At 34.7% G+C, this 57671-nt stretch carries 48 protein-coding genes, 1 rRNA gene and 1 pseudogene (1 of these 50 running past the window's edge); 4 read left to right on the top strand and 46 right to left on the bottom strand.

Annotated elements, in window-relative coordinates; translation table 11 throughout:
* Positions 1–318, top strand: partial view of a 3-deoxy-7-phosphoheptulonate synthase gene (locus BM157_RS07855; RefSeq protein ID WP_090140593.1) — the 3' portion only. The gene continues 714 nt to the left of window position 1, outside the view; 318 of the gene's 1032 nt are visible here — the last part of the coding sequence; its start codon lies beyond the left edge, outside the window; it ends in the stop codon at positions 316–318.
* Here the strand turns inward: BM157_RS07855 and BM157_RS07850 are convergent.
* From BM157_RS07850 to BM157_RS07745, 22 genes are all read right to left on the bottom strand, one after another.
* Positions 289–861: a stage II sporulation protein M gene (locus tag BM157_RS07850; RefSeq protein WP_090140592.1), complete on the bottom strand. Its 573-nt coding sequence runs from the start codon at positions 859–861 to the stop codon at positions 289–291. The genes BM157_RS07855 and BM157_RS07850 overlap by 30 nt on opposite strands.
* 127 nt (positions 862–988) lie before the next feature.
* Entirely contained in the window at positions 989–1522 is a 534-nt protein-coding gene (locus BM157_RS07845; protein ID WP_090140591.1) for an NUDIX hydrolase, read from the bottom strand.
* A gap of 18 nt (positions 1523–1540) precedes the next feature.
* Entirely contained in the window at positions 1541–2338 is a 798-nt protein-coding gene (gene proC / locus BM157_RS07840) for a pyrroline-5-carboxylate reductase (protein WP_090140590.1), read from the bottom strand.
* 67 nt (positions 2339–2405) lie between these two features.
* The gene (locus BM157_RS07835) at positions 2406–3689 is read right to left on the bottom strand and encodes an aminotransferase class I/II-fold pyridoxal phosphate-dependent enzyme (RefSeq protein ID WP_055174895.1); all 1284 of its coding nucleotides are present in this window, start codon (positions 3687–3689) and stop codon (positions 2406–2408) included.
* 436 nt (positions 3690–4125) lie between these two features.
* Complete coding sequence (rny, locus tag BM157_RS07830; protein WP_438940714.1) at positions 4126–5637, bottom strand: ribonuclease Y; 1512 nt, start codon at positions 5635–5637, stop codon at positions 4126–4128.
* A gap of 170 nt (positions 5638–5807) precedes the next feature.
* On the bottom strand, positions 5808–6470 hold the full coding sequence (locus BM157_RS07825; RefSeq protein ID WP_055306638.1) for a regulatory protein RecX: 663 nt from the start codon (positions 6468–6470) through the stop codon (positions 5808–5810).
* On the bottom strand, positions 6463–7527 hold the full coding sequence (gene recA, locus BM157_RS07820) for a recombinase RecA (RefSeq protein ID WP_090140616.1): 1065 nt from the start codon (positions 7525–7527) through the stop codon (positions 6463–6465). Before recA ends, BM157_RS07825 begins: the two co-directional genes overlap by 8 nt.
* 568 nt (positions 7528–8095) lie before the next feature.
* Complete coding sequence (locus tag BM157_RS07815; protein WP_022503151.1) at positions 8096–8566, bottom strand: CinA family protein; 471 nt, start codon at positions 8564–8566, stop codon at positions 8096–8098.
* Between the two features lie 216 nt (positions 8567–8782).
* Positions 8783–9331, bottom strand: a complete 549-nt coding sequence (pgsA, locus tag BM157_RS07810; RefSeq protein ID WP_022503150.1) for a CDP-diacylglycerol--glycerol-3-phosphate 3-phosphatidyltransferase — start codon at positions 9329–9331, stop codon at positions 8783–8785.
* Positions 9332–9401: 70 nt separating this feature from the next.
* Positions 9402–10730, bottom strand: coding sequence for a 30S ribosomal protein S12 methylthiotransferase RimO (rimO, locus tag BM157_RS07805; RefSeq protein ID WP_022503149.1), 1329 nt, complete (start codon positions 10728–10730; stop codon positions 9402–9404).
* A gap of 198 nt (positions 10731–10928) precedes the next feature.
* Entirely contained in the window at positions 10929–11855 is a 927-nt protein-coding gene (locus BM157_RS07800; RefSeq protein ID WP_090140587.1) for an AEC family transporter, read from the bottom strand.
* A gap of 67 nt (positions 11856–11922) precedes the next feature.
* Positions 11923–14250, bottom strand: coding sequence for a transglutaminase-like domain-containing protein (locus tag BM157_RS07795; protein ID WP_022503147.1), 2328 nt, complete (start codon positions 14248–14250; stop codon positions 11923–11925).
* The gene (locus tag BM157_RS07790; protein WP_055306639.1) at positions 14231–15301 is read right to left on the bottom strand and encodes a DUF58 domain-containing protein; all 1071 of its coding nucleotides are present in this window, start codon (positions 15299–15301) and stop codon (positions 14231–14233) included. The genes BM157_RS07795 and BM157_RS07790 overlap by 20 nt, the downstream gene beginning before the upstream one ends.
* Entirely contained in the window at positions 15301–16251 is a 951-nt protein-coding gene (locus BM157_RS07785) for an AAA family ATPase (RefSeq protein ID WP_022503145.1), read from the bottom strand. The genes BM157_RS07790 and BM157_RS07785 overlap by 1 nt, the downstream gene beginning before the upstream one ends.
* Positions 16252–16335: 84 nt before the next feature.
* Complete coding sequence (gene glpK / locus BM157_RS07780) at positions 16336–17829, bottom strand: glycerol kinase GlpK (protein ID WP_022503144.1); 1494 nt, start codon at positions 17827–17829, stop codon at positions 16336–16338.
* 1 nt (position 17830) lies between these two features.
* On the bottom strand, positions 17831–18256 hold the full coding sequence (gene sufU, locus BM157_RS07775) for a Fe-S cluster assembly sulfur transfer protein SufU (RefSeq protein ID WP_022503143.1): 426 nt from the start codon (positions 18254–18256) through the stop codon (positions 17831–17833).
* Positions 18246–19472 (bottom strand): aminotransferase class V-fold PLP-dependent enzyme, encoded by a 1227-nt coding sequence (locus BM157_RS07770; RefSeq protein ID WP_090140614.1) that lies wholly within the window; start codon positions 19470–19472, stop codon positions 18246–18248. The genes sufU and BM157_RS07770 overlap by 11 nt, the downstream gene beginning before the upstream one ends.
* Before the next feature lie 11 nt (positions 19473–19483).
* A complete protein-coding gene (locus BM157_RS07765) occupies positions 19484–20551 on the bottom strand; it encodes a SufB/SufD family protein (RefSeq protein ID WP_090140586.1) in 1068 nt (355 codons plus the stop codon).
* Positions 20552–20586: 35 nt separating this feature from the next.
* Positions 20587–21993, bottom strand: a complete 1407-nt coding sequence (sufB, locus tag BM157_RS07760) for a Fe-S cluster assembly protein SufB (protein WP_022503140.1) — start codon at positions 21991–21993, stop codon at positions 20587–20589.
* A gap of 47 nt (positions 21994–22040) precedes the next feature.
* Positions 22041–22790, bottom strand: a complete 750-nt coding sequence (sufC, locus tag BM157_RS07755; protein ID WP_090140583.1) for a Fe-S cluster assembly ATPase SufC — start codon at positions 22788–22790, stop codon at positions 22041–22043.
* Positions 22791–22870: 80 nt separating this feature from the next.
* Positions 22871–23314: an RrF2 family transcriptional regulator gene (locus tag BM157_RS07750; RefSeq protein ID WP_090140579.1), complete on the bottom strand. Its 444-nt coding sequence runs from the start codon at positions 23312–23314 to the stop codon at positions 22871–22873.
* 62 nt (positions 23315–23376) lie between these two features.
* A complete protein-coding gene (locus BM157_RS07745) occupies positions 23377–24732 on the bottom strand; it encodes an MATE family efflux transporter (RefSeq protein WP_022503137.1) in 1356 nt (451 codons plus the stop codon).
* A gap of 260 nt (positions 24733–24992) precedes the next feature.
* On the opposite strand from BM157_RS07745, the gene BM157_RS07740 reads away from it, so the two are divergent.
* Positions 24993–26399, top strand: a complete 1407-nt coding sequence (locus tag BM157_RS07740; RefSeq protein ID WP_090140577.1) for an MATE family efflux transporter — start codon at positions 24993–24995, stop codon at positions 26397–26399.
* Here the strand turns inward: BM157_RS07740 and hcp are convergent.
* From hcp to BM157_RS07680, 12 genes and pseudogenes are all read right to left on the bottom strand, one after another.
* Positions 26396–27991: a hydroxylamine reductase gene (gene hcp, locus BM157_RS07735; RefSeq protein ID WP_318255866.1), complete on the bottom strand. Its 1596-nt coding sequence runs from the start codon at positions 27989–27991 to the stop codon at positions 26396–26398. The two genes, BM157_RS07740 and hcp, sit on opposite strands and share 4 nt — an antisense overlap.
* 151 nt (positions 27992–28142) lie before the next feature.
* A complete protein-coding gene (locus BM157_RS07730; RefSeq protein ID WP_090140575.1) occupies positions 28143–28769 on the bottom strand; it encodes an HNH endonuclease in 627 nt (208 codons plus the stop codon).
* 84 nt (positions 28770–28853) lie between these two features.
* Positions 28854–30173, bottom strand: coding sequence for a sensor histidine kinase (locus tag BM157_RS07725; protein WP_055174958.1), 1320 nt, complete (start codon positions 30171–30173; stop codon positions 28854–28856).
* Entirely contained in the window at positions 30170–30823 is a 654-nt protein-coding gene (locus BM157_RS07720; RefSeq protein WP_090140573.1) for a response regulator transcription factor, read from the bottom strand. The genes BM157_RS07725 and BM157_RS07720 overlap by 4 nt, the downstream gene beginning before the upstream one ends.
* Before the next feature lie 96 nt (positions 30824–30919).
* Complete coding sequence (locus BM157_RS07715; protein WP_090140571.1) at positions 30920–32296, bottom strand: ABC transporter permease; 1377 nt, start codon at positions 32294–32296, stop codon at positions 30920–30922.
* The gene (locus tag BM157_RS07710; protein WP_055174967.1) at positions 32296–32952 is read right to left on the bottom strand and encodes an ABC transporter ATP-binding protein; all 657 of its coding nucleotides are present in this window, start codon (positions 32950–32952) and stop codon (positions 32296–32298) included. The genes BM157_RS07715 and BM157_RS07710 overlap by 1 nt, the downstream gene beginning before the upstream one ends.
* Positions 32953–32961: 9 nt before the next feature.
* Positions 32962–34239 (bottom strand): ABC transporter permease, encoded by a 1278-nt coding sequence (locus tag BM157_RS07705; protein ID WP_090140569.1) that lies wholly within the window; start codon positions 34237–34239, stop codon positions 32962–32964.
* 329 nt (positions 34240–34568) lie between these two features.
* Positions 34569–34700: a ClbS/DfsB family four-helix bundle protein gene (locus tag BM157_RS07700; protein WP_439655373.1), complete on the bottom strand. Its 132-nt coding sequence runs from the start codon at positions 34698–34700 to the stop codon at positions 34569–34571.
* 44 nt (positions 34701–34744) lie between these two features.
* Positions 34745–35953, bottom strand: a complete 1209-nt coding sequence (rlmD, locus tag BM157_RS07695; RefSeq protein ID WP_090140565.1) for a 23S rRNA (uracil(1939)-C(5))-methyltransferase RlmD — start codon at positions 35951–35953, stop codon at positions 34745–34747.
* Between the two features lie 401 nt (positions 35954–36354).
* A pseudogene (locus tag BM157_RS13230) lies at positions 36355–36489 on the bottom strand (DNA-directed RNA polymerase subunit omega); the annotation flags it as partial.
* A 2-nt stretch (positions 36490–36491) separates the two neighbouring features.
* Positions 36492–37124: a guanylate kinase gene (gene gmk, locus BM157_RS07685; protein ID WP_022501419.1), complete on the bottom strand. Its 633-nt coding sequence runs from the start codon at positions 37122–37124 to the stop codon at positions 36492–36494.
* A gap of 93 nt (positions 37125–37217) precedes the next feature.
* Positions 37218–38096, bottom strand: coding sequence for a YicC/YloC family endoribonuclease (locus BM157_RS07680; RefSeq protein ID WP_055306661.1), 879 nt, complete (start codon positions 38094–38096; stop codon positions 37218–37220).
* Between the two features lie 228 nt (positions 38097–38324).
* Here BM157_RS07680 and BM157_RS07675 point away from each other — a divergent pair, with 228 nt between their 5' ends.
* Positions 38325–40061, top strand: coding sequence for an Rqc2 family fibronectin-binding protein (locus tag BM157_RS07675; protein WP_090140564.1), 1737 nt, complete (start codon positions 38325–38327; stop codon positions 40059–40061).
* Between the two features lie 76 nt (positions 40062–40137).
* Here BM157_RS07675 and BM157_RS07670 read toward each other — a convergent pair whose 3' ends face one another.
* The 5 genes from BM157_RS07670 to BM157_RS07650 form a co-directional block, all read right to left on the bottom strand.
* On the bottom strand, positions 40138–41310 hold the full coding sequence (locus tag BM157_RS07670) for a hypothetical protein (protein WP_022501422.1): 1173 nt from the start codon (positions 41308–41310) through the stop codon (positions 40138–40140).
* A gap of 68 nt (positions 41311–41378) precedes the next feature.
* A complete protein-coding gene (gene tyrS / locus BM157_RS07665; RefSeq protein WP_055306679.1) occupies positions 41379–42599 on the bottom strand; it encodes a tyrosine--tRNA ligase in 1221 nt (406 codons plus the stop codon).
* Between the two features lie 681 nt (positions 42600–43280).
* Positions 43281–43775, bottom strand: coding sequence for a VanZ family protein (locus BM157_RS07660; protein ID WP_022501170.1), 495 nt, complete (start codon positions 43773–43775; stop codon positions 43281–43283).
* 293 nt (positions 43776–44068) lie between these two features.
* Positions 44069–45499 carry a pyruvate kinase gene (gene pyk, locus BM157_RS07655; RefSeq protein ID WP_022501169.1) on the bottom strand — a complete coding sequence of 477 codons (1431 nt, stop codon included), beginning with the start codon at positions 45497–45499 and terminating at the stop codon, positions 44069–44071.
* Positions 45500–45644: 145 nt separating this feature from the next.
* Positions 45645–46661, bottom strand: coding sequence for a hypothetical protein (locus BM157_RS07650; protein WP_090140562.1), 1017 nt, complete (start codon positions 46659–46661; stop codon positions 45645–45647).
* Between the two features lie 269 nt (positions 46662–46930).
* Between BM157_RS07650 and BM157_RS07645 the strand changes: the two genes are divergently transcribed.
* Complete coding sequence (locus tag BM157_RS07645; protein WP_090140610.1) at positions 46931–51145, top strand: 2-hydroxyacyl-CoA dehydratase; 4215 nt, start codon at positions 46931–46933, stop codon at positions 51143–51145.
* Between the two features lie 422 nt (positions 51146–51567).
* Here BM157_RS07645 and BM157_RS07640 read toward each other — a convergent pair whose 3' ends face one another.
* From BM157_RS07640 to BM157_RS07610, 7 genes are all read right to left on the bottom strand, one after another.
* Positions 51568–52242 (bottom strand): uracil-DNA glycosylase, encoded by a 675-nt coding sequence (locus BM157_RS07640; protein ID WP_022501165.1) that lies wholly within the window; start codon positions 52240–52242, stop codon positions 51568–51570.
* Between the two features lie 18 nt (positions 52243–52260).
* Positions 52261–53025 (bottom strand): imidazole glycerol phosphate synthase subunit HisF, encoded by a 765-nt coding sequence (gene hisF, locus BM157_RS07635; RefSeq protein ID WP_022501164.1) that lies wholly within the window; start codon positions 53023–53025, stop codon positions 52261–52263.
* Between the two features lie 15 nt (positions 53026–53040).
* Complete coding sequence (gene hisH, locus BM157_RS07630; protein WP_055174986.1) at positions 53041–53646, bottom strand: imidazole glycerol phosphate synthase subunit HisH; 606 nt, start codon at positions 53644–53646, stop codon at positions 53041–53043.
* On the bottom strand, positions 53643–55508 hold the full coding sequence (locus BM157_RS07625; protein ID WP_090140560.1) for a midas domain-containing protein: 1866 nt from the start codon (positions 55506–55508) through the stop codon (positions 53643–53645). Before BM157_RS07625 ends, hisH begins: the two co-directional genes overlap by 4 nt.
* A 50-nt stretch (positions 55509–55558) precedes the next feature.
* Positions 55559–56071 carry a hypothetical protein gene (locus tag BM157_RS07620; RefSeq protein WP_022501161.1) on the bottom strand — a complete coding sequence of 171 codons (513 nt, stop codon included), beginning with the start codon at positions 56069–56071 and terminating at the stop codon, positions 55559–55561.
* 75 nt (positions 56072–56146) lie between these two features.
* Positions 56147–57046, bottom strand: a complete 900-nt coding sequence (locus BM157_RS07615) for a chemotaxis protein (protein ID WP_022501160.1) — start codon at positions 57044–57046, stop codon at positions 56147–56149.
* 391 nt (positions 57047–57437) lie between these two features.
* Positions 57438–57671: ribosomal RNA gene (locus BM157_RS07610) — 23S ribosomal RNA — on the bottom strand; the annotation flags it as partial.

Raw genomic sequence — 57671 nt, 5'->3', positions numbered from 1 at the left:
TATGAAGATTTAATAAGACTTGCCAATATGTATAAGACTAAGGATTTACTCAATCCAGCTTGTATCGTTGATGCTAACCACAGCAACTCTGGCAAAATGTATGCTGAACAGATAAGAATTACTAAAGAAGTAATTCACAGCCGCAATCATTCAAATGATGTTAAACAACTTGTTAAAGGTGTTATGATTGAAAGTTATATTGAACCTGGCTGCCAGAAAGTCGGCGAAGGTATATATGGCAAATCAATAACAGACCCTTGCCTTGGCTGGGAAGAATCTGAAAAGTTATTATACACAATAGCTGATATGCTCAAGTAACATTTTCAGACACCCCGGATTTACGTAGGCTTCGCACAACGTGCCTGCCAACAATAATATAAAACTGACTAATAATGCCATTGCTATTTTCCTTATATTAATATTCACATATGACCCTCTGCTGGTTTCCCATATGGATATTAGTATGAATATAGTAATGGCATATATTATATAATGTGGAAATGTCATCACTATGTATACAAACATTCCTTTTATCCCCATATTCATCACGCTTACGCTCACAACCATTCCAACGCTCATTCCAATAATTCCGAAAATTATATATACTGCCGGAACTGCAACAGGTGTAATAAGCAGTAATATGAGAAGTGTAAATTCTTTTATTCTCGTTTTGAAAATATATTGCCACAACGCCACATTATTTACCTTCATATCAATAATAGATAATCTGAAATCATTATTCAGTACTCCAACCTTATCCGTTATATTTATTATTGCATAATTAGCTATCAGTGTCCCAGCAATAACTCCCACCATAACCGCCAACATATATCTGTATCGTTTTAAAAAAATCCCAGCCATATAAACGCCTCCTTATTTATCAGGTCAGGCTATTTATATGCTAGGATTTCTTTTAATATGTTTTGATTATTGAATTTAATTATTGAATTTAATCATTTGATTGTTTTAATTACTTTATTTACTTCATTTATAAGGTCTGCTCATATGCAAGTATAGCAGATATTGTCTTGGAATCTTCTATTATTCCGTTCATAATCATATCTTTTAATTCCTGCAATGTATAATACTCAACATTAATATATTCTTCTTCGTCAAGCTGCTGTACTGACTTTGTAAGCTTATCAGCCACATATATATCAACCTTTTCATTGCAGAAAGCAACTGCCGTAATTATAGATATAAGCTTTCTTACATTATCAGGGTCAGCTTTATACCCTGTTTCTTCTTCCAACTCTCTTATTGCCGCAGTCTTAACAGGTTCACCCTTATTAATTCCTCCTGCTGGTATTTCAAGAGTTTCCTTATCTGGTGAATTACGAAACTGCCTTACCATAACAATTCTGCCATCATCACGAACAGCAACAACAGCCGCAGCTCCCTTATGCTCAATATGATCCCAATACACTGTCTTGCCGTCTGGTGTAACAATCGTATCTTTATAAAATTCAAGCATTGAACCTTTATACATCAACTCTCTGCCAACTCTTTTTATATGTTCCATATTGAATCCTCATTTTTATTATTTAATATTATGACACTTATCATAACATGCATCTGTGGCTTTTATGACAGCATTACGGAAATTGTGTTCTTCAAGTGCTGCTACACCAGCTATTGTTGTACCACCCGGTGAGCATACTTTATCCTTTAACACTCCCGGATGCTCGTTAGTTTCAAGAACCATCTTAGCTGAACCAAGAACTGTCTGTGCAACTAATTTATAAGCATCATCTCTCTTAATTCCATATTTGACAGCACTATCAGCAAGTGCCTCAATAAACATATATACATATGCTGGTGAACTTCCGCTTGCACATACAATAACATCCATAAGCTTCTCATCAACATAGACAACCTTTCCAAATGAATTAAAAAATCTGTCTATAACATCTCTCTGTTCAAATGAAAATTCATCTTTATTGTATGATACGCCAGTCATCCCTTCTCCGACAAGAGCGGGCGTATTAGGCATTGCTCTTACAACCTTAGTATTAATTCCAAGATTATCCTTAATAGAGTCTATTGTAATTCCAGGTGCTATAGATATAACAACGCTGTCTTCTCTTATGACATTAACTATATTCTTCATTACAGCACTATATACCTGTGGCTTAACTGCTAATACTATATACTGGGCATTGTTAGCACACTCTGCATTGCTCTCAGCATATTTGACACCTGTTTCATCACTTATTCTTTTACATTTATCAAGGTCTGGACAGGTAAATATAATATCTGATGGTTCAAATACATTAAGGACACCTTTAAGCATAGCATATCCCATATTACCCATTCCAATAAAGCCTATCTTTGCCATACTGCCTGCTCCTTTCAGGATTTAGTTTTAATTTTTATCAACATTATATTAATGTTTTTCTATTAAATTACTTCTGCTCAAGAAGCTTTTCTACACTTACTAATTTTGTACATAATACAAATAATTCTGCTGCTTCAGACATTTCCTCTGGTGTAGGGAAAGATGGTGCAATTCTTATATTGCTGTCCTTAGGATCTTTTCCATAAGGGAATGTAGCACCTGCGTTTGTAAGGATAACACCTGCTTCTTTACACTTTGCAACTATTGCCTTAGCGCAGCCTTCCATAGCATCAAATGATATGAAGTATCCTCCTCTTGGCTCTGACCAAGTACCAATTCCAAGACCTGTAAGTTCATCTTCAAGCACCTTTAAAGTAGCTTCAAACTTTGGACGCATAAATTCAGCGTGCTTCTTCATATGTTCCTTAAGACCTGCAACATTCTTGAAATATCTTACGTGTCTTAACTGGTTAATCTTATCGTGACCAATTGTCTGAATTGTCATCTGCTTCTTAATATCAGCTACATTATCCTTTGATGTTGCAAGTGCTGCCACACCTGAACCTGGGAATGTAACCTTAGATGTAGAGGCAAATTCAAATACCATGTCTGGATTTCCAGCTTTCTCACATTCAGAAATAATATCAAGGATTTCATCCTGCTTGTCATCATAAAGATGATGAATAACATATGCATTATCCCAGAATATTCTAAAGTCCTTAGCTGCTGGCTTTAATGCTGCCATTCTCTTTACTGTCTCATCTGAGTATGTGTAGCCTTGAGGATTTGAATACTTAGGTACACACCAGATACCCTTAATAGACTCATCTTCGCTTACAAGCTTCTCTATCATATCCATATCAGGTCCATCAACAGACATTGGAATATTAATCATTTCAATCCCAAATCTTTCTGTTATAGCAAAATGTCTGTCATAGCCTGGAACTGGACAGAGCCACTTTACTTTATCAAGCTTGCACCAAGGTGTATTTCCAAGAATACCGTGTGTATACGCTCTTGATACCTGATCATACATAATATTAAGACTTGCATTACCATATATAATAACGTGTTCAGGTGTTGTTCCCATCATATCTGCCATAAGCTTCTTAGCTTCAGGAATTCCATCAAGAACACCATAATTTCTACAATCTGTTCCGTCCTCTGACTTTAAGTCAGAGGAACTATTGATTACATCAAGCATATCCATTGTTACATTAAGCTGCGTTGCTGATGGCTTACCTCTTGACATATTAAGGTTAAGTCCCTTAGCCTTTGCTTCCTTGTATCTTTCATCAAGTTCAGCCTTTAACTGTAATAACTGTTCTTTGCTCATTTCGTTGTACTGCATATTAATCCTCCATTTCATAATTAAAAGGTCTTAAATAATATACTATGAAGATGATTTTTTAGCAATAGTTTTCACATTATATTTATGAATTTTGATTAAAAATATTAATTAATTAGACATTTTTAAGAATTTTATTAATAAAATTAAGTGTTAGCTTAATATTATTAAGTCAGCCTTTGAATTTTATACTAAGAATTACATTTCAATAAGCATTGTAATAATTATTGTATATAACTGCCATATGTTTAATTTTGGCATATTAACACTTAAAATCAAAAGGTAATTTAGTCTATTCACCAATTTGACATCAATAAAAGGCTACACAATAGTATAAGACGAAATATTATAGTAAATACTAATACAAAACATAAAAAAAGAAGCTGCCAAGAATTTTGAATTCTTGGTAGCTTCTCTGGTTCTTTAAATATGTTCGTAATTACTTAGCGTAATCAACAGCTCTTGATTCTCTTACAATACTTACTTTAATCTGACCTGGATATTCCATCTGATTTTCAATCTGTTTAGAAATATCCCTTGCAAGTAATACCATATCTGAATCACTAATCACTTCAGGAACAACCATTACTCGAACCTCTCTACCTGCCTGAATAGCAAAAGACTTCTCAACTCCCTTATATGAGTTGGTAATATCTTCTAATTGTTTTAATCTGTTTGTGTAAGTTTCTAACGTCTCTCTTCTAGCACCAGGTCTTGCGGCTGAGATTGTATCAGCAGCTTGTACAAGACAGGCTATTAAACTTTCTGGTTCAACGTCACCATGATGAGCTTCTACCGCATTAATAACAAGTGCTGATTCCTTGTATCTTCTACAGAGGTCAACACCCAACTGAATATGTGAGCCTTCCATTTCATGGTCGACAGCTTTACCTATATCATGTAATAAACCAGCTCTCTTTGCCATCTTTACATCAAGACCTAATTCGCTGGCTAACAATCCTGTAATCTGAGCTACTTCAATTGAATGTTTTAATACATTCTGACCATAACTGGTTCTGTATCTTAACTTACCAAGTAAGCGAACCAATTCAGGATGAATTCCATGGACACCAACCTCAAGGGTTGCAGCTTCACCTTCTTCTTTAATTAATGTTTCAACTTCTTTCTGGGCTTTTTCAACCATCTCCTCAATTCTTGCTGGATGAATCCTTCCATCAAGAATAAGCTTCTCAAGAGCGATTCTTGCAATCTCCCTTCTAATTGGATCAAAGCCTGATAAAACTACAGCCTCAGGTGTATCATCAATTATAAGTTCTACACCAGTAAGTGTTTCAAGAGTTCTTATATTACGACCCTCTCTACCAATAATGCGGCCTTTCATTTCATCATTAGGAAGCTGTACAACTGATATAGTTGTCTCGGCAACGTGGTCAGCGGCACATCTTTGAATTGCATTAACCACTAATTCCTTTGCCTTTTTATCTGCTTCCTCTTTTGCCCTGCTTTCTAATGTCTTAACCATTACAGCAGTATCATGTTTAACTTCATCTTCAACAGTTTTTAATAGATATTCTTTTGCCTGTTCGGAGGTTAATCCAGAGATTCTTTCAAGTTCCTGCTGTCTTTTCTTTTCAAGTTCGTCAACCTTCTGTCTTTGTTTACCAAGTTCTTCTTCTTTTCTGGTAATACCTAAGTCACGCTTCTCTACTGCTTCAATCTTTCTGTCAAGAGTTTCTTCTTTAGAAAGGACTCTCTTCTCGTACTTCTGAATTTCTGCACGTCTTTCCTTAGTCTCTTTCTCAAGCTCATTCTTAGTCTTTAAAGATTCTTCTTTAACTTCTAAGAGTGCCTCTTTCTTCTTAGTCTCAGCCGCTTTCAACGCTTCATCTATTATTTCTCTGGCTCTTTCGTTCGCATTGCCAATCTTTTCATCATTGCTTTTATTGATGGCTTTACTAGATACAACCCAGGTAATAGGTGCGACTATCACAAGTGTAACAAAAAATGTGACAACTGCCGGAATAAATGACACAGGAGCACCTCCTTATTAAGTTTTCATTGTACAAAAAATACAACATACTAATATTATACTCTAAACGGCATTATGTCAAGGTTACATCAACCTAACTTGTCATTATCTTGCATATATTATCCGGCCTATTAATACTCATTAGTATCACATACCATATCAAGTGCTTTATTGATATCATCAAGCCTAAAGCCCTTTCTGTAAAGTGAAGCTTTTAATTTCTGTAATTGATTATAATCTTTAATATCAATTGAATTAATCTTTTTATTGATATGTCCGATTATTACATTAATCTCCTTTGCATAATCATCTTCCTCACAATAAAATTCATCACAGGCTTCTTTAATAATATCAGCAGAAACACCAAGCTTTAACAAAGATGTCTCAATCACACGCCTTGATTTAGAAGATGACCTCGATATTATATAATTATCAGCAAATCTTCTGTCATCAATATAACCATATGAATATATATATGCTACAGTCTCATCAATACAGCACTTAGGATAACCATTAGCCTGTAGCTTCTCCCTTAGCCTGCCTTCTGTATAATCGTGGCTCTTAAGCAGAGCCATCGCCCTTATCTTAGCTCTTTTAGTAAGTATAGTTATTATCTCATTGTAAATATCGGACATAATAACACTGTCCACTTTAATCTGATACTTTCTTATCTCTGAGTTATATAAAACGAACGCAGGTTCGTAATTAACAAATACTCTCCTGCGTTGTTTATTAACATCGACAATCGAAGTGACTAAATATTGTATATCTGAAGAAACTTCATCATTATACATTTACTTCTTCCGCCTCTTTCTCGCCAGTCTTTTTCTTAGACTTAGCTTTAGTATCTTCTACTTCTGCCGTATCAGCTTCTTCACCTATTCCATAATGGGCACGAACTTTCTTATCTATCTCATCCTTTAATTCCGGATTGTTAAGAAGAAACTGCTTAGCATTCTCTCTACCCTGTCCAATCTTCTCTCCATTATATGAAAACCAAGCTCCACTCTTCTGTACAATTCCCACATTAGAAGCTAAATCAATTAAATCGCCCTCTGTTGATATTCCTTTACCAAACATTATGTCAAATTCCGCTTCCCTGAATGGAGGTGCAACCTTGTTCTTAACTATCTTAACCCTTGTACGGTTACCAATAACTTCTCCACCAGACTTTAATGTCTCTATCTTACGGACATCTAGTCTTACAGACGCATAGAACTTAAGTGCACGTCCACCTGTGGTTGTCTCTGGGTTACCGAACATAACTCCAACTTTCTCTCTTAACTGGTTGATAAATATAACAACACAATTATTCTTACTTACAACAGGAGTAAGCTTTCTTAAAGCCTGTGACATAAGTCTTGCCTGTAAACCTACATGTGAATCACCCATATCACCATCAATCTCAGCCTTAGGTACAAGTGCAGCTACTGAATCGACAATAACGATATCAATAGCACCAGATCTTACCATTGTCTCACATATCTCAAGTGCCTGCTCACCACTGTCGGGCTGTGATATATATAAATTATCAATATCTACACCTATATTCTTAGCATATACAGGGTCAAGTGCGTGCTCTGCATCTATAAATCCAGCTATACCGCCACGCTTCTGAACTTCTGCAACCATATGAAGTGCTACTGTTGTCTTACCTGATGATTCAGGACCATATATCTCAACAACTCTTCCCTTAGGCACTCCACCTAAACCAAGTGCTATATCAAGGCTTAATGAACCTGTCGGAATACATTCAACATTCATATTAGTAGCTGAATCACCAAGCTTCATTACAGAACCCTTACCAAACTGTTTCTCAATATTAGAAATCGCAGCATCAAGTGCTTTCATCTTATCTTCATTATTAACCAATTATAAATACCTCCATATCAATGAACATTCGTTCGTCTTTAATGATAATATTATATACTGTGTCATTTGTCAATAGATTTTCGAACATTCATTCTGTAAAAATAGTAAATTTAATTAAACACTGTATATATTCACCTGAAATCTATACCAGCCAGTACATTACAGCGTTGCAAAACGTTAATCATAATCCAGGCCAATTATATAATGTCAACTTAACTTAAAATCTAATTACAACCTAATTCAGCTTAATCCAAATCAATTCAACCTAATTCAAATTATAATTGCAGTCTTAGACCAAGTCTTAATTATTATTACTATGTAACATATTGGATACATATATCCTATCATATATCGTCCTTTATGTAAAGATATAAATAGTATTTTATCAATATATTTTCATTGATATAATAACATTTATATCATTTCAAATTACAGATTAAATATTATTTTAAATCGCACTTCAAATCATATTAAATATAATCTTAAATCGTACTTCAAATCATATTAAATATAATATCAAATTATACTTCAATCATATCCTGCAAGCCTATACCTGCGACAATTCTTCCAGTATCATATTCAGAGCTTCCTCACAGGCTTTTTTACGTACAGTCTCCCTGTCACCTGTAAAGTTGAATTCTTTAGCATAGCTCCTGCAATTATGTGCTATTCCAATATATACAAGACCTACAGGTTTATCGTCTTCCATAGACGGACCTGCAACACCTGTCACTGATACAGCTATATCCGCATTGGCGGCTTTTAATGCTCCGTCTGCCATTTCACAGGCTGTATTACTGCTCACCGCTTTATATCGTTGCAGTGTATCATTGCTGACACCAAGTATTTTGTGCTTAGCTTCATCGCAATAAGTAATATAGCCTTCGTGAAATATTTCTGATGCACCGCTTACATTTACAATTGAAGATGCAACCATACCGCCTGTGCAGGACTCAGCAGTTGTCAGCAGGCAGTTGCACTCTTTTAATTTCTTAACAACTTCTTCCTCTAATTTCATATTTCGTTTCGACTCCTTTTATTAATCCCTTCATAATTCAACAATGGTTCGGATGCACAATACACCCGAACCATCATCTGCAAATATTAACCATAAACATTTAACACATAAAAACATCGAATAGCTATTCCATATCAATCAGCAATTAACAATCACCTCTGTTTATTAATTAATCTGTCTTTATCAATTTTTAATAAAACAGCTTATCAATATCAACTAATTATTAGAACCCTCTATAAAGATTTTATAATTCTTTACAATATAATCAATCAGTGAAACAACCGTAAGTATAAGGGCAATATATGTGACTACCATATTAACAACCCCACTAAATGGATAATTCAGGTCTAATATAAGAAGAATTATCATTATCATCTGGAAAGTTGTCTTAAACTTGCCCCAGTAGCTTGCTGCAATAACAACACCATTATCAGCCGCGATAAGCCTGAAACCACTTATTATAAATTCTCTTGCAATAATAATTATTACAATCCAGGCAGCAACTTTATCAAAGTCCACAAGTGCAATAAGTGCCGAACACACTAAAAGCTTATCAGCAAGTGGATCCATAAACTTTCCAAAGTTAGTTACAAGGTTATACTTTCTTGCAATCTTTCCATCAAGAAAATCTGTAATGCTTGCAAGTATAAATATTGCCGCAGCTGCTATATTTCCAGCCATTCCCAATCCTGGTATATATAATACAACAAGAAATACAGGAATCATAATCATTCTTAAAATTGTTAATTTGTTAGGTAAATTCATAATACTCTCCATTCCTACACTTCTGCATATAATCTTACTGCATTGTGCATATTAATATCTGTGATGTTAATTATTCAACAATAGTTCCAATAAGATCATATTCGGTTGAGCCTGTAATCTTAACATCAATGAAATCACCTGACATAAGCTCTCTGTCACATTCAACAAATACAAGACCATCAACATTAGGTGCATCTTTGTATGAACGTCCAACATATGTATTATCTTCTGGTATAAAGCCTTCAATCATAACTCTCACAATTCGTCCAATCATAGCGGCTGACCTGTCTGCTGATATTTCCTGCTGTAACTGCATTAACTCATCTCTGTATTTTTCCTTAATCTCTTCATCAATCTGGTCAGGCATCTGTGCGGCTACAGTATCCTCTTCTCTTGAATATGTAAATACACCTAATCTATCAAACTCACACTCATCTATAAACTGCATAACTTCCTCGTGATCCACATCTGTCTCACCAGGAAAGCCTGTAATAAGTGTAGTTCTTAAGGCAATATCGGGAATCTCCCTTCTAAGCTTTGCAACAATATCTGTAAGCTCCTGCTTTGAAGTTCTTCTACCCATACGCTTAAGAATATTGTCGCTTGCGTGCTGTATAGGCATATCAAGATAATGACAGACCTTTGGCTCATTTTTAATAGCTTCTATAAGCTCATCATTAATCTCTTCCGGATAACAGTAAAGAATTCTTATCCATTCAAGTCCTTCTATTAAGCCAAGATTATGTAAAAGCTTAGGAAGCGACTTCTTTCCATATAAATCAACTCCATAAAGAGTTGTTTCCTGTGCAACAAGTATAATCTCTTTAACACCGCCCTCAACGAGCTTCTTAGTCTGGTTAACAAGATACTCAATAGGAAAGCTTCTAAAGCTTCCCCTTACCTTAGGTATTACACAGTAAGTACAGTGCTTATCACAACCCTCTGCAATCTTTAAATACTCATAATAACCCGGGGTTGTCACAATTCTATCAGCTTCAACCATTGGCATTCTGTTCGCATCTTCAACAAAATTAGATATGCCCTTTTCTTCAAGTACAGAATTAATCATATCAGCAATCTTATCATAAGAAGATGTTCCAACAAATGCATCTACTTCCGGAATTTCCTTAATAATCTCATCCTGATATCTGTGTGCAAGACAGCCTGCAACTACAAGCACCTTACATCTGGCATCTTTCTTATGTTCTGCCATCTCAAGTATTGTATTAATACTTTCCTGCTTGGCATCGCCTATAAAACAGCAGGTATTAATTGCTATAATATCAGCTTCCCATTCATCATCAGTGAACTCAAATCCCTTATTCTTTAAGATGCCAAGCATATTCTCAGTATCAACAAGATTCTTATCGCAGCCAAGCGAAACAAATAGTATCTTCATAAATAACCTCTATTATACTCTCATAATCATAAAATACTTGTGTATAATAGCATACATTTAACAAAAAATAAATGGCTATCCCCAAGTTAATACAATGTTTAATTAAAATTTAACACATATTAATTATATGATGTTGTGGCAAAAGCCCCAAAATATGAGCAAACTCACATAGTTTTAATCCTTTTGCCCCTGGTATCATTATATTAATGTAGTTATAATAAGTGCCACCGCCGGCAGTGTTATTATGCTTATAAATGTAGTAAGCACCACCATAGCCGCCGCAACATCCTCATCATATCCGAATTGCACCGCAAATACAGAAGATATTGATGCACAAGGACACGCCTCAAGAATAATTACAACATCAGCAACCATTCCGCTGATATTAAACATTTTAAAAATAGCTATGCACACTACAGGTATAATGAACATTCTGACAATAATTGCAAAATATACAAGCTTATTATTAAACATATTCTTTATTGGGCTTGCCGCAATTATCATACCTGTAATAAACATAGATAACGGCGTGTTAATAGCCGCCGCATAACTTATTGGCTGACTTATAATATCTGGAAGCGGAATTCCTGCAATAAATATTAAAAGTCCAATAAACACTGATATTATAGCTGGTGTTGTGAATATCTTTTTAACAATTGCTTTTAAATCAAAGGTTCTGCTTACAATTGAATATCCAAGTGTCCATAAAAAAATATTGAATGCTGTCACAAAGGCACTTGCATATATAAGTCCCTCACTTCCAAATAGAGCCTGTATCAGAGGAAATCCCATATATGCTGCATTAGAAAACATACAGCCAAATCTTACGATAGGCACATTATCTCCCTTTAACTTAAAAGATAATAAAAATGTTATGGCAAATCCAACAACTAAAAGCAGTATGCTTAATCCCAATGCGTACAATATATTCTTAAAAATATTGTCATCAAATTCTGTCAGATAAGAATTAATTATCATACAAGGCACAACAAAATATACCAGAAGATCAGAAAATGCTTTCCTTCCCTCTATCTTTACTGCACCTGTCTTAACACATATAAATCCAGAAAATATTAATATAAATAATACAATAACCTGTTTTGCTGTTATAAGAGCTAACATCATATATTTTTCCTCCATTGTTATATATAACATATAATAATGCGAAAGAAATTATTCGTCAATATTAAAGTCAGATATAACAATGTATATATTTGAATACTATTCTTTTTTTCTTCTTTAATTCCTTATAAATTTCTTCCGCCGCTTTTCTGTATAAGACCAATACATTCTTCTTATAATATGACCTGCCTTTATCTGTATCAGCAAAACGTATATACATAATACTATCGTATACATTTTTTGCTTCTTCGTATGTAATATTGCCATAACGTGCCGAAAGCTTATAAGCAAAATCTTCCTCTGTCCCGTTATATCCGGTGAAATCTCCCGCAAAATGCAGCATTTCCATTAATCTTTCATATATATCACACGAACTTAAAGACTGAATTTTCCTGAGCCTGCTTACCCTGTATAACTTAATCCATAATGGCAGCAAGACAATTAATATAACAAGAGTCAGTATTGCTATATATTTAACAACCACTACAGCCACTTTAAAGCCTTTTTTTAATGCCACCTTAACAGCTCCGCTTCTTGTACTTACATAAGTTACATCTTCACTGCTATCACCGCTAATGCTCGCTTTATCGAGTGTCCAGCCGTGTTCACTCATAACATTGTTAAATGTATTAATATCATAACCCGGATATGAAACTGCACAGCTTCCATCACTTGCTGGCGTAACATCTACAGGAACCCATCCATAATTATCAATAAATATTTCCGTCCACGCGTGCATTTTTTTATCAGAAACCTCTGCAACATAAGTTGACTGATCAGTTTCCTTGAAGTCCTCGGCACTTAATCTGTAACCACATACATATCTTGCTGGAACTCCGTACAGCCTGTACATAATTGTAGCCACCGTTGCATAATGAACGCAGTAACCCCTCTGTGCATTAAACAGAAAATCCTCCGCAATATCTGATGATCCCAACATTACCCCCGGAGTTCTTGTATATCTTGTATTGCTTAGCAGTGTATACATAATAAATGTAGTCTTATCACTTAGTGATGTTAATGGATTAGCCTGAACATATGAAGTCAGCCTTGGAACCAAACTTTTGGATACAGCAGAATAGATTGGAGTCATAGCTGCCTTATACAACTGCTGTACATTTTTATAATCCCGAACTGTTGTATTATATTTTTCATTACTCTTCTCTCTCCATTCAGACTGCATATCTGCCTGTTCAATATATTCAATATTGTATGTTTTCTTTCCGTCATCACCTTTGCTGAAATTCTTAGAACCACTATTGTAATAAGGCTCTATTGTCTGTTTATAATTATCATTAACATATTTAACATCTAATTTTCTGTTTATTTTATTATTGTTAGAGGTCGCAACAATTCCGCTGTTCCTCATATATATATTAATATAATAATACATCTTTTTAAAATATGTTGATGCGTAAACAGGCTGTGATATCGTTTCTTTCTTAAATTCAGTTCTGTCTATATTCTTACATATAGTATCATCATCAGTTGAATCCCAGCTTCCGCCCTTATATTCGCCACCTCTGAAACCGTAAAGATATAAATCCTCTGTTGGCATTTTACTTACCGTAACTGTCATCTGGGTAATTCCAGACTGGTAATTATTGCCTGAACTTATCTCCCCATTAATCTTAACATCAGAACCCTTGCCTGATATTCTCTTTGATGTCTTATAGATAGTCTGCTCTATGCCCGAAATAGAACCATACATATATTCAGAAAATATATTGGTAATAATATCAGCTGCAAAGAAAATAATCACTGTCGCTGCAATACAATATATTATACTTTTCTTATGTATCAACTTTCCGCTTCTTGTTGTATACAGCATTTTCTTACGTCTTCCAAGCACAGCGTAAGACACGCCCACTATAACCTGATGCATAACTATTACAAATATATGAAACAAGCTTACCTCTAATCTTAATATAGGTGAAGCTGCAAGCATTACAACTGTAACCAGTGTCAATATAACACGGTTTTTAAATATAACCTCTAACAGATATATAATATAAATAAGCACGACACTGCTTACAAACACCACATATGTAACATTCTGTGTATTTGCCCGTCCGTCAACCAGTGCCTGCATTATTGATACAGACTGCTCTGATATACGCTGTATATTAAATACAGACAATATAGCTGTTACAGCCACTTCTCCCACTATCACAAATGGCAGAAACTTCCTCTTATTATAATGTGCATAACTTAAAATATACGCATATATTCCTGAGAATAATAATACTCCCACAACTGTAAAGCTGACAGCATCTAATTCATCAACAAATAATATAACCGATAACAGCCCTGTCATTATCCCTGCAAAGGCTATATAAGGATTACCATTATATGTGTCAGAATGTGCCTGCCTTACATTAATACGCATGTTCTCCATATACATTTTCTCCCAATAACTCAGTAACATCAGATGATGTATCTATCTTTATGATATTCTTATCAATATACTCTCCAAGGCTGTATTCCCTGCTAATATCCGTATCATTATTACGACAATTATAATGAAGCCTATATAATATATAATATACATTCTTTAAATCATCATAATCTGATACTGTCTGTTTACATAAAGCTCCAGAATTAAGATCATTCCACAGCACTGATACCTTCGTGTCATCCTGAATAAAACCCATAACAAGCATAGCTGTCTTATCATAAAAGCTGCTCATACGCTCAATATTATTAATATCATCAGGCAATGTATCAAGAAGCACAAGTATCTCCCTGTCAACTTGTCCACAGAATTCCTTAATAAGCAGATCTCCCGTTCTTGAACTTAAATTCCAGTGTATGTGCCTGTAAGAATCTCCTGTCTGATATTCCCTTATCTGTCTTATATCATCGTGTGAACTGCCTTTTCTGTTGATATACAACTCTATATTATTATTGCTTTCATATTGTGAAAAAGCGCCTTCATATATACTGCTTTCAACTTCTGGAAATATCAAAATATTCATTATGCTTAAAGGCTTTATTGTACAATAAAACAAGCCTGTGTAATCATACACTTTCGCTTTAACTATCTTTACATCCGCCATTCCACAATATGGCAGGCTGACAGATAAATCCATATTATCCTTCCTGCCCTTACAGCCTCCGTACAGCTTTACGTTCTTTCGGTATTTCTTGTATTCTTTACCTTTCTTATCACAATATGACACGACTACATCTAATCTGATTTTCGTGATTGGTATTCCTGTTTTATTGCTTACATTAATTCTTAACTGGCAGCCAGAATTCTTTAACTCCTCTGCCAGATTAACATCAAAATCAAATGCAACATTTCTTTTATATATACGAGTTAATATATACATACCTGCTATTAGCAGAAGATTAACAGCTACATAAAGCATAAGTGCAAATGAATGAAATATGCCTGCTACATACCACACAACAGCAAGTATAATAATCAAAAATACACCTGTCATTATGCCTTCTTTCCTACTGCTGGCTTAGCAACTGATTTCAAAATATCATTAATCACTTCTGCCTTGTCTTTACCGTCCATTCTCGCCGCCATATTAAGAATTATTCTGTGTGTTATAACATACTCAAACTGTGCAATAACGTCCGCAGGAACAACATAATCCCTTCCGTTAAGCCAGCTCCACGCCTTACACATCTTTACAAGTGCTATAGTCGCTCTTGGACTTGCACCTCTTTCTATATAACGTGACTTTCTTGTAGCTGTAACAAGATTAACTATATATTTGTATATGCTCTCGTTCATATATACATCATATATTTCATTCTGCATACTTATAAAATCATCTATGCTCACCACTGGTGTCATATCACTTGTCCTGCTCTGCTTTCCTACAGACATAGCCATATCAAGCTCACTTTCATAATCAGGGTAACCGATTGATAAAGTAATCATAAATCTATCCATCTGTGCTTCTGGAAGGCTCTGTGTTCCTGCATTACCAAGCGGATTTTGTGTTGCAATAACAATAAAAGGTTCTGGAACTTCTCTGGTAACGCCCTCAACGCTTACCTTTCTTTCTTCCATAACCTCTAAAAGTGCTGACTGTGTCTTAGGTGATGTTCTGTTAATCTCATCAGCAAGCAGCAGATTACAGAACACGCTTCCCGGCTGATATATGAATTGACCTAAGTCATTTCTGTATACAGAATATCCTGTAAGATCAGACGGCATTACGTCCGGAGTAAACTGCACCCTCTTGCAGTCAAGTGCCATTGCCTTAGAAAATGCTGTCGCAAGTGTTGTCTTACCAACACCCGGAATATCCTCCAAAAGTATATGGCCTCCAGCCAGAAATGCCGCCATAATCTCTCTTATTTGTTTATCTTTTCCTAATATAACATTGTTGACCTGCTCTATTACATTAAGTGCCTTTAGTACATTATTATCCAAAACCTCTTCCTCCCTGATATATATGCTTAAAATTATACACTATATACAATAACAAAGCAAAAACAATATATTTTTTATTCAGTTTTATTCATCTGTATAAGAGATGGCACATTTTACGGCTCTTCTCCAGCCTGCGAGAAGGTTATCCCTGTCTGATGGTGCCATACTGCTCTCAAATGTGGAAGCCAACTGCCAGTTATCTCTTATCTCATTCAGATCCTTAAAGAAACCAACTGCCAGACCAGCAAGATATGCTGCACCAAGTGCAGTAGTTTCTATACACTTAGGACGTCTTATCTTAGCTCCAAGAATGTCTGCCTGAAATTCCATTAGGAAATCATTGGCACTTGCCCCGCCATCTACTTTTAACTCTTTAACTATATGTCCTGTGTCACTTTCCATTGCCTTTAACACATCATATGTCTGATATGCTATTGACTCAAGCGATGCCCTTATAAAATGTTCCTTGTTAGCACCTCTTGATAAGCCTACAACGCAGCCTCTTGCATAAGGATTCCAGTAAGGTGCACCCATTCCTGAAAATGCAGGAACAATATATACTCCATTGGTGTCATTTACCATTCTTGCATAATCTTCTGATTGTGAAGAGCTTCTTATAAGCCTCATCTCATCACGAAGCCATTGTACAATTGCACCGCCTGTAAATACACTTCCCTCAAGTGCATAATGAAGCTGGTCATCACTTCCTGCCGCAATCGTAGTTATAAGACCATGCTTAGACTCCACAGGCTTATCCCCTGTATTCATAAGAAGAAAACAGCCTGTTCCATATGTATTCTTTACTTCTCCCGGCTCAAAACAGCACTGTCCAAAAAGTGCCGCCTGCTGGTCACCTGCCGCACCTGCTATTGCAACATTTCCAGCAAGAACAGAAGGGTCTGTATAACCATATATACAGCTTGAAGGCTTTACCTTAGGAAGCATAACCTCTGGTATATTGAACTTTTCAAGAAGCTCTTTATCCCAGCACCTGTTATGAATATCAAAAAGCATAGTTCTTGAAGCATTAGTATAGTCTGTAACGTGCACCGCACCGCCTGTAAGCTTCCATATAAGCCAGGTGTCAACCGTACCGAATAGCAATCTGCCCTCTTCTGCCTTTTTCCTTGCTCCTGCTACATTACTAAGTATCCACGCAATCTTAGTTGCACTAAAATACGCATCTGGCACAAGTCCTGTCTTTGCCTTGATTACATCTGCATAACCATCTTTTACAAGCAGATTAATATCCTTGGCTGTACGTCTGCACTGCCATACAATAGCATTATATACAGGCTCACCTGTTTCTTTATCCCACACAATTGTAGTTTCACGCTGGTTGGTTATTCCAATGCCAGCTATATCCTTAGGCTTAGCACCCACAAGTGCCATAGCCTCAGACATAACCGCATACTGTGTTGACCATATCTCCATTGGATTGTGTTCCACCCAGCCCGGCTTAGGATATATCTGTTCAAATTCCCTCTGTGCCATTGAACAGATATTGCCAGCCTTATCAAATAATATACATCTTGAGCTTGTCGTTCCCTGATCAAGTGCCATAATATACTTTGCCATATTACTCCTTATTTAATGCCTCATCTAATGTATGCCAGCCAAGTACAGCACATTTTACTCTTGCAGGCATATGTGATATATCTTTAAGTGCTGATGCCTCGTCTAATTCTTCAATCTCCTCATCGGTTGCTTCACCCTTAATCATCTTAAAGAATAAATCTCCAAGCTTTAAAGCTTCTTCTTTAGTCTTTCCAATTATCATCCCAAGCATAATATCAGCCGATGCCTGGGATATAGCACAGCCATCTCCAACAAAAGCTCCGTCCTTAATAATACCGTCTTCAACCTTAAGCTTAAGCCATATATCATCACCACAGTTAGGATTTACACCCTCAAGGACGATATTGGCATCTTCTAAGTCGTGTTTAAATTCTGGTCTTATATTATGTTCTGTAAGTATTTCATTATAAAAGCCTCTATTCATCATAACCCATTCTCCTTCTTACGTTAAGCACACTCTCAACAAATGCTTCTGCTTCCTTCTCTGTATTATAGAACATAAAGCTTGCTCTTGTCGCATTATTAACTCCAAGAAATGTAAGCAGTGGCTGTGCACAGTGATGTCCAGCCCTTACATCTATTCCGTCAGAAGATAATATCTCGCTTACATCGTGTGGGTGAACCCCATCTATTGTAAATGCTGCTATTCCTGTATGGTTCTTATAATCATCAGAGCCTAATATATGAATGTACTTATGACCTTTAAGTCCGTTAATAGCAATCTTTGCAAGTCTTTCTTCTTTCTGCTGTATATAGTCAAAGCCTATCTCATTAATGTATTTAATTGCTGCTGCAAGACCAACAGCTCCTGCCGCATTTACCGTTCCTGCCTCGAACTTGTGTGGAAGTTCTGCATAAGTTGCACCATCTCTAGTAACTGAATTAATCATCTCACCACCTGTAAGAAATGGCTGCATATTCTTAAGTATGCTTTCCTTACCATAAAGTACACCAATTCCCATAGGTCCCATAAGCTTATGTCCTGAAAATGCAAGAAAATCAGCATCTAAGTCTTTTACATCAATCTTCATATGTGGTGCACTCTGTGCCGCATCAACAACCATAACAGCACCATTATCGTGTGCTATTTTGGCTATCTTTTTAATTGGATTGACACAGCCTAATACATTGGAAACCTGTGCAACTGCAACGATCTTAGTATTAGCATTAATTCCATCTTTAAGAGTATCATCTTTTAATGTTCCGTCCTTCTCACATTCCAGATATCTTAAAGTTGCACCTGTCACTCTTGCAACCATCTGCCAAGGCAGAAGATTGCTGTGGTGTTCCATTATTGAAACTGCTATTTCATCTCCAGCCTTAAGATTATTAATACCATAGCTGTATGCAACAAGGTTAAGGCTTTCTGTTGTATTTCTTGTAAAGATTATCTCCTTATCAGAGTCCGCATTAAGAAACTGTCTTACAACCTCCCTTGCATCCTCATATTCCTTAGTAGCGGCAAGACTTAATGGATAAAAGCCACGGAGAGGATTGGCATTATTAACCTCATAAAATCTGCTTTCAGCATCAATTACGCACTGTGGCTTCTGTGCTGTTGCCGCATTATCAATATATATAGAAGAATTATTATTAAGAAGTGGAAAATCTTTTCTATAATCTTTCTGCTCTTTAATCTCCATTACTGCCTCCATTACTGCAACACTTCTTCAAGCTGCTCCTCTGCAAGCTTTTCTGTGTCCTCGTCATTAATCTTTCTTATAATAACTTCAATTCTTCCTTTAGTCATTATATCCTCAGCGTTCTTCTTATCAATGCCTCTTGAAGCATAATAGAACAATGTTTCCTCATCGAGCTCACCGATTGTAGCTCCGTGTGAACCATTAACATCTTCCTCTGCACAGAGTATAAGAGGTATTGTCTTGTTTCTGACATCTTCGCCAAGTAAAAGTACATTTTCTGTCTCTGCACCAACTGAACCAGAAGAACCATTTTTAAAATCAATAGAACCTCTGAAAAGCTTAGAGGCTTCGTCCTTTAATGCACCATCAACTCTTATCCCGCTGTTAGTCTTCTTTCCAATATGATTAGATATAAGGTTAATATCTATATTCTGCTTCTTAGCTCCAAGGTATCCAATATCTGCTGTAAATGCAGAATTATTGCCTATAAGCTCTGTCCTTATTCCATCATAAAGGCTGCCCCTGCCTACGAATACCTGAACAATCTCAAATGAGGCATTATCTGAAAGCCTGCATCCTGTATCGCTTAATACATCAATGCTTTCTGGCTGCATATATACCTGAATAAGGCGTACCTTGCTGTTAAGACCTGTATCTATAAGTGTTCTTAATGCTACCCTGCCTTCTGTACTGCTCTCACCTTTAAAGTTCTCAATTATTGTAAATGTAACATTATCCTCTACATTAACTATAATCTTTCCTGACTGGCTCTTATCATTGCCATTGACATTAATATATAATGTCTGGCCGTTAGTTTCTTTATCTGCATTTACAAGTAATGTATTAGTTACGCCTGCTTCAAATAACACATCTGCTTCTTTGCCTGCACCTGTAAGAACTGCATTTTCTATATCACTGTAATCTTTAGCATTAACATCTGAACATACCTTATCACAGCCTTTTGTATCCATATTACAAGGTACTAAATTATCATCCCATAAAAGACGTGTATCATTCATATTAAGCTGGTACCATGTCTTTGCTGGAAGTGCATTTATTCTATATTCATTATTATTCATAAATTTCTCCATTCCTGCTCATCTTATCAGCACAATTAACCTATACTGCCTTTCATTTCAAGTCTTATGAGATTATTCATTTCAATTGCATATTCAAGTGGAAGCTCCTTAGATACGTTATCTGCAAATCCACTTACGATACAAGCTCTTGCATCTTCCTCTGTCATTCCTCTTGACATAAGATAGAATACTGCTTCATCGCTTATGCTTCCAATCTGTGCTTCGTGTCCGACATCCGCCTTGCTTGTCTTAATATCCATTGCCGGGATTGTATCTGAACGTGATATGCTGTCAAGCATAAGTGACTGACACGATACAGAAGCCTTGGAATTCTCTGCCTTGGAATTAACTATAACTGATGACCTGAATGTACTAATTCCACCATCCTTTGATATTGACTTAGTATTAATATATGAGCTTGTGTTCTTTCCTGTATGGACAACCTTTGCACCTGTATCAAGATTTTGTCCTTTTCCTGCAAATGTAATTCCTGTAAATTCCATTTTAGAATTATCACCCTTAAGAATACTCATAGGATAAAGATATGATACGTGTGAGCCAAATGAGCCTGATACCCACTCAATTGTACCACCTTCCTCAACAATAGCTCTCTTAGTATTAAGGTTATACATATTCTTAGACCAGTTCTCTATAGTTGAATATCTAAGCTTGGCATTCTTTCCTACAAATAGCTCAACACAGCCGGCGTGTAGATTAGCTACATTATACTTAGGTGCTGAACACCCCTCTATGAAATGCAAATCAGCTCCCTCATCTACAATAATAAGTGTATGCTCGAACTGTCCTGCTCCCGGTGCATTAAGTCTGAAATATGACTGTAATGGTATCTCAACTGATACTCCCTTTGGAACATATACGAAAGAACCACCAGACCATACTGCACCATGAAGTGCCGCAAACTTATGGTCAGTAGGCTTAACAAGCTTCATAAAATGTGTACGCACCATATCTGCATATTCACCCTTTAACGCACTCTCCATATCTGTATATACAACACCCATCTCAGCAACTTCCTGTCTTACATTGTGATACACAAGCTCTGAATCGTACTGTGCTCCAACACCAGCAAGTGACTTTCTTTCTGCCTGTGGAATACCAAGCTTTTCAAATGTATCCTTAATGTCTTCTGGTACTTCTGACCATTTAGCTTTCATATTAGTATTAGGTCTTACATAAGTTACTATATTGTCCATATTAAGACCTTCTATAGATGGTCCCCAGTCAGGTACTTTCATATTATTATATATCTGTAATGACTCAAGCCTGAAATTCTGCATCCAAGCAGGGTCATTCTTCTCCTTTGAGAGCTTCTCAACTATCTCAGGAGTAAGACCAGCATTTAACTTATATGTGTCCTTATCATCATTCTTGAAATCATATATGTTTCTATCTATATCATCTACATATGTCTTTTCTTTCATAATTCGATGTAAACTCCTTTCATATATCAACGTATGATTATGGCTGACTATTCTGCTTCGTATTCTGCGAAACCATTTTCATTAATCTTATCAACAAGTGAAGCATCACCTGTGCTTATAATCTTCCCCTCAATCATAACGTGTGTATAATCAACTGATAAAGATTCAAGTATTCTTGTGCTGTGTGTAATTATAAGAAGGCTTCCCTTGCAGGTCTTCTGGTATTCTTCTATACCTGCTGATACAGTCTTTACAGCATCAACATCAAGTCCTGAATCTGTTTCATCAAGAATTGCAAATGATGGCTTTAACATAAGAAGCTGTAATATCTCTGCCTTCTTCTTCTCACCACCTGAAAAGCCTACATTAAGATCTCTCTCTGCATAAGACTTGTCCATAGATAAAAGCTCCATAGTCTTTTCAAGTTCTTTCTTGAATTCCATATATCTTGTTCTCTTGCCGGTCTTTAATTCAAGGGCATTTCTTATAAATGAACTGAGTGTAACACCCGGAACTTCAAGTGGGTTCTGGAATGATAAGAACATTCCTGCTTTAGCTCTCTCATTAACTTGTTCATCAGTAATATTCTTACCGTCAAACCATATCTCACCACTCTTTACTGTATATCTTGGGTTGCCCATTAAAGCATAGCCAAGTGTTGACTTACCTGTTCCATTAGGTCCCATAAGTACATGTGTTTCACCCTTGCCTATTGAAAGATTAACACCATGAAGAATTTCCTTATCTTCTACATCTACATATAAATCTTTAACATTTAATAAATTCTTATCTGACATAATACTCCTCATTTCTGCACACTCATTTAAACGCAGGACTGCTTTGTGCCAAGTGTGCCAGCACAATGCCGCATATATTATCAGGCATTATATGCCGTCTTATTACCCGCCTTATCAATTGCTGTTGCCGCAACATCTGCGAGTGTCATATTATCAAGATAGTTATTAATTACATCTGCAAGTCCCTGCCATATAGGAAGCGTATAGCAGGAAGACGAATGTTCACACATTAAAGTCTCCTCATTAAGACAGGTTACAGGAGCAAGTGTTCCTTCGGTAAGCTTTAATATCTCACCAACGCTGTAATCCTCTGGCTTTCTTGTTAATCTGTAGCCACCGCCGTGTCCGCTTGCTGCTTCTATAAGATTTGCTTTTGATAACATTCTTGTAATTGTCTCGAGATATTTCTTTGACAATTCTTCTTTATCTGATATCTCCTTTAATGGTATATAATCATCACTGTGATGAACCGCAAGATATACCATTACTCTTAAGGCATACCGCCCTTTCGATGATATTATCATTTCCTTGCTTCCTTTCTTATTATCATCTTTTTGTATGATATTATACCCATTCGCCTACCGTGTCAATGGGTGAATGTGAAACATTTTCTTCTGACAATATAATAAGCTGTCATCATAGCAATTCCTGTGATTACCCACGATATTGGATATATAATCATAAGCACCCAGAATACGTGTACAACCTTACATACTGTTGATATCCATATAAGTCTTATAACACACGAACCAACACAGGTAATTACCGCTGGAAGCAGTGAATATCCCAGACCTCGCATAGCTCCTGCGCTTATCTCATATACTGCTGTTAATAATTCCAGCGTTGTTGCAATGATAATTCTCTGCCTCGCAAATACAAGAACATCTGCATCGGTCGTATATATACGAAGAAAGAATTCCCTTCCCATAACAAATATACCCGAAAGAATACCACACGATACAAGCGCAAACACTAAAGATATGCGGAATATTTTCTTACATCTGTTATATTCCCCTGCGCCATAATTCTGGCTTGTAAATGTTACTGCCGCCTGAGCGAACGCATTTACAAGGAAATATGCAAAGAATTCATAATTAAGTGCCGCCGCTGAACCTGCAACTGCACTTGAACCAAAGCTGTTAATTGTGCTCTGTATACACACATTGGCTATTGAGAACATCATTCCCTGAAGTCCTGCCGGAATACCTATAACCAATATTTTCTTTAATTCCTTAACAGATATCTTAAGCTGTCTTAATTCCAGCTTTATAGGCTCTGATTCGTGTGTAAGAATATATATAACCATTGAAGAACTTACTATATTAGAAATAACTGTTGCAATCGCAACTCCTGACACACCTAATCTGAACACTATAACAAGCACAAGATTAAGAAGTGTATTAATAACTCCTGCAACAATAAGACAATAAAGAGGTCTTCTGCTGTCGCCCGTACTTCTAAGAATTGATGAGCCAAAGTCATACAGCATAATAAATGGCATACCTAGAAGATAAATTCTAAGATACAACACGGCAAGGTCAATAACATCCTCCGGTGTTCCCATAAGAAGAAGCACAGGTTTTGCTATGAACTGACCTGCAATCATAACAAAAAATCCGCTTATAATGGCAACAAGTATTGCTGTATGTATTGCGGCGTGTATGTTTTTTTCTGATTTTTCTCCTATATAACGAGCAATAACAACATTTGAACCTAATGATATTCCTATAAAAAGATTAATCATAAGTGATATTAAAGAACTGTTGCTTCCAACAGCCGCCAGTGCCTGACTGCTTGCAAATCTTCCGACTACCGCCGTATCAACAGAGTTAAACAACTGCTGTAATATACTGCTTGCCGCAAGTGGAAGAGCAAACAGAAGTATTTTGTTCCATAAAGCTCCACTTGTCATATCTATCGATTTTTTATTAGATACACTCATATATACCTCCTGTGTGTTTAATATATTTAATCATCTGAATACTTAATAGCTTATATATTCTACACCCAAATACAAGTGTGTCAACAATACTTATCAAAAGCACTTTAATAAAATATAATTATTTAACTTCAATTTATCTCTTGTATGTGTTAATTACTGACATACTTATCAATTACGTCAATTACAATTTTATTTTTAATATGTTATACTGTGCGTAGTCAACAAGATATAAATATTAAATATAATGAAAGGAACTTTTTATGAATTCATCTACAACTGACAACCCTCTGGGTTATAAAAAAGAGTCCACTCTTTTAATTAATTTTGCAATTCCCTGCATAATCTCAATGCTGGTAACTGCTCTTTATAATATAGTAGACCAGATATTTATCGGACAGGGTATTGGTATGCTTGGCAATGCCGCAACTAATATTGCGTTTCCACTATCAACTACATGCACTGCTATCTCACTTCTGTTAGGAATAGGAAGTGCTACGAACTTCTCACTTCATCTTGGGGCTGGCGAGAAGCATTTATCAGAAAAATATGCTGGCAACGGAATATTTCTTATGGCGGTATGCGGAACTGCATTGTTCTTAATTACAACAATATTCCTTACGCCTATGCTTAAATTCTTTGGTGCAACTACTGACGTTCTGCCATATGCTAAGGCTTATACAAGAATAACAGCGTTTGGATTTCCATTTCTTATCGCCAACACAGGTATGAGTAAGTTGATACTTGCTGACGGAAATCCACGCTACTCTATGACTTCTATGCTTGTTGGTGCTATTGTGAATACAATATTAGATCCTATATTTATCTTTATATTTAATATGGGAATGACAGGTGCAGCTTTAGCAACTATTACAGGCCAGATTATATCTTTCTGCATAAGCTTAAGATATATGTTCCATTTTAAGAATATTAAACTTAGCGGGGACAGCTTTAATATAAAATGGTGTTACTGCAAGAACATTTTAATACTTGGTGCAAGTGCCTGCTTTAACCAGATTGCTATGACAATTGTCCAGATTGTTATGAATAATACACTGTCCCGCTATGGTGCACAGTCAATCTACGGCGGTGATATTCCACTTGCGTGTGCAGGAATAATAACAAAGGTTAATATGATATTTATGTCCTTTGTTATTGGTATATCACAAGGCACACAGCCTGTTATCGGATTTAACTATGGCGCACGTAAGTACAAACGTGTAAAAAAGACATACCTTTTAGCACTTGGAGCAGCTTCTTTCTTATCACTGATTGCATTTTTCTGTTTTCAGGTATTTCCAAGACAGATTATCAGCGTATTCGGTAACGGAAGTGAACTTTATTTCCAATTCTCTGAGCGGTATTTCAGAATATATATGTTCCTTACTTTAATTAATGGAATACAGCCGGTTACATCCAACTTCTTTAACTCTATCGGCAAATCGAGCCTTGGCGTATTATTAAGCCTTACACGACAGATATTATTCTTACTTCCGCTCATAGTAATATTCCCAATATTTATGGGAATTGATGGTGTTATGTATGCCGGCCCGATTGCCGATGCCGCAGCCGCAATTGTGTGCGGATATTTCACGATAAGAGAATTAAAAGAGCTTACAGCTAAAGATAAAGCAAGTAATTATCCAACCAAAAAAATCACATATAATTAGTTGCCTAATATTTTCTTTAAATCTTCCTCTGGTGTACTGATAGGTGCTATTGCGTAATTCTCAACAAGTATCTTCAGTACATTAGGTGAGATGAATGCTGGAAGTGTAGGTCCTAAAAGTATATTCTTAATTCCAAGATGAAGGAGTGTAAGAAGTATACATACAGCTTTCTGCTCATACCACGATAAAACCATTGAGAGTGGAAGCTCATTTACTTCACATTCAAATGCTTCTGCTAAAGCAATTGCTACCTTTATCGCACTATAGGCATCATTACACTGTCCCATATCCATAATTCTTGGAAGACCATCAATATCTCCAAGCTCAAGGTCATTAAATCTGTACTTACCACAGGCAAGTGTAAGAATTATAGACTCTGCTGGTGTCTTTTTAACAAATTCTGTATAATAATTACGTCCCGGTCTTGCACCATCACAACCTCCTACTAAGAAGAAATGGCTGATTGACCCATTCTTAACACCTTCTATTACCTTATCAGCAACGGAAAGCACTGCTGAATGTCCGAAACCTGTCATCACATACTCTCCGCCATTAATGCCTGTTCTATGCTGGTCTTCTTTATATCCGCCAAGCTCAAGTGCCTTATTGATTACAGGTGTAAAATCTTTATCTTCCCCGATATGCACCATCTGTGGATATGACACTACCTCTGTTGTAAATACCCTGTCTTCATAGCTTTTCTTAACTGGCATAAGGCAGTTAGTTGTAAATAATACAGCTCCCGGAATTGCATCGAACTCCTTCTGCTGATTCTGCCACGCTGTACCAAAGTTACCCTTTAAATGAGGATATTTATTAAGCTTAGGATATGCGTGTGCTGGAAGCATTTCGCCGTGTGTATATATATTTATTCCTTTATCCTTAGTCTGTTCAAGAAGCAGTTCCAGATCTTTTAAATCGTGTCCTGTTACAACAATAAATGGTCCTTTTTCTACATTCAAAGTAACCTTTACCGGTGAAGGATTTCCATAACTTGTTGTATTAGCCTTATCTAAAAGTTCCATACATTTCAAATTAACTTCACCAACTTCCATAACTACAGGAAGAAGCTGGCTCTCGTCCAAATCAAAGCTTATATATGAAAGAGCCTTGTAGAAGAACTCATTAACTGTATCATCTGTATAGCCTAACACCATTGCGTGGTAAGCATAAGCTGCCATTCCTCTTACTCCAAAAAGGATAAGTGATTTTAATGAACGTATATCAGCGTCTGCATTCCATATCTCATTCATATCATAATCATCTGTATTGCCACATCTTGCCTCACAGGCACTACAGCCTGGTGATATAATATTCTTTTCATTATGAACCTTATCAATCATATCCTGTAATGTCTGATTATTAAAATTCACATTAGTTATTGTTGTAAACAGACCTTCGATTATTATTCTGTCTGTATTCTCTGTCTTAGGATTGCTTCCGCAGGTCTTAACAAGTCCTATAAGTGCACCTGTAAGCTCGTCCTGAAGCTTTGCTGTAGAAGCGTCCTTTCCACAGACACCTGCATTACCTGTACAACCTGAACATCCTGCTGTCTGCTCACACTGAAAACAAAACATTTTATTATCCATATATTTACTCTCCATTATTATAATCTATTTATCCTGGTGCTTTAGCACCCGACACGCTTATTATATTTAATGAAGAAGTGATTTTCTGTTGTTTATACAACATTTTTTCAAATTTATAAACGGAAAATATTATCTAGCATACTGCTAATAGCTATTTTTCAATAAATACATTTTTCCTATGATATTTTATATACTTTATATTCTCTTCTGTAATGTCTATTTTCATCTTAGCTGTTATATTCATATACATTCTGTTATTATCATCTAACCTTTCAGAAATTAAAATCCTGCCGGTATCATCAAATGAAATATATCCTCTATCAAATAACTTATCGTGATTAGGACACATTAACAGACCATTATGTATATCAAGCTTCTCATTTGCATCACTTATACTCCATGGTTTAATATGGCTTGCCACCAATAATTCGTTCATATTAACATTGCACAAACAACATTTTTTATATTTATTTATTAATTTTTCTCTGAACTTGTCCTGATTAATTCTTACCTTGACAACCGCTTCTTTTTCTTTTCCTTCCAATTCCTCTGTGTATTTTTCTATTTCATTAACCTTATTAATTTTATCTTTTTCATAGTTTTCTATAATCGTCTCTACTTTCCTATCTTCTTCTTCGTTTCCGTACCATATATTAGATTGCCCCAAACCTTTAACAACATATTTTCTATCATTTACGTCCAGCAGCACCACCTTCTCTGCATATATATTATATATATTATAAGTTTTATCTCTTTCTTGCCATAAAGTTTCCTCCATCTCTTTTTTATCTGCTTGTTTTTCAGTAAGCGCTACATAATAAGTCTCTATTTTTTCAATAACTATTGCAAAATTATATCTTGTTTAAGAAAATATTTTAATTTTAAAGATAAAAAATTCTTCATCCTGCAATGCTTTATATTCTATATTGTAATTATTCAGAATATTACTTACAATATACAAGCCTAATCCATTACTATTTTCCTTATTTAAATCAAATTTAACATCAAATATTTCATCCATATTCGAAATTCTATTGTTACCATATGAATTCTCTATATATAACCAATCATCAACTATCCCAATATTAATTACCCCATTTACATCGGTATATTTTATCGCATTACTAATCAAATTAGATAAAATAATCTTTAACGCTGTTTTTCCTATATAAATATTCTCATCTGATATATAATTATTGACGGTTATTTTCTTTTGATTTGCTAATATTTCGTATTTTTTTAATATATCTTCTAGTGTATCATTTATTTTCAAATATTCTTCATCATTATTCAAATTTTCTATAGAATGAACTGATAATATTTGAGAAATATTTTTTGTTAAACTATCAACGATGTCAATACATTCATTAATATAAATATCTCTTTCTTTATATTTTCCAATATTGTATTTCATATTTTCCAGTATTATTTTAAGACTAGCAAGAGGAGTTTTAAGTTCATGGGATGCACCTTTAAAAAAGTCATATTTTAACTTTTCTAATTTTAAAATTTCTTTATTTTTAAATTCCAAATTATCAATTGTTCTTAATAAAGTAGAATACAAATCATTAATTTGTTGTTTTAATTCTCCAACTTCATCATTAGAATTAACTTTTAACCGCGTTTCTTTATCAAGTTCCATCATTTTATCAGTAACAATTTTTATTTCCTGTATATTATTTTTTATTATTTTTGCATAAATTAAAGAAATAATAGCAGAAAATAAAATTGATATAAATAAAGAATATGGTAAAAATTTAATACTTAAATCTTTCGCATCTTTTTGCATATCAGCTGTAGAAACAAATTGTAGATTTATTTTTTCACCATCATTAAGCGTTATTTCTCTTTCTTCAATTATCAAAGAATTACTATCACTTTCTAAATTAACATTTATATCATCTTTGATTTGTATTTCATTTTTATTATTTTTTTCTTTTATAAATGCTTTTATTTCACTACTCTTCGAATAAAGCTCCAAAGTTTGTTCTATGTATTTTATTTCTTTTCCATTCATATTACTAGAAATTTCATTTGCAATATTATGGATCTTTTCTTTTCTTGTCTCCAAATATGTTTTAGGAAAGATAAAATAAACTAATGAATGAACTAATATAATTATTATTGCAAGAACAGAAAATATTTGTATGAACATTTTGGGAAATATCTTTATTTTTTTCATTTTCTCTCCAATTTATATCCTACATTTCTTATAGTAGTTATACAGTCTAATTGTAATTTTTTTCTAAGTTCTTTTATATATACATCTATTACCCGATCATAAGGAATTTCTTCGCTATCTTTCCATACATAATCAATAATTTGCATTCTTGTTAACACCTGTCCATTATTATCCAATAAACATTTTAATACTTCTAGTTCTTTTGCATTTACATCTATCTCTTCTCCATTTATTTTAGCTGTATAGCTATTAAAATTAACTGATAGATTCTTATATTCAAACTTCTCTAAATGTCCATAATTCTTCTTAATTAAAGAATCTATTCTGGCCTTTAAGACCGGCAATGAAAATGGCTTTTCTATATATCCATCTGCCAAATTAGTAAATGCATCGATTTTATATTCTTCATCACTAAATGCAGTCAGGATTAGAATTGGCAAATTGCTTTTCTTTCTAATTTCTTTCAACACTTCTAAACCATTAATAAAAGGTATCTGAATGTCTAAGATAACCAGATTTATATCGTTATTAAATTTTGACAATGCTTCTCTTCCATCTTTAGCTTGAATAACTGTATATCCAAATTCTGAAAGATATTCACTTATCCCCTCTCTTATTATATTATCATCTTCAACGGTTAATATTTTCATGTATACCTCCACTTAAGCATATTCGCTTATATTGTACAGCATATTATTGGGTATTGAAAAGCAAAAAATTTTTGGTGCTTTTCAGCACCAAAAATTTTATTTATTGTCAATTAATAATTCTTTTGGATTCTTTCTTAATATATTGAAAGAAGATATAATCAAAGATACAAGCAGTACTAAACTCATAAATATAACTACATAAATTATGAATTTAGGTAATACATTTATATCTAAACTTGATAATGTCTTGTTAAATCCTTCAGCTTCTGCACCACCACCTAATTGGCTAGATGCAGATTGTCTAGCTATTTGTTTAGCTATATCACCAGTAACCTTATTCAATATATTATTCCCAAGCTTATCAGCTGTATACCCAGCTAAGAAATAAGAACCAACGAATGCGGGGATTGATATAAATACCATCTCAATTAGGAATTGACCAAAAATTTCTAATTTTGATATACCTAATGATAGTAATACTGCTATTTCTTTCTTTCTGGCATTCATCCATAAGAATAATAATAATGAAACTACAACTCCTGCAAATATTAATGAGCCAGCAAATAATTTATTTGAAATTGAGTAGATACCTGATATAGATTGTTGTAATGCAGGATAATTTGATGAACTTTTAATCAAATTATATCCTCTCCAATTTATATCTAATTTCTCAATATCTTTTATTACACTATCAAGATTCTTATTACCTTTTACAAAGAATGTTGCATCCTGGTATACAGCCGTATCTTCTGTATTACCATAAACTTTAGCAGCTGTATGAACATCTGTAATTAATGTATTTTCGTATAGTTCTTGTGCTGCACTTACTCCACCGCTATTATGCCCATCGAATAGACCTTTAATTTCTACTTCTACTGTTTCATCTGCACCTTTCTCATTATCAGCATCAAATAAATTAGATTTTATTTTTATCTTATCTCCAACTTTAAGATTATTTTTTTCAGCCAAATCTTTATGCATTAAGATTTTATTTTTATCTTCATTTTCTAAATGCTTTCCTTCTACTAATTTATATGCTCCTGATATAAATTTTGTTTCTTTTGATGAGTCGTTAACTCCGGTTAACATCACTGTTCTTTTAAAATTCTTCGCTCTTTTAGGTGATTGATTCGCAAGAGTCTCTTTAGTTTCAATAATATCATAATCAACTAAATCTGCAACACTGTTTATTCTTTTTACATAAGAGTCTATACTATCTGTTTGAGATATCTTTTTAATATCTTCACCCTTTACATTTCCTCCACCTCTAGGTGTTCCTGGATTTACCTGTCTATTTATCTCCATAGAAAAACTATTTGTTATATTAGCAAATGTTTCTTTTGAAGCTCTGTCCGTAGCATCTTTAATAGATAAACTTATAAGACTTAAAGTTGACATAGCCAAAATGACTAACATAATAATTATTGATTTTAAGCTTTTTCTAGTTACATAAGCAAATGCATTTTTTATCATTATTCAACCTCCAAATTCATTTTATTTACTTTTTTCAACTTTTTACCACTTAGTTCTAAAATGATATCTGCAGAATCTGCTACTTCCTTACTATGTGTTACAACTATTACACATTTATCTCTATCTTTAGCTAATGTCTTTAATATATTAATTATTTCTCTAGCAGTAACACTATCCAGATTACCAGTAGGCTCATCAGCTAGTATTATTGGAGCATCTGATACCAATGCTCTGGCAATAGCTACTCTTTGCTGCTGTCCACCAGATAATTTCATAACATTTCTTTTTATTTGTTTTTTATCTAAGCCCAGTTCAAACAAGATACCTTCATCTGCTGATTTATTCACCAATCTAATATTTTCAATCGGCGATAAATAATCTATTAAATTATAGTTTTGAAACACTAAAGATATATTATTTTTTCTATGATTACTATATCCTTTCTTTTGTATATCTTCATTCTTAAACAATATTTGTCCTGTTTGAGGTTTATCAAGTCCAGCAAGTAAGGAAAGAAGTGTAGATTTTCCTGCTCCTGACTTTCCTACTATCGCATAAAACTTCCCAAGTTCAAATTTTTGATTTACTCCTGACAAAACTTTTTCTTTAGAATTGGCATAACTATATGATACATTCTTTATTTCTAATATTTCCATAATTTTCTCCTAACTTATTTTTGATAATATTTCTTTAGGCTTCTTGATTAATATTAATGAAGAAGCAAATACAACTGATAAAACAATAATACTTATTAATATTAAATAACTTTGTCCAAGTGTTGTAATATTTAACATAAAACTACTATCATTTATTAAATTTCCACCAGAAATCATTGAGTTCTCTGAGTTAATTAATCCACCTGCAATTACTTTTATCAATACATTTCCTAAAAATAAGGAAGATATTATACTTGGTATCGATATGAATAATAACTCGAATATAAATTGCATTATAATTTGTATCTTAGATGTTCCAATAGATAAAAATATACCTATTTCATAAATTCTTTCTCTTAACCATAGAATCAAAATCAATGAAAGAACAATAATCCCGCCTAACATAATAGAATAAGTCATTATTTTTATCATATGTTTTATTCCACTCACTGACTCTAAAGACTCTTCAAATGCATTAGAATCTTTTTGAACAAAATACTTTGACTCATCAATCTTAAGCTCTTTCAATTTGTTTAAGGCTAAGTCTGTAGATTCTGCGCTACTAGAATACATTAAAATTTTATTTGCAATTTTGTTATTTTCTGATTTATTTAATATCTCTTGGCTTGTTGAATAATCTACAAACACCATATTTTCACTAAAATCAGAAGATAATCCTGTATATGTTTCCTGTTTTTTACCAGAAAAGATTCCTATAATTTTAAATTTATGACTTTTTATTTTTCCACTTTCTTCAATGTCAAGTAATTCAAGATTAACTTCATCACCTAATTTTAGATTATTTTGTTTAGCAAATTCTTCATGAACAATAATTGAATTCTTATCATTTTCTTCTATATTTTTTCCTTCTTTAATTGTAAACACTCTACTGCTAAACAAAATATTTCTTTTAGTATTATTTGTAGCTTCGAATGAAACAACATTCTTAAATTCGTCAGATAAATCTTCTCTATTTATTCTTTGTTCTCCGCTAACTACTTTAGCATCTTTTAGTTTTGCTAATCCATCATATTGAATTATTATTTTTTCAACTTCTTTTATTTTTTCAATATCTTTAAATTGATTAACGTTAAAATATTTACCATCTTTTTTTGTTATTGAAATTGAAGAATTAGAACTTTCATATAAAGTCTTTTCTATTTCATTGCTTGATTTCATTATTGTTAAACAAGAATACAAACAAGATAGAACTATAGTCAATATGATAAAAATTATTAAAGTTCGATTTCTCTTTCTTGTAATATATGCTATAGCATTTTTTATCACTTTACTAACTACTCCTTTCTATTTTTTAGTATTTCATAACTGCTTTCAATAACATTCTACATAGCTTTTATGAAACGTTTATGAAATATAATTTTTTATTTTTCCAAACTATGGTATAATAATATAAGCATTATGCTTAAAATTGTTCTTACACGATTAGTATATGATCTATTAGTATATGAGTAAGCACAGTAAGTGTACGGACACTTACGAAAAAATTGATGAAGCAGCCCTCTGGGATATGCTTCTTTTTTCAAATAAAAAGACGATAGTTTTTCTATCGCCTTTGATAACCTATTTATGAAATTTTTAACTTTACTGTCTGTAATTTATAATACTATTTTCTTCCATTTTCTAATTTTGTTCCTGAAAGTTTTAAAAGGAGCTACAGTATTCACATGAATAAACTTATAAACTTCCCACACTGCTGTTTTAGTCGCATCATCAGCCCATTTTCTCATATGTGGTTTAAATAATTCTTCATCACTTAATGAATCAATCCAAGCTAATCCAGCTTAATTTCAACATCTATATGCTTATCGACATCAAGTTTGGACAATAACACTACCGTCTCCACATAGTCACAAAAAGGGAACATATCAAATGGTCTGCACTCCAAAACCTTATATCCACCTTTCATAAGCATATCAACATCCCTTTTCTGAGTATCTGGATTGCACGATACATACACAACTCTTTCTGGCTTAATCTTAAGTACCGACTCAAGAAATTCCTGACTGCTGCCACTTCTTGGAGGATCCATTATAACAACATCAGCCCTCTTATGTGTGGCATATTCAACAAGAAACTTTCCAGCATCATCATTCACAAATCTAATATTCTTTATATTGTTAATCTTAGCGTTGACCTCTGCATCTTTTACCGCATCTGCATTTAACTCAACCCCTATAACCTGTCCTGCCTTGGCAGAAGCTGCTATTCCTATTGTTCCTATTCCACAATAAGCGTCAATAACTGTATCCTTCTTAGTTATTCCAGCCATATTTATCGCCGCCTTGTATAACTTTTCTGTCTGCTGGTGGTTAATCTGATAGAAAGATGATGGGCTTATTCTAAATCTGTAGCCACATAACACATCTTCAATATATCCCTTGCCTGTAAGCACTATATTTCTTGGTCCTAACACCATACTTGTATTGTATTTATTAACATTCTGTACGATTGTATTAATCTCTGGGTGCTTCTCTTTTAATGCTTTAAGAAAATGTGTCTTAGACGGAAATGCAACATCAGCCGTCACAATAACAAGCATAATCTCCTTAGTTGAAAAGCCTTTTCTTAAAAGAATATGCCTTATAAAACCAGTTCCCTTATCTTCATTATATGGCTTGTATTTAAACGACTTAAATAAATCTCTTAATGTAGCTATAATGCTACTGCAGTGTGAATCTTCAAGCAGGCAGTCAGATACAGGTACTATATTGTGGCTGTTCTCTTCATATATTCCCGTTATAATATTGCCATTCTTATCTTCACCAACAACAGCGTGAACCTTGTTACGGTAATGCACTGGTCTGTACATTCCTGTTATCTTATCTACTGGACAGATGTCTTTAAAAAGTTTGTCTACATATCCCTGCTTTATCTTTAATTCATTATCGTATTTCATTCCTGCATAGGCACAGCTCCCACATTTTTCTGCACTTTCACAGTTAATTACACGCTTCTTCTCATCATATATATTACTTCCCATAACTTTTATGTTACCTCCCAACATCAAAAGGCTGTCACATATAAAATGCAACAGCCTGTAAATTCTATTATTAATATTACAAATGACAATATTATGCAGTAATCATTATATCAGCAAATATCCATGCATAAAATCAAAATCTGAAATTACATAATTTCACTGTCATCGCCATTGCTGACAATCTTAACCTTGCCTTCATATAACTCTTCTACAGCTATTGAAAGTGGCTTCATATTCTCTGCATTATCGATAAGAGGTGTTCCTATCTGAAGCTTTCTCGCCTCATCTGGTGTTGTAAGCGGCTTTGGCTCATTCTTCTTATCCTTATTATCCTTTTCCTTTTCCTTTGGAGCGTTCTCAGCCTCAATACGAGCCTTTCTAACCTTCTCCTCTATTGTTCTTGCATCAATAATCTCTTTAGCTCTTGCGGCAGTAGCCTTAACAATTGAATAACGGCTCTGTACGATTGGCTGTTCGCCGTCCTCTACCTCACTATTAACAACTGCCATTAATTCTGAATATGATGGATGTAACATTATTATTCTCCTTTCTCATAAGCTTTAAGCTCTTCTTTAATATTATTAATTAAACTCATATTGTTAACTGCTTTTCTCTTCTCACTGTTAACTATAGAATGAATTGCCTCAACACAATCATCCACTTTATCATTGATAACTATATAGTTATAATTCTCTACGCCCTTAGCCTCATCACTGGCTCTTTGCAGTCTTGCCTTTATTGTGGCTTCATCTTCTGTTCCACGTCCTACAAGTCTTCTCTCTAATTCTTCTGCACTTGGTGGCATAATGAATAAAAGAACTGCATCTGGATACATCTTCTTAATATTAAGTGCACCCTGAATCTCGATTTCAAGTATCACATTCTTACCTGCTTCAAGCTGTTCCTCGACATATGCCTTAGGTGTTCCATAATAGTTGCTGACATACTTTGCATACTCAATCAATTCAGAATTATCAATCATACTCTCAAATTCTTCTGTTGATTTAAAGAAATACTCTCTTCCATTCTGTTCACCTTCTCTTGGTGAGCGGGTTGTCGCTGAGATAGATAGAGCATAATCATTATGAAGCTCTAATAATCTCTTAACTACAGTTCCCTTTCCAGCTCCTGAGAAACCTGAAATTACAAGTAATAAACCTTTCTCTTTCATCTCTATTCTCCAATCTGTAAATACCTGTTGGCACGCACACAACATAAGTGTACAAGTTATTATACAGAAATACACCGATTCGTGCAAGCTTTTTTATTCTATATTCTGTATCTGTTCCCTTATTTTTTCTATTTCTGTCTTTAAATCTATAGCTGCATTTGATATTTCTATATTATTCGCCTTAGATAAAGTTGTATTGGCTTCCCTGTTCATCTCCTGTGCTATGAAATCCATCTTTCTTCCAATCCCTCCGTCTTCGTTAAGGCATTTTCTTGCGTGTTCAATATGACTTCTTAATCTTACTGTCTCCTCATCTACGCATACTTTATCAGCATATATAATCACCTCAGAAGCTATCCTGTTCTTATCTATATCAGCAGCTGAAAGGATTTCTTCCATCTTGGCTTCTAACTTCTTCTTATAATCTTCTATTATCTGTGGATTTTTTGTTTCAATATAATAAACAAGCTCCTCCATATGGTCTAACTTTAACAAAAGATCCTTCTTTAAGTTCCCACCCTCAATAATTCTTGTATCAGCAAGCCCCTTGCAGGCTTCTTCTATTGCCTCATTAATAAAGTTCCACAATTCTTCTTCATCTTCCTGCGATTCTTCCATTGTGATAACCTCTGGGTATCTTGATAAAGCTCCAACAGTAATATCATTTCTTATATTAAAACGCTCCTCCATCTGTCTGAATATATTCATATATTCCCGTGCTATGCTTTCATTAAACTTAAGGCTTACATTGCTCTCTGAATTATCCTCGTATGTAATAAATACATCAATCTTTCCCCTTGATGCATATTTCTTAATTGTATCCCTTATTCTTGCCTCAAATATATTAAGCTTTTTAGGCATCTTTATACTGTTCTCAAGAAATCTGTGGTTCACCGACTTAATCTCTACTGTTATTTTACGGTTGCCTCTCTCTATCTCGCTTCTTCCAAAGCCAGTCATACTTTTTATCATCAAAGTGTCCTCATTTCATTTATTCATTGTTGATAACATTAAAAAATATTTTAATACTAAATGTAGTTTAATACATCGCTTATTAAACATCAACTTACATATCAAACTTTTAATTACAACTGCTAATTATATCAATTTTACTTTAACCATACAAGACAACATCTATAAAATGTGCTATCATTTATTCTAAAGTATTAATGGCGTACCAATACGCCAGAATGGAGTATTATGGCATTTGATGGAATTACAATAGCGAATATTGTACACGATTTAAACAACACAATTCTTGGTGGAAGATTATATAAGATTGCAGAGCCAGAAAATGATGAGCTTTTACTTACCATAAAGGCTAATTCTGGACAATACAGGCTTGTATTATCTGCAAATGCTTCACTTCCGCTTGCATATATGACTAAAGATAATAAGCCAAGCCCCCAGCTTGCACCTAACTTTGTTATGTTTCTTAGGAAGCACATCAATAACGGACGAATTATATCAATAACACAACCCGCTTTTGAGCGAATAATTGATATTGAAATTGAACATTTAGATGAATTAGGTGACCTCTGCCGTAAGCATTTAATCACAGAATTTATGGGCAAACACAGCAATATCATATTATGCGATGACAATAACACAATATTAGACAGTATTAAGCATGTGTCAGCACAGATAAGCTCTGTCAGAGAAGTTCTTCCAGGAAGGGAATATTTTATTCCTAATACATCTAACAAGCACAATCCGATGAATATGGATTTTAATACCTTTAATGAAAATATATTATCACAGCCTAAGACTACTGCCAAAGCCTTAAGCAGTGCTTACACCGGAATAAGCACCTGCATATCAGAGGAAGTCTGCCACAGGGCACATATTGACAGTGCCAAACCAGCCAACTGTCTGTCCAGTGCTGAAAGCATAGCTCTATTTGAGGCATTCAAGGCTATTATTGATGGCGTGGCAAATGGAAGTTTCAGCCCTAACATCGTATATTATAACGGTGCACCAGCAGATTTTGCCGCTATTTCTCTTACTATGTATGATAAATCCGAAAGCTACACCTCAATAAGTGAATGTCTTATCGGTTATTATCACGAAAAAGAAGTAAGAACACGAATTCACCAGAAATCGACTGATATAAGAAGAATAATTACAACTCATCTTGAGCGTTCTTATAAAAAGCTTGATATTCAGGAAAAACAGTTAAAGGATACTGAAAAACGTGACAAATACAGAGTGTATGGAGAGCTAATCAACACATACGGCTACAATATCGAGTCTGGTGCAAAAAGCTTCACAGCTCTTAATTATTACACTAACGAAGAAATCTCTATTCCTTTGGACGATACATTGACACCAATTGAGAATGCGAATAAATATTTTGCACGATACAACAAATTAAAACGTACTTACGAAGCTGGTGTAAGACTTATCGAAGAGATTAAAGATGAGATTATGTATCTTGAATCAATAATAAATGCCCTCGATATTGCAACTACTGAGAATGACCTTAATAATATCAAAGAAGAACTTATCATAACCGGCTATATCAAGAAGAACAGCAAATCCAAAAGCAAGGATAACAAGAACAACAAACCTCTGCACTATATATCATCAGACGGTTTTGATATGTATGTCGGCAAGAATAATCTTCAGAATGATGAACTCACATTTAAATTTGCTTCTAATAGTGACTGGTGGTTTCATGCCAAGCAGATACCTGGCTCTCACGTTATAGTTAAGACTAACGGCAAGGAACTGCCCGACAGAACCTTTGAGGAAGCTGCCGCACTTGCAGCCTACTACTCTAAAGGCCGCAACCTTGATAAAGTTGAAGTCGATTATGTATTAAAGAAAGAAGTCAAAAAGCCTGCCGCTGCCAAACCAGGCTTTGTTGTATATTACACTAACTACTCTCTTATCGCCATAGCTGATATTAAAGGCATTAAAGAAGTTACTGGCTGATAAAAAACTGGTTGTCCGAAAGCTTTATATGACTTTATCATATAAATGTTTTCTGGACAGCCAGCTTTTTATTTAATTAACTTAAAGTTCTTAACCCTGTAACAGCTAACACTATAACTCCTATAACATCAGCCACAGCACACAGCATATACATAACTGAAAGCGAAGCCCTGTTTAGTCCTGCCACAATAAGCATAACAAGACTTAACACAAGCAATGTGCCTGCTATTATATACATACACTTTATATTAATTCTTTCATTAACGACCAATACAATAAATATTATGCCTGTGATTAATGATACGCTCATTCTTACAAGATACCATACAAATGCAGCTTCTGTTAAATCACACAGCGTATTATCTGTTGTAAGGTATCCAAATAATGATGGCGGATTAAACGCATATATAACGGATGGAATAATAACAATAATACTAAATACAGCTATCTCAATAATCATAAGTTTATTATTATTATTTAATACTATTGCAACGCAGGTTACAATAGTAAATATAATAAGCCACGACCAGTTAAAATAGAATTTACTTCCAATATAATAGTCCTGAATATATCCTGCTACAGTCTGTATATACTCATCTGATGATAACATCACCACTCTTGAAATAACAAGATTTCTAATAACTTCAAGTATAAGAAAACCTGATAATGCAGGGAATATATATATAACAGCATTATTATATGCCATCTTATCATTATATATTTTTAGCTTTGTTATTGTACTGCTCTTAACCATTAAAAGTCCTAATACTGATAACACCATAACAAGAATATAAGCTATTGGTATTCTGGACATTAATTGTACTGTCTGTATATTACCAATGTCCGATTTATTCATATAAAAGCTATTTATAAGTATATGAACACCTTTTGAACTTTCTGTTATTCTTGCAAATAACAATAACGCACCTGTTATAAATGCACTTATATTAGCAGCTATTGACAGCCTTGATGCCATACTCACCTTTTTGTATACACATACCGCAGCAGTCACAAGCAGTAATATCGTTATTGGAAATATAATCTTATATATGCTTCCAAAACCAGCATAAAAATAATAATTATAAATTGATGTATCAAGCGTACCGCCATCATATACATTACTATTCATTCTGTTAAGTATATTCTGAAATGTATGCTCCCCTACAAAAAATAATAATACAGCCGCATTTATAACCATAATTAACGCAAGGCTCATAAGCCTTATAAAGGTAATTTCACTCTTTTTCATACTTATCCTCACTCTTTAACTCTCCAGAACCAGCAGTATTACTGCCGGCTCTGAAACATTTTACAATATTATGCCTGTACCTTTATAAATGACTTCTTACCCTTCTTAACAACTACTCCATCACCAGCAAAGAATTCTTTATCAAACTTTGCTGCTATATCAGATACCTTTTCACCTGCAACAGAAGCACCGCCCTGTGAGACAACTCTTCTTGCTTCTGACTTAGTAGCTGCAAGACCTGCTGCGTGAATTAACGATACAATATCAATGCTTCCATCTGTAAAGGCATCATCTTCAAGCTTAACTGCTGCCATATTAGCCGCATCACCTGATGTAAATATAGCCTTAGCTGTTTCTTCTGCCTTCTTAGCTTCTTCCTCACCATGAACCATCTTAGTAAGTTCAAATGCAAGTATTTCCTTAGCTCTATTAAGCTGTGCACCTTCCCACTTATCCATTTCATCAATCTGCTCAAGTGGTAAAAATGTAAGCATACGGATGCACTTTAATACATCTGCATCAGCTACATTTCTCCAATACTGGTAGAACTCATATGGAGAAGTCTTTTCTGGATCAAGCCATACAGCACCGCTTACTGTCTTACCCATCTTCTTACCCTCTGAATTAAGAAGAAGTGTGATCGTCATAGCTGAAGCATCCTTACCAAGCTTCCTTCTGATAAGTTCTGTACCACCAAGCATATTGCTCCACTGGTCATCTCCACCAAACTGAAGATTACAACCGTATTTCTGGTATAACATATAGAAATCGTAACTCTGCATAATCATATAGTTAAATTCAAGGAATGTAAGACCTCTCTCCATTCTCTGCTTGTAGCACTCAGCTCTTAACATATTATTAACTGAGAAGCACGCACCGACTTCTCTTAAAAGGTCAACATAGTTAAGCTTCAAAAGCCAGTCTGCATTATTTACAAATAAAGCCTTATCATCTGAAAAATCGATGAACTTGCTCATCTGCTTCTTAAAGCACTCACAGTTATGCTCAATCTGCTCTGGTGTAAGCATTTTTCTCATATCTGTCTTGCCTGATGGGTCACCAATCATACCTGTTCCGCCACCGACTAATGCGATTGGCTTATTGCCTGCCATCTGAAGTCTTTTCATAAAGCAGAGTGCCATAAAATGTCCTACATGAAGACTATCCGCTGTTGGATCAAAACCAATATAGAATGTAGCCTTTCCATTATTAATTAAATTCTTAATTAATTCTTCATCTGTTACCTGTGCAATTAATCCTCTTGCAACTAACTCGTCATAAACTGTCATTTCTGCCATTTCTGTTCTCCTGTTCCTATTACGTTATTATTTGATAAATGATACATAACCCTGTTAATAACAAAAAAGAGCATATCTTTCATCCTTGTTAAAGGACGAAAGCATATGCTCCGTGTTACCACCTTTATTCATAAACAGCTCACACTGTTCACCTTAACGGGTCTTATGATCCTTGATACTGTAACGTGTACCCCACGTCGCCCCTACTAAGCACTATATGCCTTTCAGTTTGCTGCTACGGAATGTATTCAGAATAACTATCCACTGTGCCTCTCATCAGCCGGCTGCTTTCTGTTGCTTACTGTTATGCCTACTTGTTTCCATCATCGCATTATATTAATATAGATGATAATCTTACTGTCAACCTCATACAACTTATTATGAAAATTGCATAATAAAATATTATATTCTGATATTCGACACCTGATTATCATATGTCTACTAAAGCTTATACCATATAGTTGCTAATTTTGCAAGCGTTATATCATATTTTTGCACTCATTATATCTTTATTCCTGTGCTGCTTTTCAGCACATACAAAGTTCCGTTAGGAACTTTTAAGATGAGTGCTTTCGCACTCATTATATCTTTATTCTTGTGCTGCTTTTCAGCACATACAAAGTTCCATTAGGAACTTTTAAGATGAGTGCTTTTGCACTCATTATATCTTTATCAATTAATATTATTGCATTTTTCACCTTTATGTTTACACATATTTTTATATATAATATATACTATAATAAGTCCTATTATGCTCCCTGCCGCATCTATCAACACATCTAACACACAACCATACCGACCTGGCACGAATGTCTGGTGAAACTCATCTGTTGCTGCAAATGCTATTGCTATAACTGCTGATATGACAGGAATCCTTACACCCTTAATCCCATCAACTATAAGTGCAATCATTACAAATATTGAAAAAATTGCATATTCTGTCATATGTGCAGCTTTTCTTATTGGAAACTGCACCGCCTCTATCATACTTTCCCTGTTATTCTCATTACAATCTATAATTCCAGCCTTATCACACACTGTAAGTATAATATCCGCCGCCTTATAGCTTAGCCCTGATGACTCTTCCCCATCCTGCTTTGAAAAGCCAAATATAATCATTGCCATAACAATGGCTGGGAGCCATATCAATATCTTTTTTATGCTCATATTCAAATCTTTTAATATACACCTATGTTATTATCAAACTATTCTGCTATTTTTTTAATATCAAGCTGCATATTCTATTCTAACCTCCTTAATTGGTTTCAAAAACTCATCTACATCACTCCCATTGCATATATATAATTACGTATATTTATTTTTCGATTATTATATCATTCAATTTTTAAATTTTCAATTATGTAGTGTTCTAACCAACTTAAAACAAGCCCACAAAACCAATTTCACAAGGTTTTGTGGGCTTATATAACTATCTGAAATATCTTATACCAGCTATAATATTAGAGTGTAACAACTCTCATTGTATTAGTAAGACCTCTCTTAGCTGATGGATCAGATGTTGTAGCGATACCGGCAGATACGATAACTGTATCTCCTTCTTCTACATATCCAGCCTGCTCAGATACAACTAAAGCGTGCTCAATAATCTTATCTGTTGAAGTCTCTGTAGCTGTCTTTAATGGTCTTACTCCCCAATAAATCTGCATCTTTCTAAGAACATTATCATATGGTGAGCAGCCGATAATTTCTGCATTTGGCTTTAATTTAGATGTAAGTCTTGCTGTGAATCCTGAAATTGTTGGGCATACAATAGCCTTTGCATTAAGGTTATCAGCAGTCTGAACTGTTGCGTTACATACAGCACTTGAAATGCTTCTCTTGCTGTGAACCTTAGCGATATCTGCAGATCTTCCCTTGATATCCTGCTCTGTTCTTTCAGCAATCTTAACCATCATCTTTAATGCTTCAAGTGGATACTTACCATTAGCTGTTTCACCTGAGAGCATAACCACGTCTGTACCATCATAGATAGCGTTAGCAACGTCAGTAACCTCGGCTCTTGTAGGACGTGGATTTCTAATCATAGAATCTAACATCTGTGTAGCTGTAATAACTGGCTTATATGTTGCGTTACACTTCTTGATAATTTCCTTCTGGTAATGAGGAACATCTTCTGCTGGAATCTCTACACCCATATCACCTCTGGCAACCATAATTCCATCAGCAACTTTGATAATTTCATCAAGATTTTCAATACCCTCTGCATTCTCAATCTTAGCGATAACCGGAATATCAGCACCATGCTCCCATAAGAGCTGCTTGATTTCCTGAATACAAGCTGCATTTCTTACGAATGAAGCTGCAATAAAATCAAATCCCTGTTCAATACCAAATATAATATCATCTTTATCTTTATCTGTAATACCTGGAAGCTTAATGCTTACGTTAGGTACATTAACACCCTTCTTAGAACCAAGTTCACCACCATTGATTACTGTACATACGATATCCGTACCATCGACTACCTCTTCTACTCTAAGCTCAATAAGACCATCATCAATAAGAATAGTATTACCATTAGCTACATCTGCTGGAAGACCTGCATAAGTAATCATATCAATAGTATCATCACCTACAATATCTCTTGTTGTAAGTGTAAACTTCTGACCTTCCTTAAGTGTAACCTTCTTGTCATCCTTAAGCACACCAGTTCTGATTTCTGGTCCTTTTGTATCAAGAAGTGTAGCTATAGGCTTGTTAATCTCTTCCCTTACGCTCTTAACTAATGCAAAACGGCCTGCCTGTTCTTCATGGTCACCATGTGAGAAATTAAATCTTGCAATATCCATACCACTAAGTGCAAGCTGCTTAATAAGCTCTCTATCATTAGTGTTAGGACCCATAGTACATATAACCTTAGTCTTTTTCATTATAACCTCCAAGTAAATAAAATAAATTAAATTCAAAACAATCCAACAAATTATACTTAATAACACATAAAATAGCAATACCCATTCTGAAATTGTTATGATAATTAAGTGTTATTAATAATATATACCATCATATTACCATATATTATTGTGTTTTGCCAATATGAATATGTGTATATAAATGGTCATTACAATATTCATAATTGCCAGCACATTTTGAGCAGAATCTGAACACAAGATTTTCATCGTCTAATTCCGTTCTTCCACACACAGCACATTTGTGCTTAGGTGTTCCATTAGCAGGTCTGTATGGCTTATTAGCCCCCTGCCATGTTGTCTTTTCACTATTGGCATTATAAAATGTTTCATTAAAGCTCTGTCTGCTGCCATTATTCTTCTGTGCTTTTCCTGCTGTATGCATAGCCTTATTATAATTCTTCTGTGTAGAAGTCTTAAAAGGTCTTCTCTTAGACACTGTAATGAATATTATAAAGTTAATCATAGACACTAAAGCTGCAATCGCATTGGCATAACATCCCATTCCGCTTCCTGACAGAAGTCCTGCATTGTATAAACCTTTCCACATAGTCCAGCCAAAGTTCACTCCGCTTACTGCAATTGTTGGAACAATAAAGCCTCCAAGAATAATTATTGCAAATACTATTCCGTCAAGAAGTGCCATCCATTTAATCTTGATCGGTATTACAAAGAACAACAACACTTCCATATCCGGCTGTTCCATAGCAAAAGCCATAAATAAAGCAAGGTTAATATAATGTGTGCTCATATTAAAACTTATGCCAAATATAAGATATATTATAAGAGCCGCAATTATATTAAGTATTACTCCAGAGAAGAAATACACATTAAACTTAAATGACCCCCATATATTCTCTAACACTGTTCCTATAAGATAATAGAAATAAAGTGAAAAGAATACAAATATTATGCTTGTTGATGGTGGCTGTATAATAAATGTTACAAGCCGCCATATCTGTCCCTTAAATATATATGCAAAATCCAATGAAAGATATGTGCTGTAAACCCCAGGTGCAAACACCTCGAATACAAAACCTACAGCATATAACACAATAATATACATCATTAAATTCTGTATTGCATATTTAGAATACTTTCTTTCTAGTTTCTGAAACCAATCCATTAAACTCCTCATTTCCGCAGGAATAATTCCCACATTATTAAATTATGTATATTTAAAGCGATTTAATAATAAAAGTATAAAAACAAAACCTATGTTTGTCAATTATATAACAATAATAGTATTATTAATTTTATATAAACAATGTTCTAACAAGTGTTGAATTTCTGTGTCATTTCTTATATAATATGTCGGATTGTAACTTTTCGATTTTATTATATATTTTTCGACACAATATAATTAACAAGGAGGTCGGCTCTGCCGTAATGACTATGAACAAATACAGATTAGGTATTGATATTGGCTCTACAACAGTAAAGATCGCTATTCTTGATGATAATAATAATATTTTATTTTCTGACTACGAAAGACATTTTGCTAATATTCAGGAGACCTTACAATCTCTTCTTGAAAAGGCTGTCGCTCAGTTAGGTGAATTTGAAATATACCCTGTTATCACAGGTTCTGGCGGACTTACACTTGCCAAGCATCTTGAAGTACCATTTACACAGGAAGTTGTCGCTGTATCTACAGCACTTCAGGATTATGCACCTCAGTGTGATGTTGCAATAGAACTTGGTGGTGAAGATGCCAAGATTATATATTTTACTAATGGTATCGACCAGCGTATGAATGGTATATGTGCAGGTGGTACAGGTTCTTTCATCGACCAGATGGCTTCACTTTTACAGACAGATGCTTCTGGTCTTAATGAGTACGCCAAGAATTACAAGTCAATATACCCTATTGCCGCAAGATGTGGTGTATTTGCCAAATCAGACATACAGCCTCTAATTAACGAGGGTGCTACTAAGGAAGATTTATCAGCTTCTATTTTTCAGGCTGTTGTCAACCAGACAATCTCTGGTCTTGCGTGTGGCAAGCCTATCCGTGGCAATGTGGCATTTCTTGGTGGTCCGCTTCATTTCTTATCAGAACTTAAGCAGGCATTTATCCGCACATTAAGCTTAACACCTGAACAGGTTATAGCACCTGACCACTCTCATTTGTTTGCGGCAGTTGGCTCTGCTATGAATTATGATGAAAATGTATGTGTAAATGTTGCAGATATTATCAAAAGACTTTCAGGCAAAATCAAGCTTGAATTTGAAGTTGAACGTATGGAACCACTTTTTGCCAATCAGTTAGCTTATGATGATTTCACTAAAAGACATAATGCACATCATGTAAAGACTGCTGATATAATCACTTATGAAGGTAACTGCTACCTTGGTATTGATGCAGGCTCTACAACAACTAAAGCTGCTTTAGTAGATGAAGATGGTAATTTATTATACTCATTTTACTCAAGCAACAACGGTTCTCCTCTTGATACTACAATCAAGGCTGTTAAAGACATTTATACAAAGCTTTCACCTAAGGCTAAGATTGTGCAGGCCTGTTCAACAGGTTATGGTGAGGCTCTTATCAAGTCAGCACTTATGCTTGATGAAGGTGAAGTTGAAACTGTGTCCCACTTCTATGCTGCTGCATTCTTTGACCCTGAGGTTGACTGTATTATAGATATCGGCGGACAGGATATGAAGTGTATTAAGATAAAGAACCAGACAGTTGATTCTGTCCAGCTTAATGAAGCCTGTTCTTCAGGATGTGGTTCATTTATCGAAACATTTGCAAAGTCGCTTAACTACTCTGTTCAGGACTTTGCCAAAGCTGCACTTTTTGCCGAGCACCCTATTGATTTAGGTACAAGATGTACAGTATTTATGAACTCTAAAGTCAAGCAGGCTCAGAAAGAAGGTGCGGAAGTCGCTGATATTTCTGCCGGTCTTGCTTATTCAGTTATCAAAAATGCTTTATATAAAGTTATTAAGATTGCTGACCCTAACGACCTTGGAAAGCACATTGTTGTACAGGGTGGTACTTTCTATAATGATGCAGTATTAAGAAGTTTTGAAAAGATTACAGGTGTTGATGCCATAAGACCTGATATTGCTGGTATTATGGGAGCATTCGGAGCTGCTCTTATCGCAAGGGAAAGATATGACGGCATATCTGAATCATCAATGCTTTCAATAGATAAGATCAACCGTCTTACATATGAAACAACACTTACAAGATGTAAGGGTTGTACTAACAGTTGTCACCTTACTATTAATAAGTTCTTTGGTGGCAGGCAGTTTATAACTGGTAACAGATGTGAAAGAGGTCTTGGAAAAGAACGAAATAAAGAACATCTTCCTAACCTTTTTGATTATAAATTCCATAGACTTTTTGATTATGAACCATTATCCGCTGACCTTGCAGTGCGTGGAACTGTTGGTATTCCTAGAGTACTTAATATGTATGAGAACTATCCTTTCTGGTTCACATTCTTTACTAAGCTTGGATACCGTGTAGTTCTTTCGCCTCAATCCACAAGAAAGATTTATGAATTAGGTATTGAATCAATACCTTCTGAGTCTGAGTGTTACCCAGCCAAGCTTGCACACGGACATATAAGCTGGCTTATCAAGAAAGGTATTAAATTCATATTCTACCCTTGTGTTCCTTATGAACATAAAGAGATTGATAACACTAATAACCACTATAACTGCCCTATTGTAACTTCTTATGCAGAAAATATTAAGAACAACGTTGAAGAATTAAAGACAGAAAATATAGATTTCAGAAATCCTTTCCTCTCATTTGAAAGTGAAGAAATTCTTGCCAAACGACTTAAAGCAGAATTTCCTTTAATTCCCGCACCAGAAATCAAGGCTGCTGTTCACGATGCGTGGGAAGAACTGATGCAGTCAAGAACTGATATGCATAATAAAGGTGAAGAAGTTATTAAATACCTTAAAGAAAATAACAAACGTGGTATTGTACTCGCTGGAAGACCTTACCATATTGACCCCGAGATTAACCATGGTATTCCAGAACTTATCAACTCATATGGAATAGCCGTTCTTACTGAGGACAGCGTTGCCCACCTTGGCAATGTTGAAAGACCACTTATTGTTATGGACCAGTGGATGTACCACTCACGTCTGTATGCCGCAGCAAGCTATGTCAAGACTCAGGATAATCTTGATCTTATACAGCTTAATTCATTCGGCTGTGGACTTGATGCAGTTACTACAGATGCCGTTAATGATATTCTTACTAAGTCTGGCAAAATATATACAGTTCTTAAAATTGATGAGGTTAATAACCTTGGTGCTGCAAGAATACGTGTCAGATCACTTATTGCCGCACTTAAAGTAAGGGACAAGAAAAATTACCAGCGACAGTTAGTTTCAAGTGCATACAAGCGTGTTGAATTCACACCTGAGATGAGAAAGAATTACACTATTCTCTGCCCTCAGATGTCACCAATACATTTTGACCTGCTTGAACCTGCTCTTAATTCGTGTGGATATAACTTCGAAGTTCTTGCCAATGATAATAAATCGTCTGTAGATATGGGACTTAAATATGTTAATAATGATGCCTGCTACCCTTCTTTAATGGTTGTCGGACAGATTATGAACGCGGTTCTTTCCGGTAAATATGATTTAAGCAAGACTGCCATTATAATTACGCAGACTGGTGGTGGCTGTCGTGCTTCTAACTATATTGGATTTATAAGACGTGCTCTTGAGAAAGCTAATCTTGCATACATACCAGTTATTTCTTTAAGTGCACAGGGACTAGAGTCTAACTCAGGCTTTAAGTATGATCTGCCCATGTTAAAGAAAGCTATGATGGCTATTGAATACGGTGATGTATTTATGAATGTTGTATACAGAACAAGACCTTATGAGAAGGAAAAAGGCTCTGTTAACGCCCTTCACGAACATTGGAAAGAGATATGTATAAAGCAGCTTACTTCTGATAAAGTAAGAATGAAAGACTTCAATAAAAATCTGCGTGATATAGTTCACGATTTTGATAATATTGAACTTCTTGATATTAAAAAACCTAGAGTTGGTGTTGTTGGAGAAATTCTTGTTAAATTTCTTCCAGCCGCTAACAATTATCTTGTAGATTTATTGGAAGCTGAAGGTGCTGAAGCTGTTGTTCCAGATCTTATGGGATTTCTTCTTTATTGTGCAGAAAATGCTAACTTCAAACACAAGTACCTTGGTGCTTCATCTAAGTCAGCATTTATCAATAACGTGGTAATTAAATTGCTTGAGTGGTTCAGAAAAGCTGGTAACGAAGCATTAGCACAGAGCAAGAGGTTTGATGCTCCATCTTCAATTAAAGAAACTGCTGCTCTTGCCAAAGACCTTGTGTCACTTGGTAACCAGACTGGTGAAGGCTGGCTTCTTACTGGTGAAATGATTGAGCTTATTCATAACGGTGCTGGGAATATTGTATGCTGTCAGCCATTTGCCTGCCTTCCTAACCACATTGTTGGTAAGGGCGTAATCAAAGAATTACGTGCAGCATTTCCTGAAGCTAACATAATCGCCGTGGATTATGACCCAGGTGCATCAGAAGTTAACCAGCTTAACAGAATTAAGCTTATGCTTGCTACTGCTAACAAGAACCTTTAATGTCTGATGTCTGCTAAATCAGATTTATTACCATGAACTTATATAAAAGGCTGAGTGTTGCATATTTATTGTATACATATGTGTTATAGAAACATCTGTATATAATAAATATGCTGAAATATTTAATTTCAATATATTGAAATTAAATAATTTCAAGTGTATAATACTAATAAATGGAGGTCGGTAATATGAACTTTTTATTATTTTTAGGACCAATTATCGGTGTTGCAGTTGCTATATTTGCAGTTGTAGTAATTATTGCTGTAATAGGAGCTGTTGCAGGTTCAGAAGAAGATTTTGATGAATAGACATTTCTTCCGTAGTTTTATTTTCTAAGCAAAAAGCAGCGTTGATTGACAATCTACTATTAAGGGTTGTCAATCAACGCTGCTTTTTATTTATTTTAAAATATTCATAATATATCAGATATTCTCTATCTGCCAGTCAATAGGCTCAACTCCATGGCTTTCAAGGAATTCGTTACATTGGCTGAAATGCCTGCATCCAAAAAATCCTCTATATGCTGATAAAGGACTAGGGTGTGGACACTTTAATATAAGATGCTTAGGATTGGTAAGCATAGGTATCTTTCTCTGTGCTGGTGAACCCCAGAGCATATATACTATCGGTCTGTCCTGCATATTAACCGCATTGATAACTGAATCAGTGAACTGTTCCCAGCCCATTCCCTGATGTGAATTAGCATTATGAGCTCTTACTGTTAATACTGTATTTAACAATAGTACGCCTTGATCAGCCCATTTTTTAAGGTAGCCATTATTAGGATAATAACAGCCACAGTCATCGTGTAATTCTTTATATATATTCTGTAGTGACTTAGGAATAGGATTGCCCGGAAGAACCGAAAAACTAAGCCCATGTGCCTGATTTACCTCGTGATATGGGTCTTGTCCTAATATGAGCACTTTAACATCTTTTAAAGGTGTAAAATGAAATGCATTAAAAATATCGTCTGCTGGAGGATAGACAACACATCTGCTATATTCGTCTTTTACAAATGTATACAACTTTTTGTAATAATCTTTCTTAAATTCATCACTTAAAGCATCTTTCCAATCATTAGTTATCATTGACATAATAACACCCTCCAATATCTACTTAACTAATCTTATAGGTATTCCCTTATCAGATAAATACTGCTTTAAATCATTTATCTCCATCTCTTTATAATGGAATAAAGAAGCAGCTAATGCAGCATCTGCCATACCTTCTGTAAAGGCATCATAAAAATGCTCCATATTGCCAGCCCCGCCAGAGGCTATAACTGGAATTGATACATTAGAGGCAACCTCTCTTGTAAGTTCAATATCGTATCCTGCTTTAGTACCATCACAGTCCATACTTGTAAGAAGTATCTCTCCTGCTCCAAGCTGTTCTGCCTTAACAGCCCACTCAACAGCATCAATATTCATATCAACTCTTCCACCATTCTTATAAATGCTCCAATGACCATCTTCCTGTCTTTTGGCATCTATTGCAACAACCACACATTGACTGCCGAACTTATCAGCCGCCCTTGATATAAGTGTTGGATCCATAATTGCCGCTGAATTAATAGATATCTTATCAGCACCTTCTCTTAAAAGCACCTTAAAATCATCTACTGTTCGTATTCCTCCGCCTACAGTGAATGGAATAAATACTTTTTCAGCAACTTTTCTTACTAAATCAACAGTTGTATTTCTTCCGTCACTTGAAGCTGTTATATCAAGAAATACAAGCTCATCAGCTCCTGATTTGTCATACATTGCAGCAACTTCAACTGGGTCTCCAGCATCCTTTAAATCAACAAAATTAGTACCTTTTACAACTCGTCCATCTTTGCAGTCAAGGCATGGTATAATTCTTTTAGTAAACATATAACATTCTCCATTCTATAATTCAGCAAAATTTTTAAGTATTCTTAAGCCTGTTTCACTACTCTTTTCTGGGTGGAACTGACACGCAAAAAGATTACCTTTTTCTACTGAAGCATGAATATGTGTTGAATATTCAGTAGACGCTGCTACAATATCATCATTATCAGCTTTTAGATAATATGAATGTACAAAATATACATATGGATTAGCATTGATTCCTGCAAACAATCTCGCATCATCCTTAACATTTAAGGAATTCCAGCCCATATGTGGTATCTTAAAGCCTTCCTTAGCTGGAATTTTAAATATCTTTCCTGGAAGAAGGTTAAGACCTTCAGCTCCTGGTGTCTCTTCGCTTTCCTTGAATAAAAGCTGAAGTCCAAGGCATATTCCAAGAAATGGTGTATCCTTAGCTACAACATTTTTAATTGTATCTACAAGTCCAAAACGATCCAGATTGTTCATCGCATCACCAAATGAACCTACTCCAGGAAGAATAACTTTATCTGCCTGAAGTATCTCACTTGGGTCTCTGGATACTATAACTTCTTCACCGAGTGCTATTAACGCTTTCTCAACACTCTTAAGATTGCCTGCATCATAGTCAATAATCGCTATCATTTTACTGCCTCTCCATATGCTTCTATCTTGTAATAATAAGTAACAAAATCGCTATTAGACATATCTGCTAAAGATATAGCTTCTGTCTCTGATATCTTATATGTATCCTTAAGTGCATTTATAATCTTATCATAGCTTTCCTTCATCTTATCATCTACGCCTAACTCTTTACCTTCAGCCCTGTATGTCTGATATCTGTCAACACCCTTTATAAGAGCATTAATTGCCTCTGTATTCATATTCATCTTTCTGTAATTAAGATATGACTCATACTGTCTTTGAACATACATAACAACCTTTGACTGATTATATATTGTCTCTTCATTACCTGAAAGGTTCATACCACTTAAACTATTATAAACTTTCTCGTATTCGCCATTGATAAAGTAATCTTTAGCTGCATTTACTTTACTGTTGTAATTGATACTATAGCCAAATACCTGTATAAGCATAATAATTCCTGCTATAAGTAATATAAATAAAATGATTGATTTTGGTTTAATCTTAAGAATATCACCTGGTTTAGGTGGTTCTTTAACTTTAACTTTTTTAGGTTTCTTTTCTTTCTTAGGCTTCTTATCTTTTGCCTGTTTAGCCTGCTTTTTCTTTTCTTCTTTCTTAGCTGCAGCCTGTTTCTTCTTCTCCTCAGCCTGAGCCTTTTTGGCTTCCTTAGCCTCAGCCTTCTGCTGATTTTCTATTTGTTCCTGTTCTTCTTCAAGCTTACCTTCTTTTTCCTGCCTAATCTTAAACTGCTGATACCTATACTTAATCTTAGCAATTAAGCCCTTCTTAGGTGCTTCTGGCTGGTCAAGATTAGCTTTACCATGAAATACCTCATCAATGAGCTTCTCATTCTCATCCTGCTCTTTTCCATCATCCACTGTGTTAGTCTTAGCAGTTATTGCATCATCAACAGCCTTTTCAAGCAATTCTCCATCACCTGTTGCCACATTTGCTTCATTAAGATCATCTTCAATACTTTCAAAGAAAATGTCTTTTATAACAGAAAAAATACCTTTTTTATCTTTTTTCTTTTGTTTTTTATTGTGCTTCTTTTTCATAGAAGCTTTATCAGCCTGTGCTTCATCGGCATCTGAAGCTTTATTCTGCACACTGGCTTTATTAGCTGCTTCTGTGCCATTGTCATCAGATGTGCTATCTGAAGATGCATTTGCCTCATTATCAACATTGCCTAAAGAAGCATTATCTGCTGATGAAGCTGAATTATCGGCTAATGTATCCTCAGCAGCTACCTCATCTTCTGACTGCATACCGTTCTCTTTAAGAAGCTCATTCATAGATGATTCATCTGCATTATCATTCATCTCACCTATAAGATCATCCAAATTCATACTTGCAAGACGGTCTTTTTCGGTATCTGATAAACCCATATCATCCATAAGCTCATCGTTCTTATCAAGATTAGTACCAGCAGCTTCATCAACTGGAGTGTCATCTAACATCTTATCAATAGCTTCATCTGCCTGCTTATCCTTAGATGTATCATCTGCTTCTGTCTGCTTATCTGCTTCCTGTGCCTTCTTAGCAACTTCCTCAGGAGTTAATTCTGATACTGTATCATCAGTTATAAATGTTTCCTCCGTATCAGAAGCCGCCATATGACGAGGAACTGTCATAACATCTTTTAATAAATCTTCTATATTATCGTCATTAAGATTTCCATCCTCATCATCATATATATTTTCAAATTTAGTACTCTTCTCATTAGACTTTTCAAAGGCTTCCCTTACCTGCTCTTTGATCTGTTCTTCCTCTTCATCCTTATTCTCTGATTGTGCATTCTCATCTTCAGATAATGATTTCAATAAGCCATCAAGGTAATCCTCTTCATTCTCTGCCACAATTCCACCACCTTCGTAAAATTATAAATAAAATTCTACCATAAAGAATATTAATTAACAACATTAACTAACTCTTTCAATACTTCATATGAGTTAATCTTCATTGTACAAGCTTTGTCTGCTATTTCTTTAGGTATCTGATAAAACGTACTATGTACCCTGTAAAAATGTGCTTTATCATTAATCATAACAATTCTCTCAAATGGCCACCTTATAAGATTAGGATTGTTAAATCCTTCCCCTATCTCAATAACAAGCAGCTTCTTAGCCAATGTCGCTGATAACCATTTGTTGTAGAAATCCCACTGTTTCTCATCTTCATTAATATATGGACAAACCATTCTTTTGGGATTTATTGTTGATTCACCTAGATAATTATGCTTGGTAGACGATATAATAAAATAATTATTCTTATCAAGAAGTTCACCAAACTTATTAAGCATATCTATAAGATTACCATCATTATTATTAAGTGCTTCATCACCAAGACCTATTAATATATAATCATAATCTTTAACATCTTCTCTAATTCTATTACAGTAATCTTGTAATGTATATTCCATATCTATCCTCACAGCCTTAACAATAAATTATGGTGCTATCATTATATAGATAACACCATAATAACATAAATAATATTATCTGAGAAGTTTATCAATCTCATTAACTAACAATCCAATCTCTGGCTTAGATAACTGTACATCAGCTCCTAATGCTTCTCCCTTAGCTCTCATCTGGTCATTAATTAATGATGAGAATATAACAACTGGTATATTCTTTAATTTATCATCTGTCTTGATAAGCTTTGTCAATCTGTGTCCATCCATTAATGGCATCTCTAAATCAGTTATAACACAAGCTACATCCATCTGTGCATCTTCTGAATCCTTCAGAGCAACAAGATTCTCCCAGGCCTCCTGTCCATTAGCACATAATGTAAGATTATCATATCCTGACTTAATAAGTGAGTCTGAAATAAGCTTCATAAGTAATGGAGAATCCTCTGCAATTACAATATGTGCTTCATTCTTAGTTCTTCCTTCAAGCTTTTCAATATCTGATACTTTTAATCCTGTCTCTGGACTTATATCTGATACAATTCTCTCAAAGTCAAGAATGATAATTAACTGTCCATTAATCTTAACAACACCTGTTGCAATTCCGCTGTCAGCACTGCTTATTGTGCTGTCTGGCTTAATAATATCTGTCCAGGATACTCTATGTATTCCAACAACCGATGCCACATGAAATGCAACATTAAGCTTATTAAAATTAGTGATAATAAACATATCCTTTGTAATATCTTTAGAAGGTGCACACTTAATAACCTTAGCTAAATCAACTATTGTTATCATTAAATCTCTTGGCATAAACACACCTTCTACACAAGGATGTGAATTAGGTACTGGTGTAACCTTGCTATATGGAACTATCTCTTTAATCTTAGCGACATTAATTCCATAATGATTCCCTCCAACTATGAATTCAAGCACCTCTAATTCATTAGTACCACTTTCCATTAATATATTAGTTTCCATATAGTTTTATCCTCCATAAATCCCGTACTTTTATTGGAATATTATAACAAATCACATACATAATTTCAATTGCTATTACATATAATTATACAAAATATGAATATTGTCCAATATATTATCTACTTGAATGCTTATATTTAAATGCTGATGTTTAAATACTGATATTATTGTAAATAACAATATTATTAAAACTTTCTAATCTATATAATATCTACATAATATATAAATTGATGATAATAAAAAAGAGGCTATAAAGCCTCTTAAATAACAATTATTCACTACTCATTCAAAACTGCACATTAAATATATCTTATACATCCGTATCCTGTCAAGTACTTTCGTACTTTCCTTAAGAATAACTCTCTTTGTTCTATCCAAACCTTAACCTCTTTCGGTTAAGCCCTCGACCTATTAGTACAGATCAGCTCCATATGTCACCACACTTCCACCTTCTGCCTATCTACCTCGTCGTCTTCAAGGGGTCTTACTAGATTAACTCTATGGGATATCTCATCTTGAGGGGGGCTTCACGCTTAGATGCCTTCAGCGTTTATCCCGTCCCGACTTGGCTACTCGGCCATGAGCCTGGTGGCTCAACCGATGCACCAGAGGTCAGTCCATCCCG

The sequence above is a fragment of the [Lactobacillus] rogosae genome (genome assembly GCA_900112995.1).
GTDB lineage: Bacteria > Bacillota > Clostridia > Lachnospirales > Lachnospiraceae > Lachnospira > Lachnospira rogosae.
Note: the sequence above shows the minus strand (reverse complement) of the source record. Positions and strands in the feature narration are given on the sequence as shown.

Bases quoted from the DNA above. Each gene is read 5' to 3' on its own strand.
- BM157_RS07850 (WP_090140592.1), bottom strand. From the start codon at position 861: ATGGCTGGGATTTTTTTAAAACGATACAGATATATGTTGGCGGTTATG.
- BM157_RS07845 (WP_090140591.1), bottom strand. From the start codon at position 1,522: ATGGAACATATAAAAAGAGTTGGCAGAGAGTTGATGTATAAAGGTTCA.
- proC (WP_090140590.1), bottom strand. From the start codon at position 2,338: ATGGCAAAGATAGGCTTTATTGGAATGGGTAATATGGGATATGCTATG.
- BM157_RS07835 (WP_055174895.1), bottom strand. From the start codon at position 3,689: ATGCAGTACAACGAAATGAGCAAAGAACAGTTATTACAGTTAAAGGCT.
- BM157_RS07825 (WP_055306638.1), bottom strand. From the start codon at position 6,470: ATGTATAATGATGAAGTTTCTTCAGATATACAATATTTAGTCACTTCG.
- recA (WP_090140616.1), bottom strand. From the start codon at position 7,527: ATGAAAGCACTTGATGCTGCGATTTCTAATATTGAGAAACAGTTTGGT.
- BM157_RS07815 (WP_022503151.1), bottom strand. From the start codon at position 8,566: ATGAAATTAGAGGAAGAAGTTGTTAAGAAATTAAAAGAGTGCAACTGC.
- pgsA (WP_022503150.1), bottom strand. From the start codon at position 9,331: ATGAATTTACCTAACAAATTAACAATTTTAAGAATGATTATGATTCCT.
- rimO (WP_022503149.1), bottom strand. From the start codon at position 10,730: ATGAAGATACTATTTGTTTCGCTTGGCTGCGATAAGAATCTTGTTGAT.
- BM157_RS07800 (WP_090140587.1), bottom strand. From the start codon at position 11,855: ATGATGTTAGCTCTTATAACAGCAAAACAGGTTATTGTATTATTTATA.
- BM157_RS07795 (WP_022503147.1), bottom strand. From the start codon at position 14,250: ATGGAGAACATGCGTATTAATGTAAGGCAGGCACATTCTGACACATAT.
- BM157_RS07790 (WP_055306639.1), bottom strand. From the start codon at position 15,301: ATGACAGGTGTATTTTTGATTATTATACTTGCTGTTGTGTGGTATGTA.
- glpK (WP_022503144.1), bottom strand. From the start codon at position 17,829: ATGGCAAAGTATATTATGGCACTTGATCAGGGAACGACAAGCTCAAGA.
- sufU (WP_022503143.1), bottom strand. From the start codon at position 18,256: ATGATGAATAGAGGCTTTTATAATGAAATACTTACAGAACATAATATA.
- BM157_RS07770 (WP_090140614.1), bottom strand. From the start codon at position 19,472: ATGGAGATTAAAGAGCAGAAAGATTATAGAAAAGATTTTCCACTTCTT.
- BM157_RS07765 (WP_090140586.1), bottom strand. From the start codon at position 20,551: ATGAATAATAATGAATATAGAATAAATGCACTTCCAGCAAAGACATGG.
- sufB (WP_022503140.1), bottom strand. From the start codon at position 21,993: ATGAAAGAAAAGACATATGTAGATGATATAGATAGAAACATATATGAT.
- sufC (WP_090140583.1), bottom strand. From the start codon at position 22,790: ATGTCAGATAAGAATTTATTAAATGTTAAAGATTTATATGTAGATGTA.
- BM157_RS07750 (WP_090140579.1), bottom strand. From the start codon at position 23,314: ATGATAATATCATCGAAAGGGCGGTATGCCTTAAGAGTAATGGTATAT.
- BM157_RS07745 (WP_022503137.1), bottom strand. From the start codon at position 24,732: ATGAGTGTATCTAATAAAAAATCGATAGATATGACAAGTGGAGCTTTA.
- BM157_RS07740 (WP_090140577.1), top strand. From the start codon at position 24,993: ATGAATTCATCTACAACTGACAACCCTCTGGGTTATAAAAAAGAGTCC.
- hcp (WP_318255866.1), bottom strand. From the start codon at position 27,991: ATGGATAATAAAATGTTTTGTTTTCAGTGTGAGCAGACAGCAGGATGT.
- BM157_RS07730 (WP_090140575.1), bottom strand. From the start codon at position 28,769: ATGGAGGAAACTTTATGGCAAGAAAGAGATAAAACTTATAATATATAT.
- BM157_RS07725 (WP_055174958.1), bottom strand. From the start codon at position 30,173: ATGAAAAAAATAAAGATATTTCCCAAAATGTTCATACAAATATTTTCT.
- BM157_RS07720 (WP_090140573.1), bottom strand. From the start codon at position 30,823: ATGAAAATATTAACCGTTGAAGATGATAATATAATAAGAGAGGGGATA.
- BM157_RS07715 (WP_090140571.1), bottom strand. From the start codon at position 32,296: ATGATAAAAAATGCATTTGCTTATGTAACTAGAAAAAGCTTAAAATCA.
- BM157_RS07710 (WP_055174967.1), bottom strand. From the start codon at position 32,952: ATGGAAATATTAGAAATAAAGAATGTATCATATAGTTATGCCAATTCT.
- BM157_RS07700 (WP_439655373.1), bottom strand. From the start codon at position 34,700: ATGAGAAAATGGGCTGATGATGCGACTAAAACAGCAGTGTGGGAAGTT.
- rlmD (WP_090140565.1), bottom strand. From the start codon at position 35,953: ATGGGAAGTAATATATATGATGAGAAGAAGCGTGTAATTAACTGTGAA.
- gmk (WP_022501419.1), bottom strand. From the start codon at position 37,124: ATGAAAGAGAAAGGTTTATTACTTGTAATTTCAGGTTTCTCAGGAGCT.
- BM157_RS07680 (WP_055306661.1), bottom strand. From the start codon at position 38,096: ATGATAAAAAGTATGACTGGCTTTGGAAGAAGCGAGATAGAGAGAGGC.
- BM157_RS07675 (WP_090140564.1), top strand. From the start codon at position 38,325: ATGGCATTTGATGGAATTACAATAGCGAATATTGTACACGATTTAAAC.
- BM157_RS07670 (WP_022501422.1), bottom strand. From the start codon at position 41,310: ATGAAAAAGAGTGAAATTACCTTTATAAGGCTTATGAGCCTTGCGTTA.
- tyrS (WP_055306679.1), bottom strand. From the start codon at position 42,599: ATGACAGTTTATGACGAGTTAGTTGCAAGAGGATTAATTGCACAGGTA.
- BM157_RS07660 (WP_022501170.1), bottom strand. From the start codon at position 43,775: ATGAGCATAAAAAAGATATTGATATGGCTCCCAGCCATTGTTATGGCA.
- pyk (WP_022501169.1), bottom strand. From the start codon at position 45,499: ATGAAAAAGACTAAGGTTATATGTACTATGGGTCCTAACACTAATGAT.
- BM157_RS07650 (WP_090140562.1), bottom strand. From the start codon at position 46,661: ATGGATTGGTTTCAGAAACTAGAAAGAAAGTATTCTAAATATGCAATA.
- BM157_RS07645 (WP_090140610.1), top strand. From the start codon at position 46,931: ATGAACAAATACAGATTAGGTATTGATATTGGCTCTACAACAGTAAAG.
- BM157_RS07640 (WP_022501165.1), bottom strand. From the start codon at position 52,242: ATGTCAATGATAACTAATGATTGGAAAGATGCTTTAAGTGATGAATTT.
- hisF (WP_022501164.1), bottom strand. From the start codon at position 53,025: ATGTTTACTAAAAGAATTATACCATGCCTTGACTGCAAAGATGGACGA.
- hisH (WP_055174986.1), bottom strand. From the start codon at position 53,646: ATGATAGCGATTATTGACTATGATGCAGGCAATCTTAAGAGTGTTGAG.
- BM157_RS07620 (WP_022501161.1), bottom strand. From the start codon at position 56,071: ATGGAATATACATTACAAGATTACTGTAATAGAATTAGAGAAGATGTT.
- BM157_RS07615 (WP_022501160.1), bottom strand. From the start codon at position 57,046: ATGGAAACTAATATATTAATGGAAAGTGGTACTAATGAATTAGAGGTG.